This window comes from Pseudolactococcus yaeyamensis (assembly GCF_054658615.1).
The window spans coordinates 1-46,666 of sequence record NZ_BAAGGP010000011.1; the positions used below are offsets into that span (position 1 = coordinate 1).

Annotated in this window: 42 protein-coding genes and 3 pseudogenes; 8 read left to right on the forward strand and 37 right to left on the reverse strand. The window is 41.1% G+C overall.

Annotation, left to right across the window (positions count from 1 at the left end; translation table 11 throughout):
• Window positions 1-229 precede the first annotated feature (229 nt).
• Window positions 230-1,846: a DNA polymerase III subunit gamma/tau gene (gene dnaX, locus ACYQ21_RS03545; protein ID WP_460055231.1), complete on the reverse strand. Its 1,617-nt coding sequence runs from the start codon at window positions 1,844-1,846 to the stop codon at window positions 230-232.
• Entirely contained in the window at window positions 1,843-2,352 is a 510-nt protein-coding gene (locus ACYQ21_RS03550) for a GAF domain-containing protein (RefSeq protein ID WP_460055233.1), read from the reverse strand. Before ACYQ21_RS03550 ends, dnaX begins: the two co-directional genes overlap by 4 nt.
• 49 nt (window positions 2,353-2,401) lie before the next feature.
• On the opposite strand from ACYQ21_RS03550, the gene ACYQ21_RS03555 reads away from it, so the two are divergent.
• The gene (locus ACYQ21_RS03555; protein ID WP_460055235.1) at window positions 2,402-2,671 is read left to right on the forward strand and encodes a chorismate mutase; all 270 of its coding nucleotides are present in this window, start codon (window positions 2,402-2,404) and stop codon (window positions 2,669-2,671) included.
• Complete coding sequence (locus tag ACYQ21_RS03560; protein WP_460055238.1) at window positions 2,668-3,885, forward strand: chloride channel protein; 1,218 nt, start codon at window positions 2,668-2,670, stop codon at window positions 3,883-3,885. The genes ACYQ21_RS03555 and ACYQ21_RS03560 overlap by 4 nt, the downstream gene beginning before the upstream one ends.
• Window positions 3,886-3,984: 99 nt before the next feature.
• On the opposite strand, the gene ACYQ21_RS03565 is transcribed toward ACYQ21_RS03560, so the two are convergent.
• From ACYQ21_RS03565 to mutL, 12 genes are all read right to left on the reverse strand, one after another.
• A complete protein-coding gene (locus tag ACYQ21_RS03565; RefSeq protein WP_460055241.1) occupies window positions 3,985-4,113 on the reverse strand; it encodes a hypothetical protein in 129 nt (42 codons plus the stop codon).
• 508 nt (window positions 4,114-4,621) lie between these two features.
• On the reverse strand, window positions 4,622-5,269 hold the full coding sequence (gene pcp / locus ACYQ21_RS03570; protein ID WP_460055242.1) for a pyroglutamyl-peptidase I: 648 nt from the start codon (window positions 5,267-5,269) through the stop codon (window positions 4,622-4,624).
• 95 nt (window positions 5,270-5,364) lie between these two features.
• Window positions 5,365-6,321, reverse strand: a complete 957-nt coding sequence (locus ACYQ21_RS03575) for a DUF979 domain-containing protein (RefSeq protein ID WP_460055245.1) — start codon at window positions 6,319-6,321, stop codon at window positions 5,365-5,367.
• On the reverse strand, window positions 6,321-7,007 hold the full coding sequence (locus tag ACYQ21_RS03580) for a DUF969 domain-containing protein (RefSeq protein WP_460055247.1): 687 nt from the start codon (window positions 7,005-7,007) through the stop codon (window positions 6,321-6,323). Before ACYQ21_RS03580 ends, ACYQ21_RS03575 begins: the two co-directional genes overlap by 1 nt.
• A gap of 228 nt (window positions 7,008-7,235) precedes the next feature.
• Window positions 7,236-7,616: a VOC family protein gene (locus ACYQ21_RS03585; RefSeq protein ID WP_460055249.1), complete on the reverse strand. Its 381-nt coding sequence runs from the start codon at window positions 7,614-7,616 to the stop codon at window positions 7,236-7,238.
• A gap of 68 nt (window positions 7,617-7,684) precedes the next feature.
• Window positions 7,685-9,793, reverse strand: coding sequence for a glutamine synthetase III family protein (locus ACYQ21_RS03590; RefSeq protein WP_460055251.1), 2,109 nt, complete (start codon window positions 9,791-9,793; stop codon window positions 7,685-7,687).
• Between the two features lie 622 nt (window positions 9,794-10,415).
• Window positions 10,416-11,756 carry a type I glutamate--ammonia ligase gene (gene glnA / locus ACYQ21_RS03595; RefSeq protein WP_460055253.1) on the reverse strand — a complete coding sequence of 447 codons (1,341 nt, stop codon included), beginning with the start codon at window positions 11,754-11,756 and terminating at the stop codon, window positions 10,416-10,418.
• 68 nt (window positions 11,757-11,824) lie between these two features.
• Entirely contained in the window at window positions 11,825-12,187 is a 363-nt protein-coding gene (locus ACYQ21_RS03600; RefSeq protein ID WP_094784166.1) for a MerR family transcriptional regulator, read from the reverse strand.
• 116 nt (window positions 12,188-12,303) lie between these two features.
• A complete protein-coding gene (locus tag ACYQ21_RS03605; RefSeq protein ID WP_460055255.1) occupies window positions 12,304-12,618 on the reverse strand; it encodes a rhodanese-like domain-containing protein in 315 nt (104 codons plus the stop codon).
• A 3-nt stretch (window positions 12,619-12,621) separates the two neighbouring features.
• Window positions 12,622-13,641: a Holliday junction branch migration DNA helicase RuvB gene (ruvB, locus tag ACYQ21_RS03610; RefSeq protein ID WP_460055257.1), complete on the reverse strand. Its 1,020-nt coding sequence runs from the start codon at window positions 13,639-13,641 to the stop codon at window positions 12,622-12,624.
• Window positions 13,642-13,730: 89 nt separating this feature from the next.
• The gene (gene ruvA, locus ACYQ21_RS03615) at window positions 13,731-14,312 is read right to left on the reverse strand and encodes a Holliday junction branch migration protein RuvA (RefSeq protein WP_460055259.1); all 582 of its coding nucleotides are present in this window, start codon (window positions 14,310-14,312) and stop codon (window positions 13,731-13,733) included.
• A 120-nt stretch (window positions 14,313-14,432) separates the two neighbouring features.
• Window positions 14,433-16,355 (reverse strand): DNA mismatch repair endonuclease MutL, encoded by a 1,923-nt coding sequence (gene mutL / locus ACYQ21_RS03620; RefSeq protein WP_460055262.1) that lies wholly within the window; start codon window positions 16,353-16,355, stop codon window positions 14,433-14,435.
• Window positions 16,356-17,448: 1,093 nt separating this feature from the next.
• Between mutL and ACYQ21_RS03625 the strand changes: the two genes are divergently transcribed.
• The 3 genes from ACYQ21_RS03625 to ACYQ21_RS03635 are packed head-to-tail and all read left to right on the forward strand — an operon-like array spanning window position 17,449 to window position 18,296.
• Window positions 17,449-17,691 (forward strand): Blp family class II bacteriocin, encoded by a 243-nt coding sequence (locus ACYQ21_RS03625; protein ID WP_460055265.1) that lies wholly within the window; start codon window positions 17,449-17,451, stop codon window positions 17,689-17,691.
• A gap of 21 nt (window positions 17,692-17,712) precedes the next feature.
• On the forward strand, window positions 17,713-17,907 hold the full coding sequence (locus ACYQ21_RS03630) for a Blp family class II bacteriocin (protein WP_460055267.1): 195 nt from the start codon (window positions 17,713-17,715) through the stop codon (window positions 17,905-17,907).
• Window positions 17,904-18,296 (forward strand): hypothetical protein, encoded by a 393-nt coding sequence (locus ACYQ21_RS03635; protein ID WP_460055269.1) that lies wholly within the window; start codon window positions 17,904-17,906, stop codon window positions 18,294-18,296. Before ACYQ21_RS03630 ends, ACYQ21_RS03635 begins: the two co-directional genes overlap by 4 nt.
• A gap of 82 nt (window positions 18,297-18,378) precedes the next feature.
• Here ACYQ21_RS03635 and mutS read toward each other — a convergent pair whose 3' ends face one another.
• From mutS to ACYQ21_RS03705, 14 genes and pseudogenes are all read right to left on the reverse strand, one after another.
• The gene (mutS, locus tag ACYQ21_RS03640) at window positions 18,379-20,895 is read right to left on the reverse strand and encodes a DNA mismatch repair protein MutS (protein WP_460055319.1); all 2,517 of its coding nucleotides are present in this window, start codon (window positions 20,893-20,895) and stop codon (window positions 18,379-18,381) included.
• A 34-nt stretch (window positions 20,896-20,929) separates the two neighbouring features.
• On the reverse strand, window positions 20,930-21,307 hold the full coding sequence (locus tag ACYQ21_RS03645; protein WP_460055271.1) for a YlbF family regulator: 378 nt from the start codon (window positions 21,305-21,307) through the stop codon (window positions 20,930-20,932).
• Window positions 21,288-21,764: an arginine repressor gene (gene argR / locus ACYQ21_RS03650; protein ID WP_460055274.1), complete on the reverse strand. Its 477-nt coding sequence runs from the start codon at window positions 21,762-21,764 to the stop codon at window positions 21,288-21,290. Before argR ends, ACYQ21_RS03645 begins: the two co-directional genes overlap by 20 nt.
• 58 nt (window positions 21,765-21,822) lie before the next feature.
• Window positions 21,823-23,514, reverse strand: coding sequence for an arginine--tRNA ligase (gene argS / locus ACYQ21_RS03655; RefSeq protein ID WP_460055276.1), 1,692 nt, complete (start codon window positions 23,512-23,514; stop codon window positions 21,823-21,825).
• Window positions 23,515-23,609: 95 nt separating this feature from the next.
• Window positions 23,610-25,427 (reverse strand): DUF2264 domain-containing protein, encoded by a 1,818-nt coding sequence (locus ACYQ21_RS03660; protein WP_460055278.1) that lies wholly within the window; start codon window positions 25,425-25,427, stop codon window positions 23,610-23,612.
• A 207-nt stretch (window positions 25,428-25,634) separates the two neighbouring features.
• A pseudogene (gene kduI, locus ACYQ21_RS03665) lies at window positions 25,635-26,482 on the reverse strand (5-dehydro-4-deoxy-D-glucuronate isomerase).
• Between the two features lie 2 nt (window positions 26,483-26,484).
• The gene (locus ACYQ21_RS03670) at window positions 26,485-27,324 is read right to left on the reverse strand and encodes a hypothetical protein (protein WP_460055281.1); all 840 of its coding nucleotides are present in this window, start codon (window positions 27,322-27,324) and stop codon (window positions 26,485-26,487) included.
• A 12-nt stretch (window positions 27,325-27,336) separates the two neighbouring features.
• Window positions 27,337-27,984, reverse strand: a complete 648-nt coding sequence (locus tag ACYQ21_RS03675) for a bifunctional 2-keto-4-hydroxyglutarate aldolase/2-keto-3-deoxy-6-phosphogluconate aldolase (RefSeq protein WP_460055322.1) — start codon at window positions 27,982-27,984, stop codon at window positions 27,337-27,339.
• A gap of 57 nt (window positions 27,985-28,041) precedes the next feature.
• Window positions 28,042-28,851 (reverse strand): gluconate 5-dehydrogenase, encoded by an 810-nt coding sequence (locus tag ACYQ21_RS03680; RefSeq protein WP_460055284.1) that lies wholly within the window; start codon window positions 28,849-28,851, stop codon window positions 28,042-28,044.
• Between the two features lie 63 nt (window positions 28,852-28,914).
• Window positions 28,915-29,145 carry a PfkB family carbohydrate kinase gene (locus tag ACYQ21_RS03685; RefSeq protein WP_460055286.1) on the reverse strand — a complete coding sequence of 77 codons (231 nt, stop codon included), beginning with the start codon at window positions 29,143-29,145 and terminating at the stop codon, window positions 28,915-28,917.
• A gap of 225 nt (window positions 29,146-29,370) precedes the next feature.
• Window positions 29,371-29,604: a PfkB family carbohydrate kinase gene (locus tag ACYQ21_RS03690; protein WP_460055288.1), complete on the reverse strand. Its 234-nt coding sequence runs from the start codon at window positions 29,602-29,604 to the stop codon at window positions 29,371-29,373.
• Between the two features lie 89 nt (window positions 29,605-29,693).
• Window positions 29,694-30,518 carry a PTS system mannose/fructose/sorbose family transporter subunit IID gene (locus tag ACYQ21_RS03695; RefSeq protein ID WP_460055290.1) on the reverse strand — a complete coding sequence of 275 codons (825 nt, stop codon included), beginning with the start codon at window positions 30,516-30,518 and terminating at the stop codon, window positions 29,694-29,696.
• Window positions 30,505-31,304: pseudogene (locus ACYQ21_RS03700) on the reverse strand (PTS mannose/fructose/sorbose/N-acetylgalactosamine transporter subunit IIC). The gene ACYQ21_RS03695 and the pseudogene ACYQ21_RS03700 overlap by 14 nt, the downstream one beginning before the upstream one ends.
• Before the next feature lie 9 nt (window positions 31,305-31,313).
• Entirely contained in the window at window positions 31,314-32,234 is a 921-nt protein-coding gene (locus tag ACYQ21_RS03705) for a PTS mannose/fructose/sorbose transporter subunit IIAB (protein ID WP_460055292.1), read from the reverse strand.
• A 296-nt stretch (window positions 32,235-32,530) separates the two neighbouring features.
• Here ACYQ21_RS03705 and ACYQ21_RS03710 point away from each other — a divergent pair, with 296 nt between their 5' ends.
• Entirely contained in the window at window positions 32,531-33,238 is a 708-nt protein-coding gene (locus ACYQ21_RS03710; RefSeq protein ID WP_460055294.1) for a GntR family transcriptional regulator, read from the forward strand.
• A gap of 19 nt (window positions 33,239-33,257) precedes the next feature.
• On the opposite strand, the gene ACYQ21_RS03715 is transcribed toward ACYQ21_RS03710, so the two are convergent.
• Together ACYQ21_RS03715 and ACYQ21_RS03720 are read right to left on the reverse strand one after the other, a co-directional pair.
• Window positions 33,258-35,039 (reverse strand): glycoside hydrolase family 35 protein, encoded by a 1,782-nt coding sequence (locus ACYQ21_RS03715; protein ID WP_460055297.1) that lies wholly within the window; start codon window positions 35,037-35,039, stop codon window positions 33,258-33,260.
• A 106-nt stretch (window positions 35,040-35,145) separates the two neighbouring features.
• On the reverse strand, window positions 35,146-36,309 hold the full coding sequence (locus ACYQ21_RS03720) for a glycoside hydrolase family 88 protein (protein WP_460055299.1): 1,164 nt from the start codon (window positions 36,307-36,309) through the stop codon (window positions 35,146-35,148).
• Between the two features lie 223 nt (window positions 36,310-36,532).
• Here ACYQ21_RS03720 and ACYQ21_RS03725 point away from each other — a divergent pair, with 223 nt between their 5' ends.
• Window positions 36,533-36,811, forward strand: a complete 279-nt coding sequence (locus ACYQ21_RS03725; RefSeq protein WP_460055302.1) for a hypothetical protein — start codon at window positions 36,533-36,535, stop codon at window positions 36,809-36,811.
• 57 nt (window positions 36,812-36,868) lie between these two features.
• On the opposite strand, the gene ACYQ21_RS03730 is transcribed toward ACYQ21_RS03725, so the two are convergent.
• From ACYQ21_RS03730 to ACYQ21_RS03755, 6 genes and pseudogenes are all read right to left on the reverse strand, one after another.
• Window positions 36,869-38,227: an FAD-dependent oxidoreductase gene (locus ACYQ21_RS03730; RefSeq protein ID WP_460055304.1), complete on the reverse strand. Its 1,359-nt coding sequence runs from the start codon at window positions 38,225-38,227 to the stop codon at window positions 36,869-36,871.
• Window positions 38,228-38,407: 180 nt separating this feature from the next.
• The gene (locus tag ACYQ21_RS03735) at window positions 38,408-40,090 is read right to left on the reverse strand and encodes a DAK2 domain-containing protein (protein ID WP_460055307.1); all 1,683 of its coding nucleotides are present in this window, start codon (window positions 40,088-40,090) and stop codon (window positions 38,408-38,410) included.
• Between the two features lies 1 nt (window position 40,091).
• Complete coding sequence (locus ACYQ21_RS03740; protein ID WP_460055309.1) at window positions 40,092-40,454, reverse strand: Asp23/Gls24 family envelope stress response protein; 363 nt, start codon at window positions 40,452-40,454, stop codon at window positions 40,092-40,094.
• Window positions 40,455-40,739: 285 nt separating this feature from the next.
• Window positions 40,740-40,928, reverse strand: coding sequence for a 50S ribosomal protein L28 (rpmB, locus tag ACYQ21_RS03745; protein ID WP_003140443.1), 189 nt, complete (start codon window positions 40,926-40,928; stop codon window positions 40,740-40,742).
• A 134-nt stretch (window positions 40,929-41,062) separates the two neighbouring features.
• Window positions 41,063-41,686: a DUF47 domain-containing protein gene (locus tag ACYQ21_RS03750; protein WP_460055313.1), complete on the reverse strand. Its 624-nt coding sequence runs from the start codon at window positions 41,684-41,686 to the stop codon at window positions 41,063-41,065.
• 43 nt (window positions 41,687-41,729) lie between these two features.
• Window positions 41,730-42,745 (reverse strand): annotated as a pseudogene (locus ACYQ21_RS03755) (inorganic phosphate transporter).
• A 190-nt stretch (window positions 42,746-42,935) separates the two neighbouring features.
• Between ACYQ21_RS03755 and ACYQ21_RS03760 the strand changes: the two are divergent.
• A complete protein-coding gene (locus ACYQ21_RS03760; protein ID WP_460055315.1) occupies window positions 42,936-43,607 on the forward strand; it encodes a DUF1129 family protein in 672 nt (223 codons plus the stop codon).
• Window positions 43,608-43,701: 94 nt separating this feature from the next.
• Here ACYQ21_RS03760 and polA read toward each other — a convergent pair whose 3' ends face one another.
• Entirely contained in the window at window positions 43,702-46,317 is a 2,616-nt protein-coding gene (gene polA / locus ACYQ21_RS03765; protein WP_460055317.1) for a DNA polymerase I, read from the reverse strand.
• Between the last annotated feature and the right edge of the window lie 349 nt (window positions 46,318-46,666).

Sequence of the window (46,666 nt, forward strand, 5' to 3'; positions counted from 1 at the left end):
TTTGACCCAGTTCATTTTGAAACCTCCCATAAATTATTCAGCATACAAAAAGAGAACAAATTTCTTTGTTCTCTGAATCGTTGGTATTATTGGGTTTGTTAAGAATATCAAATTATAAAATACTTACATGAAAATAGAACAAGCTTTCCCATTATTTGGCGACAAAAAAATCCGCTCTCGCAGATTTCATCTTCATAATTATTCAATGTTAATTTCATTTTGTTTTTTCTCAATCCTCAATCACCTCAACAACATCACCAAATAAGGCTTGTGCTTGATCAACAACACCATTTTTTTCTGGTGCTGTCTCAGCTTGTGGTGTGTTATCGCCACCTGGGCGGAGCTGGGCGTATTCTGTTCGGATTGATAACCAATCATCGTCAGTCAGTGCGATAATTTCCGGAGCAAAACCGACGATGTTGGACATAAAATTGCCGAACTGGACTTGCAAGTCATGATTTTGCATGGCTTTTTGAGCGGTAAATTCGCTCTTGAAGGTCACAACGACGAATTGTTGAGATGCCGCAACGGCTGAGGTATTCTGTAACATGGACTTGCCAAAGCCACTGTCAAAGGAGTTGATAACTTCTTCCCAAGCGTCTTGAACAGCAATCCGCGCCTCATTTGTCGCTTCAGATAACGCCTTGAAAACGAAGTCTTTACTGAAATAGTTGCCGGCAGTTTTAGGTGCGGCTTTTTTCTCTGGCAATGGTTGCTGAACGGCTTTCGAAGACTGAAACTGACCAGATTGGAGCTGGCTTGTCAGCTCTGTCACTTGCCGTTGGAGGTCAGTAATCATTTGTGAATAGTCAGCGGTTTTGAGGGTTTCTGACAGCCTCATGGTCATCACATCAGCTGCAATTTTTTCCTGCGTCGTATTTTTCAGTGTCTGCAAAGTCTCCGTTGCAATCTCAATCCAGGCAAAAATTTGAGCCTTGTCTACATTTACCGTATGTGTGTCAGCTAGCAGCATATCTCGGAAATGCGCCATCAAATCTTCGGTGAAGCGAATCATGTTCTTGCCGTCAGCGAAGATGGTATCGAGTTGTTTTAATGCGTTCTCGACCTGCTGGTCAGCAATCGCCGAAATATACGCATCTAGAGCTTGCTTAGAAATGGCACCGGTCACCAAAAGAGCGACGTCCAGTGTCAAGCCGTTTTCTGCGAAACTCAGGGCTTGGTCAAGGGTCGAGAGGGCATCGCGCATCCCGCCGTCGGCAGCATTAGCAATCAAGGCAACGGCGTCTTCATCGAATGTCACACCTTCTGCCGTCAGCACTTCTGACAAATGCTGAGTGATGTCGTGGCTGGTAATGGCGCGAAAGGCAAAGCGCTGCACGCGCGATAAAATCGTCGCTGGAATTTTTTGAATCTCGGTCGTCGCCAAAACAAAGACAACATTTTCCGTCGGCTCTTCCAGTGTCTTCAGGAGGGCGTTGAAAGCCCCCGTCGTCAGCATATGCACCTCATCAATGATATAGACCTTGTACTTGGCACGAGACGAGGCGTAGGTCGACTTATCCCGAATGTCACGGATTTCATCCACACCGTTGTTGGATGCCGCATCCAGTTCAATCACATCTTCTAGCGAGCCATTGGTTACCGCTTGACAAATCTCACAAGTATTACAAGGCTCGCCGTCAGTTTGATTAGGACAGTTAATCGCCTTAGCAAAAATTTTCGCGGCAGACGTTTTCCCCGTTCCTCTAGGCCCTGAAAAAAGATAGGCGTGGGAAATCTGCTCCGTGATAATGGCATTTTTCAGGGTTCTCGCCACCACTTCCTGCCCGACCATTTCGTCGAAGCGTTGACTGCGATATTTGCGATATAGGGCTTGATAACTCATTTGGCTGCCTCATTTTTTAGGGTGAACTGACTAAACTGCCAGTCTGTTTTCTGAATTAAAATCTCGGTAAATTGTTCTAAGAAAGCTTGATCCAGCTGATCATAGTCAGCAACGATAGCTGAATCTAAATCTAACACACCGACGAGTGCCCCATTTTTAAACATGGGCACAACGATTTCAGACCGTGCTGCCGAATCACAGGCGATATAATTTTGATGCTGCGTGACATCTGCTACAATCATCGTCTGTGCTTCTTCAGCAGCCTGACCACACACACCTTGACCTAAGGCAATATTGACACAGGAGACACCACCTTGAAAAGGTCCTAAAACAAGTTTTTCACCATCAAACAGATAAAAGCCGACAAAGATTGAACGCGGTAAAATACCCCGCAATAAAGCACTGGCATTACTGAGATTGGATAAAACATTGCCCGTTTCATCAAGTAGGGCATCGATTTGTCGGAGCGCTAAGTCGTACTTTTCTGTTTTCGTCATTTTTTTCACCTATTTTTTTGCTATAATATAACTATTATAGCAAATTTTGGAGATAAACATGAACCTTGATGACATTCGCACAGATATTGATACCCTAGATGCCCAAATCGTCCAGCTTTTGGAAGAGCGGATGTCTTTAGTTTCACAAGTGGCGACCTTTAAAAAAATGACCGGTGGTCGAGTGTTGGATAATACACGTGAGCTCATGATTTTAGATTGCGTGGCAAGTCAAGTTGAAAATCCTGATTATACAGAGGCGGTAGTCAACACCTTCAAAGATATTTTGAAAAATTCACGCGCTTATCAAGAGAAAGTGTTGGAAGATTGAAAAGTTATTATCGCAATATCGTCATTTGGTCTGGCTTGGCAGTCATCATCGGACTAGTTGTCGGCGCACTAGATGCCCTATTCGGGCGCGTTTTGATTGGCGCGACAAATTTTCGATTACAACATTTTAACAATCTAATTCCTTTTTTATCCTTAATCGGGGTGTTGATTGCTTTTTTGTATAACCGATTTGGCAGGACAGCTAGTCGTGGTATGGGCTTAATTTTCAGTGTTGGTCATCAGTCAGATGAGGTCATCCCTAAGCGTCTCATCCCCCTTGCCATAATGTCGACTTGGCTGACGCATCTATTTGGTGGCTCTGCTGGGCGCGAAGGTGTCGCCGTTCAAATCGGGGCAACCTTTGCCAATTTTCTAGGGGATGTCTTTAAGGTTAAGAATCGTCATATTATCGTGATGATTGGGATGGCTGCTGGTTTCGGCGGACTCTTCCAAACACCTTTTGCAGCAACATTATTTGCACTTGAGGCGCTGATTGCAGGTGCTATCTATTATCGGGCGATTGTACCAGCCCTCATTGCTAGTACTGTCGCAGCACAAACCTCGCATTTTCTGGGACTTGAAAAATTTTCATTTGCAGTGACCAAACTGCCCGCTCTTGATACCAGTCTCATTGCTAAATTGATTTTCATGGGGACGATTTTTGGTCTCACAGGTTTTGCATTCGCTTGGCTCTTAACATTTGCCAAATCTCGCTTGACGATTTTATTACCAAATCCTTACGTTAAAATTGCCGCTTGCGGCGTTATCCTCTCGCTTCTCTTCACTATGCTCGGACATGGGCGCTACTCAGGTCTTGGCACTAACTTGATTACAGCAGCTTTTGGTGGTAATCTGATATTTGCTTGGGATTTTGTCCTTAAATTGTTGCTAACCATCCTGACACTTGCGGTCGGTTTTCAGGGTGGTGAAGTGACGCCCTTATTTGCTATCGGTGCAACACTTGGCGTCACGCTTGCCGTCGCACTCGGCTTGCCCGTGACCTTCGTTGCTGCACTTGGCTATGCTGCGGTTTTCGCTTCAGCCACCAACACCTTTTGGGCACCCATTCTGATTGGCTGCGAAGTCTTTGGCTATGCGCTCATGCCATATCTGATGCTAGTCATCATCGTCAGCTACATGCTCAACTTCAACAAATCCATCTATACCGCTCAAAATATGCTTCAGAACATGGTTCAGAATAAAAAACAAGACTAAAAACAGACAAAAGACTGTAAACTTCACCCAGATTTATGGGCAAAGTTTACAGTCTTTTTAAAGGGTTCTCAGTTGCACCAAGCGAAAATTCTGGGTATCTCAGTTACCAAATGTCAGAATGAGACCTTTTGCGACAACTGCCATGATTGGCAGTAATGACAAGAAGGACACTATTGCCAGTTCCAAATGATACTTTTTTTCTACAGATTCTTTTTTACATTTTGACATACTTATTACCTTTGCTTTCTTAAATTGCATTTTATTTTCGCGTTATTTTTATGAGCTTTCAGCCCCTGTCAACTTGCAAACTAAACAGTTGCTGATACTCGTTATTCAAAAGCCACTCCATCGTTTCCTCATATCTAAGCAAAGTTTTATAGTCTACTCACACCAAAAAAGTAAATGACTGGATATGTCTCTACCACTATAATACCACATTTTTGTTATCAATCAAGTAATATGATGTATTTATTTGTTATTTTATCAATTTCAAAAACAAATAAATCGACTTGATATGGTCATTTTCCCTCAACAAACTGACAACACGTCTATTTTGATTGGTTTTTATATCTAAAACATTTGAATTACGTCGTTTTTTATTCATAAACTATAACCTACTCGTTTATCCTATCTAAAAAAATCCTTTCTGATAGATCGGGGTTCCTAAACACCACAACCTATCAGAAAGGATAATTTATTAAGACTGAACAAAAACAAGACAAAATCTCAGATAGACTTACTGAATTTCACCACCAATAGCTGACAAATCTGATTTACCGGCATAAGCCACGATAGCTTCAATCGCTGCAGTCAATCCCGCTGTGATGTCTGCTAAACTCATAGCAGGCTGATTGGCGATATCTACCACTTGTTCAGGGATATAGGGAACATGGATAAAACCAGCTGATATATCGGGGAATGCCTTATCAATCATATACTGCACTTGGTACATCACATGATTACACACAAAAGTTCCCGCAGTATTTGAAACACTACTTGGTATGCCTGCTGCCTTGATTTTAGTCATCATGGCTTTAATCGGTAATTGCGTCAAATAGGCTGTTGCACCATCAGCTTGAATTGGAACATCAATGGGCTGATTTCCTTCATTATCAGGAATCCTCGCATCATCAACATTAATAGCTAGACGTTCTGGCGTGATACCAAACCGACCACCTGCCTGTCCGACATTTAACACGACATCTGGCTGATGAGCAATAATCGCTTTTTTGACAGTTTCAGCAGATTTACCAAAAACCGTTGGAATCTCTAATTTAATGATTTGACTGCCTTTAATGTCATCTGGTAATTGCTTAACTGCTTCCAAAGCAGGATTAATGGTACTACCACCAAATGGTTCAAAACCTGTTACTAAGATTTTCATAACATCACCCCTCTATTTTTAAATTTAGTTTTTAATGCTATCTTTAAGTTTATACCTTCAAAATTTAAATAGCAAACAAAACGCACGGACTGCTATTAAAAGGCCCAAACATACATCAAAACAATATGCACAACTATCATGACAAAAGCAATCGGCGCTTGTGCTTTGATGACACCATTTTCATCTTTCATTTCTAACAAAGCAACAGGAAGCGCGTTAAAATTGGCAGCCATTGGTGTTAATAATGTCCCACAGAAACCTGCTGTCATTGCTAAAGCACCTGCGATAACTGGGTCAGCACCTTGCGCAATGACGAAAGGAACACCGATTCCAGCTGTGATGACAGTAAAAGCTGCAAAGCCATTGCCCATAATCATTGTAAAAATAACCATGCCCAAGACATAGGCAATCACACCAACTAAACGGTTGCCTTCCGGTACAAATCCTGAGATGGCTTTAGAAATCACATCTCCAACACCTGCAGCAGTAAAGACAACACCTAGCGCAGCAAGTAACTGCGGCAAGATACCCGTTACACCAACTTGTTGGAGCATTCTATCCGTGTCACCAAAAACCGTTTTCACACTGGCCTTGGTCAAAATGATAGCAACAAGCAACGACAGGATAGCAGCAATTCCGATACCAATTTGACCTGATGCAGGACCAAATGGTGCAACTTGAGCAACGACTACTGCAAAAAAAGCCAATGAGATACATGGGATAAAAATAAGTCCCCCGATTTTTTGAGCTGATGTTCCTGATACTTTTTCATCAACAATCGCAACTTTACCCAATTTAACTTGCTTGAATAAGGTTAGCAACCCCATAATCAAAAGAAGCGCACCATCTACTTCTTTGGGGATTCGACCACCAAAAGCAAAGACAATCCCTAATAATAACCAAAATACGGATGTGCCCAAACGTGCTGAATTGGACTTTTCAAGAAAGACACGAACTGCAGTCACAATAATCAATAACCCGACTAAAATATAGAAAAATTCTAAAACATTGGGCGCTTGCGCTGTTAAGTGTTCTACTAATTTTGGACTCATTATTTTTGCCCTCCTTTGTCTTTGTATTTATTTACCATTTTTCTATCGAACAGTAAATTATATAAAGCGACAACCACTAAGATAATAATCGCAATTGGGATAGATGCCTTTGAAACTGAACCCGCTGATACCTTATAACCAAGCGAATCCATTGTCCCTACGATTAAAAGGACACCTGATGCTGCAATAAATGTATTTTGTGCAAAGAAATTCCCAAAATTTTCCGTTGCTGCTGAACGTGCTTTTATTTTTTCTTGATCTTTTTCACTTAATTTACCGTATTTATTCTCCGCAGCTGCTTGCGCCATTGGATTAACAATTGGTCGAATAAATTGTGTTTGACCTTGAATTCGAATTGAGAACAAACCTGCAATTTCACGAATGAACAGATAAATAATCAAGAAACGCCCGGGTGTTAAACTTTTGATTTTCTCAATAATCACAACAGCAACTTGACGCAAACCGAATCGTTCTGACAAACCAATCATGGGTAACGTCAGCAAAAACAAGGTTACCATGCGGTTATTAACAAAAGCTTCTCCTAAAATACCTAAAAAGGCTGTGAATGAAATATCTGAAACAAGCGCTGTCACAAGGGCAGACAATAAAACAACAGCAATCGTATCAAATTTCAAAATAAAGCCAGCAACAATAATTAAAATACCGATTAATTTAATTAATTCCATTTTTCTCCAATTTTCCATTTTATACCGTTTATTAATCCAACACAATTAATATAACTAAGTTTTTTTGTAAAATTTATCTTTTGCTATTGACTAACAACAACTTAAAATTGTAGCAAATTATGTAGAATATGTCAATCTTTTTCGAATTTTTCTAATAATTATGCACTTACAAGTTGACACTAAAAAAGTTTTGAATACGTGATTCAAAACTCATCTCGTTGCTGTTATTTATACCGTAATTTCTAACCGATTACCATCAGGATCTAGGACGACAGATTCATAGTAACCATCACCAGTTGTACGTGGTCGTCCGACGACCTCAAAACCTTCTCGAGCTAGGCGATTTGTTAAATTATCTACCTGCTCTTTTGTGCCTACTGACATGGTTAGGTGGGCATAACCAAAGTCATCTTTTGCTTTTCTTTCTGCGATATCTGGACGCGTCATAAGCTCTAAACGCGTCTCATCATCAAAACTAAGAAAATAGGACTTAAACTCAGTTTTCTTGTTATGATAAAGGACATTGCTTTTAGCGCCAAAATAAGTGATGTAAAAGTCACGCATCGCCTCTAAGTTCCGTGTCCACAATGCCAAATGATTAATTTTCATTTCAATTCTCCAAACCAAAAGGATTTCAAAAGTTTAAACTTCTGAAATCCTTTTATTTGATACCTTGCTTAAACTTCAAACAACAAGTCGCCATAAGATGGCATTGGCCATGCTTCTTTGTCAACAATCATTTCTAATTTGTCGACTGGGGCACGAAGGGCACCCATAGCTTTAAAGACAACTTCATTGTAAAAACGAGCTTGTACTTTGCCTTCTTCTTGTTGTGCCGCTTCTGCTGCGACTTTCTCAAGTTTAGAAAGCGCTGCTTTAGTTTCTTTCAACAACTCAGATACTTCTGTCAAGATACCTGCTTGAACAGCTGCATCACAGCCAGCTGCTTTAACGGCAAGGACGGTATCTGCCAATGATTTCGTATATTTGATGACAGCAGGGATGATTTGTTTAGTCGCCATATCAATCATGGTAAGTGCTTCGATGTTGATAACTTTACCATAATTTTCGTATTTAACTTCTTCACGCGCTTTTAATTCTGTTGGTGACAAGACACCATACTTGTTAAATAACGCGATAACATCAGCATCTCCCAAAACTTCAGTTGCATCTACCATTGTTTTCAGATTTGGCAAGCCACGTTTTTCAGCCTCAACAACCCACTCATCAGAGTAACCGTCGCCATTGAAGATGATCCGTTTGTGTGCTTTGGCGTATTCTGCAATCAAAGCATCAACTGCTGCATCAAAGTCTTCTGCGTTCGCCAAACGTTCTGACGCATCGTCAAAGGCTTCTGCAACAATCGTATTCAAGACAATATTTGGTGACGCAATTGAATCACGTGAGCCAACCATACGGAACTCAAACTTATTCCCTGTGAAGGCAAATGGCGAAGTTCGATTACGGTCAGTCGCATCTTTAGAGATATCACGAAGGGCTGCCGAACCAGTCGCCAACACACCACCCTTAATAGAGGTTGCAGCTGTCCCACTCGCCACGTATTGATCTATGATATCCTCTAATTGTGAACCAAGGAAGATTGAGATGATAGCTGGCGGCGCTTCATTAGCACCTAAACGATGGTCATTACCCGGGTCAGCAGCTGATTCACGGAGCAAGCCAGCGTATTTATCCACTGCTTTAATGATACACGCAAGAACTAACAAGAACTGTTTATTTTCATGTGGTCGTGAGCCCGGTTCAAGCAAGTTCTCGCCCTTATCCGTCACAAGTGACCAGTTGTTATGTTTACCAGAACCATTGACACCGGCAAATGGTTTTTCGTGCAAGAGACACTTCATGTCATGACGACAAGCAATGCGCTTCAAGGTTTGCATGACCACTTGGTTTTGGTCAACGGCAACATTGGCATTGGCATAAATTGGCGCAATTTCGTGTTGGGCTGGAGCTACTTCGTTATGCTGTGTTTTTGATGTCACGCCAGCTTTCCAAAGTTCTTCATTGACATCTTTCATAAAGCCAGCCACACGTTGACGAATTGTCCCAAAATAATGGTCATCCAATTCTTGCCCCTTAGGCGCAGCAGCACCAAACAAAGTACGGCCAGCGTAAATCAAATCTTTACGTTTTAAGAAAGTCGCTTCGTCGACTAAGAAATACTCTTGCTCAGCACCAACGGAGGGTGCCACACGAGTAGCAGTCGTATTGCCAAAAAGGCGAAGTAATTTAATAGATGAATCAGAAATAACTTGCATAGAACGGAGCAGGGGCGCTTTTTGGTCCAATGCTTCGCCGTTATAAGAATAAAATGCCGTTGGAATCAAAAGGGTTGTACCCGCCGCATCATGGCGAACGAACACTGGAGAAGTCGTATCCCAAACTGTGTAGCCACGCGCTTCAAATGTCGCACGCAAACCGCCTGATGGGAATGATGACCCATCAGGTTCCCCTTTAATCAACTCTTTTCCAGAAAAGGCAGTCAAGACACTACCATCTGCTTTAGGTGCTGTGATAAAGGAATCTTGTTTTTCAGCTGTAACACCTGTCAACGGTTGGAACAAATGCGCAAAGTGAGTCGCACCTTTGCTAATCGCCCATTCTCTAATCTCATTTGCGATGACATCTGCTGTCGCAAGATCAAGATCTTTGCCTTCTTCAATTGATTTTTTAAATTGTTTGTAAATGCTCTTTGGCAAACGTTGCTGCATGACCGCATCCGTGAAAACATCTTCAGCAAAGATTTCCGGAATATTGACTTTCTCCATCGTTAAATTCTCCTGACATTTTATATGTTATAACTTCTAACACCATCATTATACATTATTTTTGAATTGAATGCAACAATAGTTGTAATTTTTTGAATTTTCTTTTTACTATACGCATTTTAGTAAAGAAAGCGAGTGACATTTTTGAGATATTTTCTGTCAATAAGATCAACGAGGTTGGGACAAAAGGCTTCAAAAATGAATAGACTAAATGATACTAATTTTCGACTTTTCACAGGTTCTTGATTTTTTCAAGGGTAGCAGCGCTTTTCTTGCTAATTTCGTATTGTTTTGACAAAAGAATACCAAATTCACACAAAATAAGCTATGAACATTTCAATTAGCACGGAAATCGTTCATAGCCTACTTTTTGGAGGACTTTTGTCCCAACCTCACGTTGCCCATAGCTTTTCCGTAAATCGCTAAAGCGATAACTTCAATGCCAGAGGCGACAAGGTGCTGGCGTACAGGTGTACGTCAAGACTTGGCAACGGAGAAATGACGGAAAATAGCCAAAAAATGTTCGGTTTATTTGTTTAATTGCGCATAGCGTTAATTTTTAATCGCTTATAAAAAAAACACCAATTCTCAATCGATGAGTACCGGTGTCTTTCGGTCTATTTTAATAGAGATAAAGATAATTATCAATCTCCCATTGCGAGACGAACTGGGCATAAGACGCCCACTCTACTTTTTTGGTTTCCACAAAGTTAGTGTAAATGTGTTCCCCTAAAGCAGCTTTCACCACATCATCTTCACGCAGAGCTTTGACCGCATTGTGCAAGGTTGACGGCAGATCTGTGATCCCGACTGCTTTGCGCTCATCACCTGACATCATATAGATATTATTTTCGACTGGGGCTGGTGCTTCAAGTTTCCGCTCAATTCCGTCCAGACCACATTCTAACAAAACAGCTAATGCCAAGTAAGGATTGGCTGTCGGATCAACTGCCCGTAACTCAAGCCGTGTGCCCTTACCACGTGATGCAGGGACTCGAACAAGTGGCGAACGATTGCGGCCTGCCCAAGCGATATAAACAGGGGCTTCATAGCCAGGGACAAGTCGTTTATAAGAATTCACCGTCGGATTGGTAATGGCGGTAAAATTATAAGCATGGTCTAAGATACCACCCAAGAAATGGTAAGCAGTCTCTGATAACTCCAAATCGCCTTTTGGATCGTAAAAGGCATTGTTACCTTCTTGGTCAAAAAGGGACATATTACAATGCATGCCACTGCCATTGATACCAAATTTTGGTTTGGCCATGAAAGTCGCATAGAGACCGTGTTCGCGGGCAATGGTTTTGACAACCAGTTTGAAAATTTGAATGTTATCACAGGCCTCGAGGACATTGGTGTACTTGAAGTCGATTTCGTGCTGACCAACGGCCACCTCATGGTGACTGGCCTCAACTTCGAAACCAAGGTCAGTTAGAACATTCACGATTTCACGGCGGGTATTGTCCGCAGTATCAGTCGGTGCGAGGTCAAAATAGCCACCTTGATCATTGACTTCAAGGGTCGGATTGCCTTTTTCATCCAGTTTGAACAGGAAAAATTCAGGCTCAGGACCCAGGTTGAATGACTTGAAACCAGTTGCTTCCATGTGGGTCAAGGCACGTTTGAGGTTACCTCGAGGATCCCCTGCAAATGGTGTGCCGTCAGGATTGTAGACATCACAAATCAAACCTGCGACCTTACCATTTTCATCTCCCCAAGGGAAGATAATCCAAGTATCAAGGTCAGGATAGAGATACATATCTGATTCGTTAATGCGGACAAAACCTTCAATAGAAGAACCGTCGAACATCATTTTATTGTTCAAAATTTTAGCTAGCTGTTCTTCTGTCGCGGGTACTTCGACATTTTTAAGCGTGCCTAAAATGTCTGTAAACATCAGACGCAGGAAGGTAACATTTTTTTCTTTGACTTCTCTTCGAATGTCTGCTGGTGTAATGGTCATGTTAAGTGGCTCCTTTAATATGTACGAAAGGCGTGCTGAACACGCCTATTTTTTAATTGCCGAGGGCATTATCTCAAGTTGGTATTAGGCTTATTAAATCTTGATTGTTGCATAATTTCTTGTTCCAAGATTTTGCGTACCTCAGCATCAGAAATGGACTGGCTTTTGACTTTAGCCAACTCTTCCTTGCTCTGTTCATAGACACGCTTAATGCCCGCAATATTTAAGCCGTCATTGAGGTAGTCCTTAATTTCAAGCAGGACATCCATATCGTTCAGCGAGTACATGCGACGATTGCCGTCATTTCTCGCTGGGAAAATCAAACCTTGATCTTCATAATAACGAATTTGACGCGCTGTCAAATCCGTCAACTGCATGACTGTGCCAATTGGAAAAACAGCCATTGATCGTCTTAGCTCACGTTCTTTCACTAATAGACACCTCCCCTTACCTTCCCATTATATAAAGACTTGTCAGAAAAGTCAACGACTAATGTGAGGAAAATTCACATCTCGCATTAACCGTTTTTTGATGTTATTTTCCCAGCTTAATAATCGTCATTATTTCGGATGATTCCACCCTGATAATCAATCATGCCGGGTGCAACCATTTGAATATTAAAGCCGGCATCTTCAAAAATATGACTGGCACGATAGGCTTTGTTGGTCGTCCGACAGATGACATAATAAGATTTAGCAGCATCTAACTCAAATTTGCCATCCTCGACATCATCAATCGGAATGTTGATGGCTGTCGGAATATGAAAACTCTCAAACTGCTCACGCGGCCTAACATCTAATACGTTTAAACTGGAAATATCAAGTTTTTCAAATTTTTCTAACGGTATCAGATTAAAGGTCATCACTCAGTCTCCTTTATACTCGTAGCCAAAATGTTCGTAGGCCTTGGCAGTTGCACAGCGTCCTTGACGCGTCCGAACCAAAAAGCCAGACTGAATCAAATAAGGCTCGTACATATCTTCCAGCGTTTCGCGTTCTTCCGATATATTAACCGCAAGCGTCCCTAGACCGACTGGGCCACCATTGTACATCTCGATCATCGTTTTAAGAATTTTTTGGTCGACATAATCAAGACCTGAAGCGTCCACGTCCAGCATGGTCAGGGCTTGGCGAGTGATGCTATCGTCGATCAAGCCTGTCCCCTTAATCTGCGCATAATCTCGCACGCGCTTGAGCAGGCGGTTGGCGATACGCGGTGTCCCACGGCTCCGACGCGCCATTTCAAAGGCGCCATCACCTGTAATGTCCACCTCAAAGATATCGGCGGTACGCTCGATAATTTCTGTCAAATCTTCAAGATCATAATAGGCCATGTGGGCATTGATTCCAAAACGCGCCCGCAAGGGATTTGAGAGCATGCCTGCGCGAGTCGTTGCACCGATTAAAGTGAAAGGTGGCAACTCCAAATGGATACTGCGAGAGCTATCCGATCCGCCAATCATAATGTCAATGTAGAAATCTTCCATGGCACTGTAGAGCACCTCCTCGACAGACATGGGCAGGCGGTGAATTTCGTCAATGAAGAGGACATCACCAGCTTCTAGCTCATTCAAAATCGCAACCAAATCGCCCGCTTTTTCGATAGCGGGACCAGAGGTCTGTTTAATATTGACGCCGAGTTCATTTGCGATGACGAATGCCATGGTCGTCTTACCCAATCCCGGTGGGCCAAAGAGTAAGACATGGTCCAATGATTCCTCACGCATTTTGGCAGCCTTGATGAAAATATCTAGCTGTTCTTTAATTTTATCCTGACCGATGTATTGGTTGAGATATTGCGGTCTCAGGGTTCGTTCAACTAAGTTCTCGTCTTGTTCCAGCTCGTAGTCCTGTAACTCTCCTGATGTTAATTTGTCATTTTCCATATCTTTATTGTATCAAAAAAACAGGCATTTACGATGATTTTTGAAGTTCATCTCGTATTTAACTGAACAAAAAACAATCTTGCGATTAGTCATTTCATCATCAATTTCAAAGCTGTTTTGATATAGCCTTCGGTCGTATCTTGTGTGCCTTCGAGCTTTTTTTGGACTTTCTTGAGTTCTGTCGCTTTGTAGCCCAAGGCGACTAAGGCTTCTAAAGCATCGTCCAACTCTGTACTTGCTGGAAGCTGTGGTGTTGCGACATTTGCTGTAACATTTTCAAACTTACCTTCGAGGTCTAGCACCATTTGGCTGGCAGTTTTTTTGCCAACGCCGGGAAACTTAGTCAGGTATTTGATGTCACCACTGTCAATGGCGGTGACGAGCCCGATGTTATCGTCGGCTGCGATAATGGCAAGTGCAGATTTGGGGCCAATACCTGAAACAGAAATCAGTTGCAAAAACAAACGTTTTTCTGTTTCGTCGGTAAAACCGTAAAGCGTGTGGGCGTCATCGCGGATGACTTGGTGAACGTAGACTTTGATGTCGGCATTCACGAGATTTGAAAAAACATAAGGGTTGGCGACATGGAGTAGATAGCCAATGCCTGAAACGTCAAGCACAATGTAGGTCGGTGTAATTTTGACCAAGGTGCCTTTAAGATATTCGTACATAATTTCCTTCTATCATCTATAAGTTAAAACTAGGTGTTCCAGCCACCTTTGTGTGTCTACCAACTCGCAAGATCGTCGGCCATAAGTTAATTTGGGGTGACTTGAAGATAGTTTTAATTTTTAAAACTGGGTATTCCAGCCACCTTTATGTGTCTGCTGGATACGTCTGAACATTTTCTCCAGATCTGTATTTGAAAAAGCGACAAGTGCTGGTCTGCCGTGCGGACAGTTATAGGGATTTTCACATTGCGCCAGCTGTTGCAACAAATCACGCGCACTAGCGGCATCAATAAACATATTGGCTTTAATCGAACTTTTACAAGCAATCATAATCGCCAAATCTTCCCGATATTTTTTAACCGAAACTTCACGCCCGTCCAATAACAAATCAATAAATTCATAAGTGGCAGACTCAATCTCATCATCTTGCATCCAAATCGGATGCTCGCGTAAAATCAGCTGATTGTCGCCATAAGCGTCCAAAAAGACGCCTGCTTCAGCGAGCAAGTCTTTTTTCTCAAGAACAGTCAACAAGTCATTTTGCGGCAGATTGATAAAAATCGGCGCTAAAAGTTGTTGCTGATCATAGTTGACTTGACCGATTTTATCGCGATAATATTCATACTTCACACGTTCTTGTGCGGCGTGCTGGTCGACGACATACAGCCCTTCTGGCGACTGGCACAACAAATACGTGCCGTGCATTTGTGCTAAAAATTCGAGTTCTGGGAAGGTTTGATTGACTTTCTCGTCTACTTCAGGTGCTAAGGCAACCGCTTCTGTTACCAAAACTTCTTCCTGTGCTGGCTCAGGATTAGACTGTGCTGTCACGTCGTCCCATGCCGCCAATTCTGATAAGGTCTTTGGCACTTTGTCAAAGGCCGCTTTTTCTTTCACGTAGAAATCTTGACGCGCCGTATCATAATATAAGGATTTGTTTTGCAGAGGCAACTGTGTCTGCTCAGGTTTTGAAGTTGGAAAGACTGGCTTGGTCTGCTTGGTTAAATTCTCCAGTGCATCTGGAATCAAGGTTTGTGGCTTCAAAGCCTGACTAATGGCTTGAGAAATCAAGCCCATCAACTCACGCTCTTTTGAAATTCTCACTTCTTGCTTGGTCGGATGGACATTGACATCGGCTAAAAACGGATCGATTTTAATGTCGATGACCGCAATCGGAAATCGACCCACCATGAGTTTCGAGCCGTAACCATCGACAATCGCGCGGTTAATCAGAAAGTTTTTGATATAGCGACCATTGAGCAAAACGGTGATGTAATTTCGATTGGCGCGGGTCAGCTCGGGCAGGCTGACATAGCCCGTTACCTCAAAATCAAGGTCTTGCGCTGAAATGGCAATCATCTTTTTTGCAGTCGAAATGCCGTAAACACCAGCCAGTGCTTGTTTCAAGTCGCCCGTCCCAGCTGTTTTCATCATCTCACGACCGTCGTTAATCAGCGTAAAAGCCACTTCTGGGTGCGCAAGACTCAGGCGGTTGATGATGTCCGTGATATGCCCAAGCTCCGCTTGCAAACTCTTGATGTACTTGAGGCGGGCGGGTGTATTATAGAAGAGATTTTCAACTTTTATCCGCGTTCCGACGCGTTTGGGCGCAGGACTATTTTGGATAATTTCACCACCTTTAGCGACGAGCAAGGTGCCACTCTCATCCCCATTATCAGCTACTGATGTATTAATTGTCAGCTCACTGACACTAGCGATAGAAGGCAAAGCCTCGCCCCTAAACCCAAGCGTACGAATGCGAAAGAGATCATCGACATCTTTGATTTTGCTAGTCGCATGGCGCTTGAGGGCGAGCGCCACTTCATCGTGGGCAATCCCTTCACCATTATCAATAATTTCAATTGATTTAAGCCCAGACTCCTCAATCTTGACCGTGATTTGTGTTGACTTGGCATCAATGGCATTTTCTAGTAACTCTTTCACCACACTAGCCGGCCGCTCAATCACCTCGCCCGCTGCGATTTTATTGGCTAAATTGTCATCTAACTCGATGATCTTTTGATGTTTTTCCTGTTTTGTCATGGCTTTATTATAACAAAAAAAGCGCCACAAAACTTAAAATATTGTAACGTTACACTTAACCAAGAGTACAACTAAGAAAAGTTTGTGCAAATCTTTCCGTCATTCATGGCATGGAAATGTCGTTCATACAAAACTTTGGTTATATTTGGCATATTTCAGGTCGTTCTTGACTTTTTGATTTTTAGGGTATGAAATTTCGATATACTAAGTACGTAAACAAATGAGTTTACTGGCTGGCTAGCCAGCTGTTGCTTGAAATAATTACTTTAAACTCAAGTTGAAGAAATTATTTTAGTTATTTGTTGCAGTGAATGAAAATTCACATTTTGGAATTGACTAGATTTCTTGTATTGGGAATCTAGTCGGAAATTATAGGAGAAAGTTTGAAAAAACTAATATTGTCAGTACACCCTAAAAAAGGGTACACAAAAAACAATCGCCATTGTGTCCAAAAAATTAAGAAGTTAAAATCTTAAATCTGTGATTCTGAGCAAATCGAATAATTTATTAAACATTGAGTTGTTTTAGAACTATTTAGTATTTAATAATCTGCAAAATTTAAGTTTTAACACGTTTTTTACAAGAAAACGAACTCATAAGCAGTAAGCTTTTAAGTGGCTCAGATCGTTTCTTGAGATGATTTGGTGAAGTTAAAAATCGGAGATGTTTAGTTTTAAGAACATCAATCCTAAAAATTGGGAACACGATTTTTAACAAAGCTGTTTTCCTCCTAAAAAATTAGAGGAGACGAAGACATTGACTGCGAGGCTCTCTACAAACGAGTCGTTTGCCATTCGACTAGCAACTTTAGTTGCGTAGCGAGAATGGACAGTGTAACGGAGTGGAATATACAAACATAAGTTTTCGTGCTCAATGACACATTTAGTTGTTCTTGTAAAGCTAAGCTACACCTATAAATATGCAAGGTCGAAACAAGTTTCGCACTTATTCTCCTCCCCGTGATTTGTAGTATATTTACGCTCCTCCAAGGATATTTTAACAAAAAATAGAAGAAAACTCCAAACTTGAAGCAACACTTTTTTTCATTCAGTGTTGTGCCTGAGTGCGGAGCGCGAAAGGAATGATTATAAATATGACAAACAAAACATTAAACAACGTAGCAGGACTTAATAACTTTTCAACACTTACTGAAGATGAGATGATGATGGTTGAAGGTGGCGGAACAGCTACTGATTTAGGTAAAGCTACGATAGCCGGGGCAACGGTCGGGGCTAGTATTGGCAGTATTGTGCCAGGACTTGGAACTGGATTCGGTGCCATATTAGGTGCGAAATTTGGATTAGCAGTTTACAGTATTGCCAGATACGGTTTTTAAATTAAATAAGGGGAATATCATATGAACTTTAAAAATGCAAATTTTTATGAATTAACAGATGATGAATTGTCAGAGGCAGTCGGAGGAGGCAAAAAAGCTGGTAATGCCGTAGGGGGGGCAATGTCTGGAGCCCTTTATGGCGCACCTTATGGCCCTTATGGTATGCTTTTTGGAGCAGCTTACGGGGCGTTATTGGGCGTGGTATATTCGCGATGACTGATCGAAAAATTAGACTTATTAAGTCTCTGAGTATTACTTGTTTATTATCAACTTTATTCTTCTTGATCTGTATTTTCATTTTTAAAGATGATTTTACAATCCAAAAATTTCTCTTTATAACAGCTTACTTGGTTTTTTCGACTTTGGGAGCCTTGTTTATCATTCAGAAAGCACTAAAAGGAAAAGAACTTTTTACCTATGGCTGGCGAACATTTGTAACTGTTTTTGCATTACTTGCAATTTCTGAAAGCTTTGTCTATATCATTCTCGGCATTGAATCAGTGTCCGAACTATTCGTCGCTATCATAATCTATTTTGAAGCAGTTATGATTATGGCCGTTGCGATTATTAATGGTATAAAAATTGTTTTCCCTTGGCAACGATGAAATGACATTAATGCAAAAATCAAAAAAATGTATGAAATCAATCTTTTAAACCGAATTTCATACATTTTTAATTTTGTGTTCTTCACACCAACTTCTTCAATTCATAAAGCTGATTCATGGCTTCCATCGGCGTTAAATTCATAATATCAATATTTCGGACAGCATCTGCCAACTCATCTGATCCTGCAAACAAATCAAGTTGCTGCATCTCAGTTGGTCTTTCTTGAACGACCGTCTCAGTTTGCAATTTCGGCGTGTCTGCTTCTAATTCTGACAAAATCACCTTAGCACGTTTCAAGAGTGGGCTAGGCAGGCCAGCAATCTTCGCCACATGTATGCCGTAAGATTTATCGGCTGGTCCTGACTCTATTTTATGGAGGAAGGTCACCTCACCATTCGCTTCGAGCGTCGCGACATGGACGTTTTTCAAATGCTGCAGGCTATTTTCCAGCGTGACAAGTTCATGATAATGTGTCGCAAACAAGGTTTTAGCGCCGACATGCTCATGAATATACTCGACAATCGCCTGAGCCAGCGCAATGCCGTCATAGGTTGCCGTGCCACGACCGAGTTCGTCAAATAAAATCAGCGAATTTTTGGTCGCCCGACGAATGGCGTGATTAGCCTCCATCATCTCGACCATGAAGGTCGACTGACCACTGATCAAGTCATCCGCTGCACCGATTCGCGTGAAAATGGCATCAAAAATCGGTAGTTGAACCTGTTCTGCCGGGATAAAGCTGCCAATCTGTGTCATGACAACGGTCAAAGCAAGCTCTCGCATATAGGTCGATTTACCTGACATATTCGGCCCAGTAATCAGCTGAATCATCGTCTCCTCATCAAATTCAATCGAATTTGGCACATATTCCTGAGCACCCATCACTTTTTCAACAACCGCATGGCGACCATTGATAATCTGAATTTCTTGCCCATTTTTAATGATGTCCGGCTGGATATAATGGTTGTTTTCTGCGACGACAGCTAATGATTGTAGCACATCTATTTCAGCAATGGTTTTGGCCAATTTCTGAATGCGAGAAATGAAAGTTTCGGTCTGATCACGAACCTGTAAAAAGAGGTCATACTCTAAACTAGCAGAGTTTTCACGTGCATCCAACATCTGACTTTCCAGACGTGCTAACTCCTCAGTACCATAGCGCTCAGAATTTTTCAGCGTTGCCTTCCGAAAGAAATGGTCAGGCACTTGCTCGCGGTTTGAATTGGTCACATGGAAATAGTAGCCATCTTTTTTATTGTAATCAATTTTCAGATTATTAATGCCAGAGTTTTCACGCTCTTTGGCCTCAAGTTCCGCAATCCAAGTCGTGCCATCTCGCATAATCACACGATACTCATCTAAAGTTGTATTAAAGCCATTTTTGATGATGTTACCTTCAGTAATTGTAGCTGAGGCGTTAGGGTCAATAGCAGATGTAATCAGTTCAAACAAGTCAGGCATCGGGTCCAATTGCTCAATGAGCTGAGTCAAAACATCAACCTTCATCTCTGTCAACACACCCTTAATCGCTGGAACATTCGACAACGTGTTAGCCAGTTGCAATAAGTCTTTCGGATTTGCTTTACCAAAGGAAACACGCGAGGCTAACCGCTCAATATCATAAACCCCTTTGAGCGTTTCCGTCAAGTCAGAGCGCTCAAAAAAGTGGTCCAAAAAGGTCTGAATGATAGTTTGACGCTTTTGAATAGCTGAGACACTAACCAAGGGCCTATCAATCCAGAACCGCAGCATCCGAGTCCCCATAGCCGTCTTGGTTTCATCCAGTAACCAGTATAGGCTGCCGTGTTTTTTACCCGTCCGTGCATTTTGAAGTAAGTCCAGACTTTTCTTGCTAGCAGCATCCATGAGCAAGAAATCTTTGATTTCATAATGCTGGACCGCCTGCAAATGCGTCAGATGACGTTTCTGCGTTGTCATGACATAATTCAAAAGTTTTGAAGCCACTGAAATTTCTAGGTCAGATAAACGATAATCAATCAAGTCGGCATTGTCAAAGCCTATCAATTCTTGTGAGACAAGGACGTTGAGCTGAGTTTCAAGGATTGGGCGTTGTACCTCCTCAGATGACAAATCATAGCCAACAACCACTTCTCGTGCTTTAAGAGCAGAGATTTCATCTACTACGGCATCAAAATCAGATAGCGATGTGACAAAGAACTCCCCTGTTGCCAAATCCAAGTAACTGAAGGCGTAACTTGTTTGAGTTCTATCAATTGCGACAAGGAAATTATTTTCCTTGCCAGTGTTGAGGGCATCAACAGCAGTACCTGGCGTCACAACCTGCACGACATCGCGTTTGACCACGCCGACCGCTTTTTTCGGGTCTTCCATCTGCTCAGCAATGGCGACTTTGTAGCCCAAATCAACCAAAATATCAATGTACTGCTGAACACTATGGTGCGGCACGCCTGCCATTGGTATCGGATTGACAGCGTTTTTATTGCGCGAAGTTAAAGTAAGCTCTAGAATTTGCGCTGCTTTGATAGCATCGTCATAAAAGAGTTCATAGAAATCGCCCATCCGAAATAGCAAAAAAGCATCTGGATAATCTTGCTTAATATCCAGATACTGCTGCATGCCGGGGGAGATTTTTTCAGGTGATGTTACGGCTTTAGTTGTCACGATAAAGTTCCTCGTTAATTTGTGTTTCTAGGGTTTGTAAGAGATGTTGCAAGAGGTCATTTGCGGCAACCAACTTGCGGCGGTAATCCACAATCAAGGGCGTATCATTGAGCTCTGACTCAATCACTTTTGAACGCGCCATGGTCTCTTGATAAGCCTTGACTTTGTCTATTTTTTTAAACAAGACAGCTTGTTGAGCTAGGTCTTTCATCTCAACTTCAAGCGCATACAACTCTTTAGCTGCTTTCAAGCGTTTTTCAGCCGCTTGAAAGGCAAGAATTGTGGGGTGCTGCGAAACTTGCGTTAGTAATGCCGCAAGGGATTGCTCATAATCGGCGGTTGGGTCATCAATGTGGTTGGATGGCATTTTGGATGTCTCTTTCAAAGTTTGCGGCACTTGCCTCATCTTGACAGGTGATAAGCAAGGTATCTGCACCCGCAATCGTCCCTAAAACATCTGAACGATTCGACGTATCAATAGCATCTGCGACCAAATCCGCCTCTCCTAAACCAGTGCGAACGACAATGATGAACATGGCACGACTCACACTGATGACATAAGCTGACATAGTATCCATTAAGCTCATAGCCGTGCGAATCAAACCGGTATTTTCAAGTTCACCTTCATAGTCAAAAACGGTATAAAAACTGCCTTCTTCATAACGATTTTTAATAATCCCAAGCTCACGAATATCTCGTGATAAAGTCGCTTGAGTCGTTGTAATCCCTTTTTCTAAAAGACGTTGCGAGAGTTCTTCTTGCGTTTCTATTTTATGATTTTGGATTAACTGTCGAATAATCTTTTGACGTTCTAATTTCTTCATAATCTTATTATAGCATAAGCTGAATCATTATGCTTTTACCTTTTCTATCGCGAAGAGTTTACATTTCTTCAGGCGCATCAACCCCTAAAAGTCTGAGACTTTCTTTCAAGACGATACCAGTGGCGTAAGCCAAAGCGAGGCGTGCGTCCTTCTCAGCATTCTCATCCAAAATCCGCGTGTGGGCATAGTACTTGTTGAAGGCTTGCGCAAGATTAATGGCGTATTTGGCAATGGCTGAGGGCTCGAAAGTCCGTGCTGCTCTTGCGATAACGTCAGGGAATGCTTGCAATAACTTAATGATTTCCCAGCTTTCATCATCTGTTAGGGCAAGGGTTTTGCCTACCTCTGCATCCGGTTGGAAGTCAGCCTTGCGCAAAATTGATTGGATCCGCGCATGCGCATATTGGACGTAAGGACCTGTTTCACCTTCAAATGAGACCATTTCCTCTAAGTTGAAGTCGTAGCCGTTGAGGCGCTCGTTTTTCAAATCGTAGAATTTAATGGCACCAACACCAACAGCGTGGGCAACTGCGGCTTTATTAGGAAGATCAGGATTTTTCGCATCAATTTGCGCTTGAGCACGTTTGACTGCTTCATGTAGCGTTGGTTCTAGTAAGATGACATTGCCTTTACGCGTTGACAATTTCTTACCTTCTTTTGTGACCAAGCCAAATGGCACGTGGTAGATATCGTCCGACCAGTCATAGTCCATTTTCTTAAGAACAGCTTTGAGCTGTTTGAAATGACCAGACTGTTCTTGACCGACAACATAGAGTGATTTAGCGAATTTATAAGTCCGTTTGCGGTAAAGGGCCGCAGCCAAATCACGCGTGATATAAAGCGTTGCGCCATCTGATTTTTTGATTAAAGCTGGGTTTTCAAAACCTTCAAGCTCAACAACAGTTGCACCTTCAGATTCTGTTAGTAATCCTTTTTCAGATAGGATATCAATGATTTCATCCATCTTGTCATTATAGAAGGCTTCACCGTTCATGCTGTTAAATTCAACACCTAATTCCGTATAGATGCGGTCGAACTCAACCAGAGATTCATCACGGAACCATTGCCACAATGCCAAGGCTTCCGCATCTCCATTTTCAAGTTTAAGGAACCAATCACGCGCCTCAATATCAACTGTCGGGTCATCCGCTGCCTCAGCATTGATTTGTACGTAGAGTTTGAGCAATTCTGAAATCGGATTTTTACGGATAGCTGCCTCATCGCCATATTTTTTATAAGCAACGATTAACATCCCAAACTGCTTACCCCAGTCGCCCAAATGGTTGATCTTGACTGGATTATAGCCTATTTTTTGATAAATCTTAGCCAAGGCATCCCCAATCACTGTTGAGCGTAAATGACCGATTGAGAAAGGTTTGGCAATGTTGGGTGACGACATATCAATGGCAACATTCTCGCCAGTTTGCTCTAAAGTCGCATAAGCTGTACCTTCTGATAAAATTTCTGACAAGACAGCTGTCGCTGTTGCTGATTTATCTAGGAAAAAATTGACATAAGGACCAGTTGCAACGACTTTATCAAAGCCATCTGATGAGATTTTCTCTGCAATATCAGCCGCAATCATCTGAGGTGCTTTGCGTAAAGTTTTCGCCAATGAAAAAGCAGGAAAAGCTAAGTCTCCCATTTCAGATTTTTTAGGCGTTTCAAGCAAGTTGCTGATATCATCGATACTTAAAGCATTATCCAAAACAGCTGCAAGCGCTTGGGATACTAATTGTTTATCATTCATAATTATAATCAAGTCCTTAAAATAGAGTATTTACTACATTTTACCATATTTTTGAGTGTCTTGCGTGAATTTTTTGTAATGCGTGAACACAACTTTCAATCTGTCGACTTCAAAATCACGCTAACTAATTTTTGATTTTCTTGGATAATTTCAACTCTTTTTTTAGTCAAATGGACGTGTGGCAAGTCTTGTGTTTGTCCTTGGGGGATACCTGCAACCAGACTGATTAAGAGATGTTTTCCCGGCGGTAATTTCACTGACAAAGCTGGTAAAATCGTACGTGGATAAAGCAGATTGGTATTGACTTCTGGTCGAATTATTTCTGCTTGATTAAAACCCAAAATATTTTTGATTAAACTTTGTCCGATTGTTGTATCAACTTGCGCTAATGATTGCGTTAAAACAGTCCTTTCTTCATGTAAGGCTACTGAAAAACCGCCATCATACAAAATCACCTCACGCTTTGTATCAATTTCATGAATCCTGACATGTGCGTGCCCACAGGGAACAATCGTGCTCTTGATGGCGACACCTGTCATCGGTTGCCAGTGATGGATAATCTGGTCAGTTCTGATTTCAAAATCAGTATCTAAACCTTTCGCTCGAAAGTAGCTCCCATCTTCACTAACGGCAAGGACATTATCATAAGCACCCGCAGCGTAAGTGTCACCACCTTTCGGCACGCTAAAGCCAAAATGCGTTGAATAGACAAACTTGCCATATTTGGCTGGGGCATGACTTTGGTCTTGGATAAATTGCCCCGCTGGATAGAGTAGGACATGTTCTGACTGCCCGACATGTTCAATTAAATATCGCGCACTTGGCACCGCTTTTATCCTTGCTGACAAATTTGTTGGTAGCGATTTTTCCCGCCAAAAAGGATGGTCACTCGGAATCGCTAAAACAATGAAGCTCTTGAACGCCCAATAAGCTGAACCTGACGCATTATAGCCCTCAGCCATATTTAGATTTTCATAAGCATAACCAACACTCAAAAAATCAGCTTCTGTAAAAATCGCTTCTTGCAGCCACGCCCTCATATTTCGAGCAAAAAGCCCTTTGATAACGCCCCAAGATAGTGCTTCGATATCTGCGAAAGCAAGCGCTCCCCAAAAAGCTACCTGTGCAAACCGATAAGTCAAACTTCGACCAAAAGGAATCGCAACACCAGACTTATCAAACCAATATTGGTAGCTCTGAGCAAACAAAATCGCACGGGAGGTCATTTGTGTGGCTCTCAAAGCATCTTCTTCTCCCATGACTTTCACATAAATCAGGCTATAAAAATGAAACCCCCAAGAAATATAGTAATCAAACTGCGTTTCTTTGCCATCAAAATACCAGCCATCTCCTGCATAGCACGCCTCAATACACGCAAAATCTTCATCAATCCGATTTTGTTCATGTGGCATGCCCATTTTCTTCATGGCCACATTGACCAATATTCTAAAGAAACGCCAATTATTTTTAGGGATTTTATGTTGATTTATCTGTAAAAGCCAGACCGCTATATTTTTTTGCTGGTCTTGTGACAAAACATCCCACGTTTTTGCTTTGGCTAGTAAAAAACATACTGCAATCGCCGCCATCTCAACAAATTTTTGATGATAATCGGTCAATTCGCCATAATACACATCACTTTCTGGGTCGCAAGCTGCTGCCAATCCTGTCAATAATTGCTGGTTTAAACTGTCATCATCATTTTCTGCCAAAAATGGCCCAATCCCCCAAATCAGCCGACAAAAAGTTTCCATTTCGCTGGTTTCTTCATCATAAATAGCGCCATGATTTCCTACCTTGAGATGTCCTGTGCCTGCTTTCAATTTTTCAGAAAAAGGCACCATCATCAACAAGAAACCTTGCCTCACCTCATCGTAAGATTCCCAGTTCAGCTCTCTTAGTTCTTCTAACATACTCATTCCTCACAAAAAATATCTCAAGGTCTGCCAAGAGATATTTTTATACTCATTTAAGTAAAGAAAGTGTACAACATGTTTGAGATATTTTTTGTCAATTCGAGACGACGAGGTGCAGACGTACAGGTGTACGTTAAGACTTGGCAACGAAGAAGTGGCGGAAAATAGCCCAACATGTTTACTTTATTTACTTAATTGAGTTTATTATTTCAGCTCGTCCATGCCAACAAGGTCCATATCTGTATAGGTGATATTTTCCCCACACATGGCCCAGATAAAGGTGTAGTTACTTGTCCCGATGCCAGTATGAATCGACCAGCTCGGACTGATGACAGCCTGCTCATTTCCAACAACTAAATGCTTGGTCTCATCTGGTTTCCCCATCAAATGAAAGACTTTATTGTCATCTTCAAGATCAAAATAAACATAGGCTTCCATACGGCGTTCATGCGTATGGCACGGCATCGTATTCCAGCCACTGCCTTGCGCTAAATGCGTATAACCCATTTGGAGTTGGCAAGAGTCGCAGACGTTTGGATGAATATATTGATAAATCTTGCGTTCATTCATACTACTTGAAGCACCTGTTTCAAGTGGTTCAATGTCATCAATTGAAATTTTAACATTTGGATATTTGTGGTGTGCTGGACTTGATGCCACATAAAATTTTGCAGGTGTCTCAGGATCAATACTCTCAAACTTGACATCACGCGTTTCTTTGCCAATATAAAAACCATCTTGATTTTTCATCTCAAAACGTTCGCCATCAATCCACAAGAGACCAGCACCACCAATATTGATGACACCAAGCTCCCGACGTTCCAAGAAATAAGCCACGCCTAGTTCCTTATCCAAATGAATCTCAAGCACTTCATCTAACGGTGTCACACCCCAAAAAATTAAACGGTCATGATGCGTATAAGTTAAGCGAATGGTACCCCCGGTGTAAAAATCTCCTCAATCAAAAACGCTTCACGTAATTCCTGAGTTGTATAGCGTTCAATATCTTTTGGTGCATGTGCGTAATGTGTCCGTAAGGTTTGTTTTACCATTTTCAAATTTCTCTTTCTTCAATATTTTTCCCAAAAACTTCAATTTGTGTCAACGCAGGAAAGGGTGACACATCTTCTGATTTTTCTAATTTTTTCAGTGTGACCCATTTTGTTTTGACCGTAGGAAATGTCAAGCGCTGGAAATCTGTCGATTTACGCGTTGAAAATACCAATGTTTCTCCATTAGAAAGTAGCATTGTCACACTTTCCCAGTAACTATCGTGTGGAAAATCTGCTCTAAACAAAAGGGCAATCTGATCAATCTCAACCCAGCGCCCGAAGTCAATCGTCAGACTTGCATCCGCTTGTTGATTGATGCCCCAAGAAGCAAAAGGATAGGAGCCGTGCGAATGATTGGCATATTTCCCATCAATCGCATTTTTGGCGAAAAAGACCGAATCATCACGCGTTTCAACATTTGCATAGGCATGGAGGAAAGCGCCGGAATCTTGCTTTTGGTCATGCGCATTAAAACTCAAATTTTGATACTGTTTTATCTCAAAATCATAGGCTTTTCTTATCATGAGATGATGACGGTGAGACTGAAAAGCTGTTTCAACAGATGAGCGACTCAAATTCTCTGCCAATGGCACTTTAAAAAGCCATTCTTGCTGCGGTAAATAAATCAAAGAGGGTGCCAAGGTTTCATCTAACTGAACCATGAAATAGCCTGTCTCATCTGTTTTCAAGCGAACTTGATCGCCAGTTTGATAAACATAATCCTTAATCCCCAAAGTACAGAGCGTTTCATGCTGCACGGAAAATGGTGCAGGTAACTTGTCATGATCAACTTTGCCAATCACGACCTGTTGATCTTGATTCAATATGTCAAGCCTTAACATCTTATCTCTTTTCTAGTGGTTAGCTTGAGAGTGATGAAAAGCCGACATCAATTCTCGTGCATTTTTTGTGACAGCTTCATAATCCCCATTGCTTGCCGGCGCAGTCACACCGCCACCCGCACTAACAGCTGCTGCACCTGCCTCAAACCATTCGGATACATTAGTGGCACTTACGCCTCCCGATGGTAAAATATTGAGATAGGGAAACGGTCCTTTCAGATCTCGAATCATTTGAGCGCTGGCAATATCTCTCGGAAAAAGCTTGATGAGCTCTGAGCCATAGGTCAACGCTTCTTGTGCTTCTTTTGGGGTAAATATCCCGGGCACATAGGGAATCTGATAAAGGTTACAGATTTTAGCAACTGATTTATTAAACGATGGACTCACGATAAATTGTGCGCCTGAAATGATGGCTAGACGTGCTGAAGTTGCTTCTAACACCGTTCCAGCACCTATGATGACATCTGTCTCAGCATACTGTTCGACCAAACGGGCAATAACTGTATTTGCCTGTGGCACTGAGTAAGTCAACTCAATACTTTTAATACCGCCAGCAACAACAGCTTCAACCAATTTGATGGCATTCTCTGGCGTGTCACTTCTGACAACGGAAACAACTCCTGAATCAATAACTTTCTCGAGTAAGTCTGCTCTTTGCATCTTCTCTCCCTTTTTTAACATCATCTGTTCAATTCTTTCTTCTAACAAACATGAACCTTATTCTGGTTGTTTACCGATATAAGCAAGAATACCACCATCTACATAAAGCACATGACCATTGACAAAATCGGAAGCAGGGGACGCGAGGAAAATAGCTGGGCCTTGAAGGGCTTCTGCTGTTCCCAAACGCTCTGCTGGTGTTTTGGCAATAATGAAAGAGTCGAAGGGATGACGACTACCATCCGCTTGAATTTCTCGGAGCGGTGCAGTCTGTGGCGTTGCAATATAGCCTGGACCAATCCCATTACATTGGATGTTATATTGCCCATATTCTGAGGCGATATTTTTGGTCAACATCTTTAAACTGCCTTTTGCTGCGGCATAAGCTGACACTGTTTCCCGACCAAGCTCAGACATCATGGAACAAATGTTAATAATTTTGCCACCACCTTTTTTAATCATACTAGGAATAACTGATTTCGCCATGATGAATGGGCCGGTAAGATCAATATCAATCACTTGGCGAAAATCTTCAGCGCTCATTTCAATCATCGGAATACGTTTGATGATGCCAGCATTATTAACAAGGATATCAATTGCGCCCACTTCTTTTTCAATTTGTGAAATCATCACAGCCACACCTGCTTCGTCTGTAACATCACAGACATAGCCATGTGCTTTGATGCCAAGTTCGGCATAGGCTACGAGCCCTTTTTTGACACCTTCAGAACTGCGGTCATTAAAAACAATTGTCGCCCCAGCTTCAGCGTAAGCCGCCGCAAGCGCGAGCCCAATCCCATAAACTGCACCAGTTACGAGGGCAATTTTTCCTTCTAATGAAAATTGATTCATTGTATCTTGTGTCATTTTTTTCTCCTTTAATTCTGTTGACGCATAAATGCGTCAAGTACTTGACGGTTTGGATAGCCATTATTGTCTCCAACCGATTGCACCGCAAATGCCCCAATAGCACAGGCACGTTGGACAGATACTTTCTTGATCAAGTAAACCTGAAATCAGACCGGCCGCAAAAACATCGCCTGCGCCCACAGTAGCAACGACATGTGCAACTTGATAACTTTCAACAGTGAATGCCACCCCATTTTTACTTTTGACATAAGCACCTTCACTGCCATTTTTTATGATGACCGTCTGCGTCATATCACTTTGATTCAGGTAAAAATCTGCAATCTTGATAAACCTGTCAAAAACTTACCTTCTGATGCGCAACCTTAATTTGCGACAAATCTACATTTGTCAGTTGCTCTAAGTCAAAATGAGCAGCGGCAGATCCTTTTCCGAAAATACTCCACTTTAGGGTCGCCATCTGATACTTTTTCCTTCAAGTAAAACCCGGTTGGATAGTCTGAAACTTGTGTGATAAACCTATCCGCCAATACCCGATTTCTCAAGTTCTGCTTTAATAAAATTCCCCAGAGAATCTTGACCAACTTTTGCCACATAAGCCGTATCGTACCCCAAATGCGCAAGACCAATCGCAATATTTAACTCTGCCCCAGCCAAAATATTTTGAATTGAACAAGCTAATCCAAAGGCAAATCCAGCTCGTCTGAAGCGAATATCCACCAAAGGCTCACCAATTGTGATACATTCCGACATTTCTTCCACTTTCTTTCAAAACTATTTCACGATGGACAAAAAATTCCCCTATAGAAACATTCAAAGCCCAAAAATGGGCTTCGTAAATTCTATTTTCCTGGCGGAAGCGGCGCGCCTAAGATGCCAAATGCACTTAAGATAATCGTTAGAATCAATACAATCCAAATCACGCGAGTTGAATTTAGTTTCTTTTGCCCTAGCATCCAATAAGTCAATAAAGTAAGAAGAACTGGAATTAAAGCAGGCAATATACCGTCCAAGGTTGTTTGCATGGCAAGCGAAACTCCATTATGTTTGTAAACCAACGGTGTCGCTACTTTAATAACAGTCGGAATCAAAGCGCCAATAACGATTACTCCAAGGACTGTCGCAGCATTTGTAAACGCTTGTAATTTATCTTTTAAGGTCGTTACTAACTTGACACCTTGCTTATAACCAAGTGGCAAAAGCGCCGCACGACCAAACAGTAAAGCGATGTTCGCTAAAATCCATAGCAGACAGCCAACAACTGAACCTTGAAGCGCCAAAGTTCCCGCAACAGAACCAAAAATTGTGCCCCAAATGACGTGGAAAAGCGAATCGCCAACACCTGCAAGCGAACCCATCAAAGCTGTTTTTAAAGCAACAATAGTTTTTTTAGCCTTATAGCCTTCTTTTTCCTCAATCGCAATATCAATTCCCATAATTAAGTTACCAAAAATGGCATTTGTATTGAAGAATTGATTATGGGTCTTCGCCATATCTTTAAGTTCACTATCTTTCTTGTATAATTTTTTCAATACAGGAAGGATGGCATAAAGATAACCAGAACTCATCATCCGTTCATAATTCCAGTTTAACTGACTACCAAGAATATAACGCCAGCTCATTTTTTTCAAGTCTTTTTTTGTAATTTCTTCTTTATTCATCAGCATCAAATCCCCCTTCAAAAGTTTGATTACTTGTAGCGCCAGCTTCTACTGACTGGCTAGATTTTGACGTTTCTCGTTTAAACACTAGCATTGCTGCAACTAAACCAACAATCGCAATGCCCATCATAGGTACTTTAAGATAAGCTGCTAGGAAAAAGCCAGCCAATAAATAAGGGATATATTGTTTTGTTGGTAGGTAGCGTAAGAGAATACCGACACCAACCACAGGAAGCGTACCGCCAGCAACTCGTAAGCCATCCATTAACCATTGAGGCACCGCATTTGTCAAGGTAGTAACTACAGCATCACCAACAATCAACATCAAGAGAATTGGAAGTGCACGTGACAATCCCCAAAAGAATGAACTTGATAAAACCAAACTAGGAACACGATCGTATTGTTCTTTATCAATGGCTTTATCCACACGATGAAGTAAAAAGACATTACAGAAACGTGCAACTACATCAAGTTGTAACATCAAAAGAGATACTGGAACAGCTAACCCAACACCATAGGTAGCACCCTTGCCCGAAATAATTGCAAATGCTGTTCCTAAGACTGCACCCGTAAAGTAATCTGGTACAGAAGCCCCACCAAAAGCTGCAATGCCTAAACGCATGAGTTGAAGTGTTCCCCGACCATTAAACCTGTCTTCAAATCTCCCATAATTAAACCGGAAATCATACCAGCAATCGCTGGCTGTGTCAACGAATTTGAAATCAAAGAATCATTAATCGCAATGAAGGCATATAGTGTGATTAAAATGATTTGTATAACTGTTAAATGCATTGTTCTCTCCTAAATTTTATTTAATTTTGCCATAAAATCAATTGATGGCTCGCTCGGAACTAATTGCGCACTAATATTGATACCTTTTCCAGAAATTTCTTTGAAAACCTTCTCTTCTTCAGGCATTATCTTAATACTCTTAGTTACTTCCTTCGATCCTTCCTTATAACTCATATTGCCAACATTCAAAGTTTCTAATTGGCCACCAGCATTGATAAAAGCTAATACATCTGTTGGATTTTTAAAGAGCAGAAAGAGACGTTGTAAGCCATATTTTCCAGAGTTAATCGTCTCAGCAGCTTTTGCAACAGATAAAACAGATAATCTCATGGTAGATGGGGCAGCCATACGAAGTGATGATTTTTGAAGTGGATCCGTCGCTGCAGCATCATTGATGACGATGATACGCTGCGTATTTAAACTCGTTGTCCAAATACCTGCGACTTGACCGTGAATTAAGCGCTCATCAATTCTCGTGTTCACGATATTCGCCTTGCCTTGATAGGCCTCAAATTCGCTCAAATCAAGTTGCTCTGTTTCTTTTGTAGTAACTTCTTTCAAAGCCCCTTTGGCATTGACAACAGACTGTTGCCCTAAACTAACCAAGCCATCCACCGTTAGCGTCTCATTGACTGCCGCTTCAAGTACTAATGGCAAAGACATTCCTGCAATAACATCAACCGTTGAAAGGTCCGAATAGTGTTTCAGCGCAACGTTACACGGCGTGCCGCCCAGTAAATCAGCAATGATTAAAGTCGAACCATTAAGCGCTTTCATTTTGTCGTTCAAAGCATTTTCAAACTGAATATCGTCACCATCTTCTGGCAACTCTACCACATGAAGATAATCCTGATGTCCAATAATCATCTCAAGACTAGCTCGTACACCTCTAGCCATAGAACCATGGCTAATCAATACTATATTCCTCATTTAGCTCCTTTTGCGCAAGCGCTTTATTTAACATGTTATTCCCTTGCAAATACAGTGTATAACATATTAACTACTTTGTCAACTTAATATGTTAATACTTCATTTAAAATCTATTAACAGTTTATTTCTATCTCGAAAAACAAAAAATAAGTGTCCTATTTTGATATTATTTTTTAGTACTTGACGGCTACATCTATTAAATATAAGATATTCAAATTAATTTTCAAAAAAGTTCTTAATTGCAAACTATAGATTAACATGTTATTATTAAAAGATAAAGTTAGAGGAGTAATCTATTGATTCCAAAATATGAACAAATTAAACAAGATTTACTATCTGAGCTAAAAAATCACCAATTTACCCTCGGAGATAAATTTTATTCCGAAGCCGACATCAAACAAAAATATAGTGTCAGCTCAATTACAGCGGTCAAAGCACTTAACGAACTAACAACGGCCGGCTATTTATACCGCGTCCAAGGAAAAGGCACCTATGTTTCAAAGTCAAAAGTTTCTCAGAATGTCAAATTTTCTGATATTGAACTTCACTCACATGACCATGAAACAGTTAAAGTACTCTCTATCAAACAAGACAATCAACCCGAAATACTTAAAGCTTTGGGGTTAAAGCCCAATGATAGCTATTACCAAATTAAACGTGTTCGCTTTTTTGATGATATCCCTTTTCTTATTCACTTTACACACCTCCCTAATCATCTCGTTAAAACACCGCTATCAAAAAATCTTTCTGATTATGCCAGTGTCTACAAAAAAATTCTTGACGATTTCGGTATTGACCTCTTTTTAATGCCATCAGTCGAGACCAATGAAATTATCTTTCCAGATGATGCTGAGCTCTCTCATCTCTTGAATTTAAGTTTCCGAGAACCGGCAGTTAAACAAGTCAAACACACTTTCCTGCCTAATCGAACTGTAGCCGAATATATCGTGAGCTACAAACACTGGAAATATTTCAAAACAAAAATAGAAGTGGATGCTCAATAGAGCACCTCTTCTATTTTTATTAACGATTAAAGATAGGCGTTTCTGAAAATGATAGGTGCTTAATTTCTACCCCTTCAGTTTCAAAAATAACGACCTCATTTTCCCCTACATGAAGAAAATCTTTTGGACAATACAAACTATAAGTTGGCCCTTCTTGCCAATAACGGCCTAAATTTACCCCATTAACAATGACGACACCTTTGCCATACGCCGAACAGTCGACAAACGTATCTGAAACTTCCGGTAAATCAAAAATCACTTTATAAAATGATGGCTGCTTGATATTACGACCCGCGGAATAGTCTATTTCTGCGAGTTGTTCCTTGGAGAAATCAAGCGGATATTGCTGATAGCCTTGGTGGAAATGAATATCCTGCATGACACCACCTTTGATCCCCTTACTTTGACTACTGTGATTAAACTTGAAGCCATAGTTGACACGTCCTAGGTTTTCTACTAGGAAATCTGCTGCAATACTTTCCGTATTCTGCTCATTACCCACTAATAACTCTTGACCAATTTCTGACTGATACTGGGTTGTTTGATATGCGCCATCCAGATAAATCTGAATGCGATCATCAGCCTCTACAATCTTTAATTTTTGCTCACTTTGGTTATTTCTTAACGCCACTGAATAAAGCATGTAGCCGTAACCCGTTCCGACTTCCTCCATGGCTAATGGATAGTTACTAGTGACTGATTGTGTTAATGTTTTTTTTGTATTCAAGAGAGAGACACTCTGACTTACCTCAAAACTACCTAGATGTCTGACTTGTTTCCTTCGTGGCTCGGCTTGCCAAACCTCTGGACAGACTTCTTTGATGGCTTTCTGAGCCAAGGCATATTTTTCAGTTGGCTCTCCTTCCTCTGTTAACAAGGCATCATAATCATAACTGGTAATCTGAGGCATACTTCCCGTATCACGCGCCGAACAGCCATTATAAAAGCCAAAATTAGTTCCCCCATGAAACATGTAAAGATTGAGCGACCCAAGTTCTAACATCTCTTTCACTTCTTGTGCTAAATCCTTCGGATCACGTTTCATAATCGGATCTCCCCAACGGTTAAACCAGCCATCCCAATATTCGATACACATCACTGGCCATTTTTTATCATGCTTCGCCATGAATTGAACTAAGGCTGCGACGTTTTCTTTCGAGTGACTGCCAAAATTACCTGTTACAAGCACATCATCTTCAATGAGACTACCTGCTTCTAGCGCCGCTTCCCATGCGCCATCAGACGTAAATAATGGTACCGAAACACCGTATTTTTCCATTATCTTCTTGGTTTGACGTAGATACTCTTTTTCCATGCCATAAGAACCGTACTCATTTTCAATCTGCATCATGATAACCGGTCCGCCTTGCGTGATTTGTAAAGGCAGAAGCTTAGGTAGCAATTCCCTAAAATAGTTATCAACTTTAGTCATAAATACTTTATCCGTTGACCGCAAGCGGATTTTAGGCGTTTTCAAGAGCCAAGCAGGTAAGCCACCAAATTCCCACTCTGCACAGATATAGGCAGAAGGACGCAGTATGACCATCAATCCTAGACTTTGCGCAAGTTTAACAAAAGACACGATATCCTTTATACCTGAAAAATCAAAGACGCCTTCTACTGGTTCATGAATATTCCAAGGGATATAGGTTTCGACCGTATTGGCACCCAGAGCTTTAAGATTATATAGACTATCCTCCCATTGACTCGTTGGTATTCTAAAATAATGAATGGCACCACTTATAATCTTGATAGGTTGACCATCAAGTAAAAATTCTTCTTTAATCTGAAATGATTTCATAACTTCTCCCTTACCAGTCACTTCAATATTTGTTGCAGATATGCAAGCAATATAAGCAATATCGAAGCGCTGTTCATATAATAACTGGCCACATCTATCTTTAAATTTACCAATATCTGTGCCAATCTGGCTTAACTAGTCTCATCAAGGCTTCAAAATAAAAGTAATCTCCCCACAGGTTAGGTTCATCTATCCCCTTGCCTTCTGCGTAAGCATAGACCCCATGTTGCAGCAAGCCTTCATTTTCTTGATCAGCCCAGTTCGTATATTTTTCCCCTAATTGATAAATGAGACCTTTGGCTATTTTTTTTGCATCTGGATAGCTTTCAAATTTTTCTGCTTCTAGTAAGCCACAGGCCACTATGGCTGCTGCAGAGCTATCTTTTGCAGACGGATTGTCATCCGTAAAATCAAAATCCCAGTAAGGTATCAAATCTTCTGGCAGATTATCTATAAAAAGTGCCACAACTTTACTATAAAAATCTGGCAATTTTTCAGAAGCAAGGTAACTTTCAACTAATGGTATGCCTAATATCGCCCAACTCTGTCCTCTCGCCCATGTTGACTGATGACTATTCCCTTGGTGCATTGCGCCTTGAAGTGGCGCACCTGTCTTGACATCAAAATAATAGGTGTGATAGGTACTGAAATTATCCCTAAATATCGTTTTAAGGAGTGTCTCGTAATGACTTTTAGCTATTTCTGCATAACGTTCTTCTCCTGAAAGCTCTGTTGCCATCAATAAAATCGGGAGATTCAAGATAGAATCAATAATCAAACGATATTCCTTAGGATCACCGTATTTCCCCCAAGCTTGGATAAATCGTCCCTTTTCTTGATATCTTGCAACCAAAACGTCTGCCGCCTGTAAAAACGTTAATCGGTCACTTTCTTTTTCCGTAATTTTATAGGCAGCACCCGCTGACAAGCTATACAGAAAGCCAATATCATGATGATCCAGTACAAAGTGCTGATCTAGTCTATCTTGAAAGCTTCTAACATTCTTGTCAATTAATTCTAAAAACGCTTTTCCTCCTGTCAATTCATATGCTAAACATAACATGCCTGTCCAAAAGCCATTCGTCCAGTCATCATTTGCTTTAATTCGATATTTCCCCTGCGTTGCACAGGCAGATGGAAAACCCAACTGATAGGTTTGCATATTCGATTTTAGTCTTGCTACGATGTGATTGATTTGCTCGTTTAACCATTGATTATCAACTTTTTCGCCAAGTAAAATCAGTTTTTGTTTATTATTTTTCATATCCATCCTCAATTTAATATATTAACATATTATATTGTAGTAGATTTAAGAGGAAATAGCAAGTCATTTCAAATGATAATTTATCATACTTTAGTCAAATCAAAAAAACACCCTATCTGTTAGCCTGTTGATTTCATCTACTCTGCCCATCATATTTTCAATATTTAAAATTTTATATTGACATGTTTTACTATTAAATATAATATTAAGAGTAGAAAGAGAGTGTTTTATGTCGAAATATGAAATTTCAGACGCAAAAGTGGCAACTGTTTTAGGTATTATTTTTGTCCCTTCTTTGGTCGTGTGGGCTTATCACCAAAATAAGTACACATTAGATGGTCAAGCCATGACGGGTGGTCGTTATTACTGGCGTAATTTCGGTTGGTCATTTCTAACAGGTCTTCTATTCGTCGGTTTAATCTACGGTCTTGTTAAGTTAAACGATATCGTTGAGACACGTAATGAATTAACACGTAAACTTGCAAAATTAAATCATCTGTCAGACTAAATTTTAACACTAAAACACCCCTAACATGAAGTCAGAGGTGTTTTTTGATTTTTCAGCTTAAAACTGGGTCTCACCCAAAGCAACTTGTGCCGCTAAATTCAGAAGTGACCATTGACGATCAAAACCTGGTTGGAAGAAGAAGTCTGCTTCAGCTAGGTCTTCTAGAGTTAAGCCAGTTGTAATGGCAAGTGCTAGTGTATTCATATGAGCTGTCACATCATAAGTTGACATCACTTGTCCACCGAGAATCTTGTGTGTGGTTGCATCATAATTTAATTTGACAAAGACATCTGTATTGCCATCATTTTTAACAAAACTTGGGCGCAAGGTGTCTTTGAAGAAACTGCCTGTCACGGTTACGCCTGAGCGAGCTGCTGAAAAATCATTCAGACCTGTCATGGCAAATTTATAACCAAAGACTGAGAGGGCACTTGTGCCCAACACGCCACGAAATTTCTCTGTTGGTGTGTCTGATTCAATATTACGAACAACATAACGCGCCTCACGACGGGCTGTTGATGCTAAGGCAACAGGCGCATGTTGTTGACTTGCAATATTAAGCGGTAAAATAGCATCTCCGACAGCGTAGATGTCTTTTGCTGATGTCCGCAAGTAGTCATCCACTTTGATTTGACCACGTGGTTCTAGGTCAACTAATCCTTTGAGCCATTCTGTGTTGGGTGTGACACCTGCTGCAACAATGACAAGGTCCGCATCAATGGTACCAGTCTTTGTCTCAACGCCAGTGACGACATCCCCACCTGCAAATCCGGTAATGCTTTCGCCTAGTGCTAAGGCAACACCATTAGCCTCAAAAACGGGAACTAGGATATCGGTCAACTCTTTATCAAGATAGTTGCCGAGAACATCGTCAATCATGTCGATGATGGTCACTTTTTTACCTGCTTTGGCAAAAACTTCTGTGGCTTCGACACCAATATAACCTGAACCAATGACTGCGACATTTTTGACTTTAGGGTCTTGCATTTTTTCTTTGATTTTAAGTGCCCAAGCACGGCTGCGCATGAAGAAAATGTTTGCTTTGTCCGCACCTGGTAATGGCAAAGCTGCGGGTGTCACGCCAGATGAAAGAATCAGTTTATCATAAGTTTCGTTAAAAACGTCACCAGTTACTAAGTTTTTAATCGTCACTTCTTTTTTATCAGCATCAAAACTCAAAACTTCATGTTGTGATTTGACTTTTCCGCCACGCTTTTCGATGTCTTCTGGTTTAAAGTTACGAACATCATCAACACCTGAGACTTTGTCTTCTAAAAATAACTGCATCCCACATGACAAGAAAGAGACGAAATCCCCTTTTTCATAAATCGTCACATCAGTATCTGGATGCTTGTCCAAAAGTTCCAATGCTGATTGGTGTCCACCGTGACTTGCGCCAATGATAATGACTTTCATAGATTCTCCTTTTGTGATTTATTGTCAACACTAAAAACTGTCAAATCACGAATTCAGTTAATAGAAAAGGCTTACACCTCTAGCATACAAAAATGAAAGCCATATTACTACTATTTTGATTATAATTTTCAGGTGACTCAAGATATCAAAAAAATCGCCTGACGACGATTTTTAACTCATTTATTCAACTGAGAAAAGATAAGGATAAACAGGTTGTCCACCTTCAAAAATCTCGACTTCAACATCTAGATATTTGTCTTCAAGTTCTTCTGACAAAGTCTCAACCATTTGACGGTTACCGTCAGCACCGATATAGATACTGATAATTTCTGCCTCTTCATTGCTAGCTAACATTTTGTCAAAAGTCTCTGTCAAGACACCGTGCATATCTTTGTCTGATACGACGATTTTATTGTCAATCATGCCGAGCCAGTCATTTTCGTGAATTTCAAGACCATCAATTGATGTATCTCTAACAGCATTCGTCACTTGACCGCTGATCACTTCTGAGAGATTGTCAGTCATATCAGCAGCATTTTCTTCTAAAGTTTTAGTGGCTTCAAAGGCTAGCAATGCTGTCAAACCTTGTGAAACTGTTTTAGACTCAACAACTTTAGCTGGTACGTCCACGACATCTGCAGCCGATTGCGCCGCCATGAAGATATTTTTATTATTCGGTAAGATAATCACATTGTGTGCATTAACCGATTCAATGGCTTTAACAATATCTTCAGTTGACGGATTCATCGTTTGACCACCCGAAATCACGTAGTCAGTGCCCATATCTTTGAAGATTTTAGCTAGACCATCACCAGCAGCAATCGCAATCACTGCAAATTCTTTAGGCTCAGCTGATGCTTGAGGTACAGCATTAGTTGCTTCCTTGATGACCTGCGCATCATGTTGCTCACGCATATTGTCAACTTTAACTTTAACAAGCGCACCATATTTCAGACCTTCTTGCATCACAATACCAGGATCTTCTGTATGGACATGGACTTTGACAATCTCATCATCATTAACGACAAGCAATGAATCCCCGATTTCATTTAAGTAATTACGGAACTCATCATAATCAAAAGATTTAGACACAGTTGGCCCTTGACCGATACCTACCATGATTTCAGTACAGTAGCCGAACTTAATATCTTCCGTCGCGACATGGCCTGCGACTGATTTGTGGTGCTCAGCATTGACCATTTCATCCATAACAGCCGGTGTCGCTTGGAATTCTTCAGACGTCAAATACTCGCCCGTAGCCGCTGCGACAAAGCCCTCTAAGATATAGACCAAACCTTGACCACCAGAATCGACAACACCGACTTCCTTCAGCACTGGCAATAGATCTGGCGTTTTAGCCAAGGCAACTTTCGCCCCTTCGAGCGCTGCTTTCAAAACGTCAACCGCATCATCAGAGTTTGATGCTTTTTTACCAGCAAATGCTGCAGCACCGCGAGAAACGGTTAAAATCGTCCCTTCAACAGGCTTCATAACCGCTTTATAAGCAACCTCGACACCATTCTGGAAGGCTTTGGATAAATTTTCAGCGGTAAAAACATCCGCATCCTTGATAGCTTGACCAAACCCACGGAAAATCTGGGATAAGATAACACCAGAGTTTCCACGTGCACCCATGAGCAAGCCTTTAGACAAGATAGCCGCAACTTCACCGACAGTCTCTGCATGTTTATCAGAGACTGCTTTGGCACCATTGGTAATCGTCATACCCATATTTGTTCCTGTATCGCCATCTGGTACAGGGAATACATTAAGCGAGTTGACATACTCTGCTTGGTTATTTAAACGCATGCTCGCCGCTTGAATCATCTCCTGAAACAAGCTTGCATTGATTGTATTTGTCATCTTATTCAGCCACCACTTTCACATTTTGTATGAAAACATTAACTGAATTCGCTGTAATGCCCAGTTGGTTTTCTAAATTAAATTTAACTCGTTCTTGCACATTTTTAGCGACTTCAGAAATTTTAACGCCAAATGAAACAATCACATAAATATCAACATCAACACCGTTGTCATTAGCTGAAATGACAACACCCTTGGCGTAGTTTTCTTGACGCAAAAGTGTCTTGAAATTATCTTTCACAGTATTTTTGCTGGTCATACCGACCACACCAAAAATTTCTGTTGTCGATGCGCCAACAATTGTTGCAATCACATCATTTTCGATGTCAACTGTCCCATTTTTTGTATTAATTGTCACAGCCATAATTTTTTCCTCGCTTTACACTCTAGCTAGTTATGAGTGGCCCACAATCTTTCGACTAGGCCTGCTTTATACTCTATTTGTCTTTCAACAACACTTGATCGTTATTGCCAACCAAGCAACACCTTTTCTCTCATTTTATCACAATCCGGCTAATAAAAAAACCGTGAAGTCTTTTCACGGTAAAATAGTTCTAACCAAACAAAGAGCTTTTGAATCATTTGGCCCAACGTATCGTAGACTCAAATTCCGCAAAAGCTTTTCTTTTCATTTGATCAAACACACGTCTTAAACGCGTTCAACTGAAAGGTTTTTAAGTGCACGAGCTGAAGCCCATACTGATTTCACTTTACCATTTTCAACGATTTTAATTTTTTGCAAGTTAGGTTTAACTTGTTTTTTCGTTTTGTTCATTGCGTGTGAACGGTTGTTAGCTGATGAAGTCTTACGACCTGTAAAGTAACATACTTTAGCCATGATATATTTCTCCTCGATTTTTTTGTTAGTCAAATTCATAACATACTAGAATATTATACCATGTTTTAACTTAAAAGCAAGTGAAATTAATGATTTATTTTTTAGACCCACGCTCAGTCTGACGACACTAGGTTTTAACTATTTTTGATAACAAGTGATTTGATGACTTTAACACAACTTTCAGCATCGTTGACGATTTTTTCAAGTTTGTTATAAACATCTCGCCATTTGACAATTTCAATGGCATCTTTTTCATGCGTATAGAGTTCTTTTGTCATTTCAGAATAGAGACGGTCAGCGCCTTTCTCCAGTGTTTTAACTGTTTTGACATGCTCTTTAAGTTTTTTTGAATTTTTGAATTTAGAAAATTCACCGGTCGCCACTTCAACTGCCTCAGTAGCTGCAACGATTGTCTCAATAAATTCTTTGACACCCGGACGCAGTTCACGAATCACCAAATTTTCGAGCAGATAAGTAAACTCATTAATGCCATCAAGCACATCATCCAACACATCTGTTAATTGGGCAATATCTTCACGGTCAATCGGTGTCATAAAGGTAACCGCAAGCTGTTCATAGATGTCATTGACATAATCATCACCTTTATGTTCAATTTCATGAACTGCCTCAGATTTAACGATAAATGATTCATAATCGTAAGCGGCAATGCTTTCTTGCAAAGCAGTCGATGCTTCGTGAGAGAGATGGGCAATATCCTTCATTGCTACAAAGTAGTCAAATTGTTTTTTTCTTATCATTTTATTTTGTCTTTCTGTTATTTTTTATCTCTGTCAATCGTGCCTAAAAAATCATCACAAATAATTTACTCATCAAATAGGCGATGAGGCCACACCCGGGGAAGGTTAAGACCCAAGCTAGTACCATTTCTTTGACAACACCCCAGTCAACCGAACTCATTCGTCGACTAGCTGCAACGCCCATGATTGCGGTCGTTTTAGCATGGGTTGTCGAAACAGGAACGCCAAGGCTCGTCATGAGTTGGATGCAGATAGCTGTTGAAATATCCGCAGCAAATCCTTGATATTTCTCAAGTTTGACCATATCCATGCCAACTGATTTGATAATTTTTTCGCCACCCACAGATGTGCCAACCCCATGACAATGGCACAGGTAAAGATGACCCACATCGGAATCGTAGCATCAGAATTGGCAAGCCCATTTAGCGTTAGACCAAGCATAAAAACCCCCATGAATTTCTGACCATCTTGCGCACCATGGAGATAAGCATTTGCAGCCGCACCAAAAATTTGTCCAATGGTAAAAAATTTATTAGCCGTTCGCCTAGCGACATTTTGAAAAATCAGAACGATTAGCTTGGTAATGATTAAACCACCTAAAAAACCGATGAGAACTGATGCAAATAAGCCATAAATGACTTTGACCCATTCATCAAAATGGACTGCTGCCATGCCACCAAGAGAGATTGCTGAGCCTGTCAATCCAGCAATCAGCGCATGGCTCTCAGATGTCGGAATACCAAAGTACCAAGCCGCTACTGCCCAAACAACAATGGCAAAAAGACTGGCTGCAAGTGCTATCTGAGGAGCTTTATCTGGTAAATGCGGGGCACTATCAAAATCCACCATGTTAAGAATGGTTGTAGCAACTTTTGCACCCATTAGGGTTGAGATGAAGGCACCTGCAAGATTCATAATCGCAGCCATGATAACAGCCGAGCGAATCTTAATAGCTCGTGTTGAAACCGCTGTCGCAATCGCATTGGGGGCATCGGTCCAGCCGTTGACAAACACAACACCAAGCACCAGTAACATCGTCAAAATCAAAGGGACTGTCATTTTCACTCCATTAAACGCTTAAGCGTTCTCTTTTTGTTCTATCTGCCCAATGTGACATGACTGCTAGAGAATCAACTCTCTGGCAACCCTCACATAGGCAACATCTCTATTTTAACAAAATTATGATGAGAACGGTATCACTTTTTGTCATAATGATGAAAAATCAGTTATTTTCTGTTAAAATAGACATATGGAAAATTATATTGAACAGTTAACAGCTAAAAATAGCGAATACATTCATGTGGTAACACGTGAACTTGTCAAAATTGGCAAATCTGATGACGAAATCAAGATCATTCTATCAGATATTCTGCCACAAATTGTCGAGGCTCAGGAGCAACGGGTGCTGGCTAAGGATATTCTTGGGACACCTTCCGAGTTTATCATGCAGTATGCGCCAAAGACAGCAACGACTCAAGCAAGCAAAGCCAAGCAAAATGACAACGAAACTCCTGTCCTCATGTGGTTGGATAGCTCTTTGCTCATGCTAGGTGTTCTGGCTTTAATGAATGGTATGATGGCTGTCTTTAGTAAAAATGCTAAAACTTATGGCATCATTACACTCTTGAGCATGAGTTTTGCTGCTGGTTTTGTCATATACCTCCTTTATCGCCTTTTCTACAAACCACAAAGTAAAGGTTTCAAAATACCTAAACTCAAGTCTTATGGTGCGCTAACTCTTGCAATTTTAATTTGGTTCTCTTTCTCTTATTTTACCTTATTATTACCCGTTAATATTAACGTCACACCTGAGGGCTATCTCGTTGCAGTGATTGGCGCACTTTCACTTGGTACTCGTTATTTACTTAAACGTAAATATCACATCAAATCAGCCCTTGCTACCCAACCCAGTCAAAATTAAACGAAAGCCTAAAAATAATAAGCCTTCCCTGATTGGGAGGGCTTTCTTAGTGAAAGCATCAAAAAATCAGACACTCAAGGTCTGACTTTGGATTTTACTTGGCTTCATACCATGTCTTGCCACTATTTTCATCAACTAATAGCGGTACTTTAAGCGCAATCGCTTCTTCCATGGTTGTTTTGACTAATTTTCTAATCTCATCTAGCTCATCATGTGGCACATCCAGTACGATTTCATCGTGGACTTGTAGCAACATTTTGGCTTGATAACCACCTACTGTTAAGGCCTTATCAAGATTAATCATGGCGACTTTCAAGATGTCAGCTGCTGAGCCTTGGATTGGGCTATTAATCGCTGTCCGTTCTGCAAATGACCGTACTGAAAAATTCCTAGCATTGATTTCTGGTAGGTTGCGCCGTCTGTGATAGAGGGTCTCGACAAAACTTTTATCCTTGGCACTTCTGACGATGTCTGCCATGTATTTTTTGATGTCAGGATAGCGCTCAAAATACGTGTCAATGTATGTTTTGGCAGCTTTTCTAGTAATGCCAAGATTATTAGACAGACCGAAATCAGAAATGCCATAGACAACACCGAAATTGACGGCTTTGGCGTTGCGACGATCATTTGGCGTGACATCTTCTGGTTTTTCAATGCCAAACACGCGCATCGCCGTTGCCGTATGGATGTCTGCACCCCCATTAAAAGCCGCAATCAAATGCTCATCACCTGAAATATGGGCAAGAACCCGCAATTCAATCTGTGAATAGTCACTTGATAATAGGACTGAGTCTGATTTGTCAGGTAAGAAAGCTTTACGAATCTTACGGCCTTCAGCCAGACGAACGGGAATATTTTGCAGATTAGGCTGCACACTTGACAGACGACCCGTCTGCGTTAAATCTTGAATGTAACGCGTATGAATCTTGCCATCAGCCATAATCTCACCAAGTAAACCCATGACATAGGTTGACTGAATTTTAGAAATCTGACGGTATTTCAAGATTTTATCAACGATTGGTGCTTGGGGGGCTAACTGCTCCAAGACATCAACCGCCGTTGAATACCCTGTTTTGGTTTTCTTAATGACAGGTAACTGCATTTTTTCAAACAGAATGACACCGAGCTGCTTAGGCGAATTGATATTAAAGGTCTCACCAGCAAGCGCATAGATTTCTGCCGTCAAATCTGAGATGACTTTTTCATTTTCCAGACCGATTTCACTTAGGACACCGCCTGACACTTTAATGCCTGCCATTTCCATTTTGGCAAGAACATTAGCGAGTGGTAACTCCATCTCTGATAGGAGTTTTTCTTGGTCGTTTTCCCCTAGCTTGTCAAGCAAGACTGCTTTCGTTTTGACTAGGACATCTACTTTTCGTGCGAGATGGTCATAAAGGACTTCGTCAAACGGCACCGCACGCTTGGCGCCTTTGCCATAGACCACATCATCATCTGGCAAATTCAGACCAAATAAATCTGCGATGGTTGAAATTTTATTATTTTCAATCGTTGAATAGAGGTATTTGGCGAGCATGGTATCAAAGGCAACGAGCGGATAGTCAATACCGTGGCGACCTAGTAAGACCTTATTTTTCTTGAAATCATAGGTGTTTTTAGGGAATTGGAAATCTTTGAGCAAATCAATATTTTTCGAGACATAAATCGTCTTGTCATCGCCCCAAGAAAAGCCGATAATCGGTTCGCGCTGATAATCCTCGCCTAGAATTTCCAGATAGAAAAATTGATTATCATGAAACATCTCAGACGTCACAGCGTCTTCAACGACTGTAAAGTCTAGCGCTTCGATGACTTTTTCAGTCACGCCTTCAAGGTCTTCCAGAAACTTCTGAAAGCCCATCTCTTGGTAGAATTTTTTGAGCCTATCATAGTCAGCGCCTTGGAAAATCGTATCGTCAAGTTTGATTTCAATCGGCGAATCCAAATCAATCGTCGCAAGCTCTTTTGACAAGAAAGCTTGCTCACGATCATTGATCAAGTTTTCTTTCATTTTAGACGTTTTCATGCTATCGACATGATCATAGATACCTTGGAGCGAGCCGTATTCTAGCAGTAATTTAATGCCGGTTTTTTCACCGATTTTGGTCACGCCAGGGATATTATCTGACTTATCACCCATGAGGGCCTTCAAGTCGATAAATTGTGCCGTTGTTAAGCCTAGTTTTTCTTTCAGGTAAGCCGGCGTGTAGGTTTCAAGTTCAGCCACACCCTTAATCGTGATCTCCACCGTAGTTTTGTCAGTGGTCAGCTGAGTCAAATCTCGATCGCCTGAAACAACCGTTACCGTATCAAATCCACCATTTTCAGCTTGGGTCGCCAGAGTTCCGATGATATCATCTGCCTCGTAGTTGGCAAGCTCATAGTGCTTGATACCTTGCGCTTCCAACATTTCTTTAATAAATGGGAGCTGCTCTCTGAATTCATCGGGCGTCTTGGCGCGCCCACCTTTATAGTCAGCATACATTTCCGTCCGAAATGTCGTTTTGCCTGCATCAAAAGCGACGAGTACGTGGGTCGGTTGAACCGAATCCAAGACATTGCGCAACATGGTATGGAAGGCGAAAATCGCATTGGTGTGCAAACCAGATGGCGCAACAAAGCGGTCAATCTGCGTGTAAAGCGCAAAAAAAGCCCGAAAAGCAATGGATGAGCCGTCTATTAAAAGGAGTTTTTTTTCTTTAGTTGTCATGGTTCTATTTTAACATAAAAACGGACATCACATGAATGTCCGCTTTATAAGTTGCACAAATTAACCTATCGACGATTATCCTTGATTTTAACGACCACACGAAACTGGCGTTCGGGATGACTTCCCGAGTTTGACAGTTAAAAATCAGAAAAACACTATTCCGCCTTGTGATATAAGGAGTTAGAGCGTTTTGTTCTCAATTATTTTTGTTGTATACACACCCCTCTTGCGAATTGTCTCAGCTCCTCTAACGCAACATACTGTTTCTCCCAATCAATTTTAAGTTGCTTATTAAGCGCAAGGAAATCTTCATTGCCAAATACTTCCCAATAGCCTTGCGATAGCTCCT

What these genes read in the sequence shown, in the direction of transcription:
- argR (WP_460055274.1), bottom strand. Translation starts at nt 21,764, where the DNA reads ATGAAGAAATTAGAACGTCAAAAGATTATTCGACAGTTAATCCAAAAT.
- ACYQ21_RS03660 (WP_460055278.1), bottom strand. Translation starts at nt 25,427, where the DNA reads ATGTTAGAAGAACTAAGAGAGCTGAACTGGGAATCTTACGATGAGGTG.
- ACYQ21_RS03605 (WP_460055255.1), bottom strand. Translation starts at nt 12,618, where the DNA reads ATGACCTTTAATCTGATACCGTTAGAAAAATTTGAAAAACTTGATATT.
- ACYQ21_RS03750 (WP_460055313.1), bottom strand. Translation starts at nt 41,686, where the DNA reads ATGATAAGAAAAAAACAATTTGACTACTTTGTAGCAATGAAGGATATT.
- mutL (WP_460055262.1), bottom strand. Translation starts at nt 16,355, where the DNA reads ATGACAAAACAGGAAAAACATCAAAAGATCATCGAGTTAGATGACAAT.
- ACYQ21_RS03590 (WP_460055251.1), bottom strand. Translation starts at nt 9,793, where the DNA reads ATGGAGAAAGTCAATATTCCGGAAATCTTTGCTGAAGATGTTTTCACG.
- ACYQ21_RS03725 (WP_460055302.1), top strand. Translation starts at nt 36,533, where the DNA reads ATGTCGAAATATGAAATTTCAGACGCAAAAGTGGCAACTGTTTTAGGT.
- ACYQ21_RS03695 (WP_460055290.1), bottom strand. Translation starts at nt 30,518, where the DNA reads ATGCTGATGAATAAAGAAGAAATTACAAAAAAAGACTTGAAAAAAATG.
- ACYQ21_RS03580 (WP_460055247.1), bottom strand. Translation starts at nt 7,007, where the DNA reads ATGGAATTAATTAAATTAATCGGTATTTTAATTATTGTTGCTGGCTTT.
- ACYQ21_RS03675 (WP_460055322.1), bottom strand. Translation starts at nt 27,984, where the DNA reads ATGCAAAGAGCAGACTTACTCGAGAAAGTTATTGATTCAGGAGTTGTT.
- ACYQ21_RS03740 (WP_460055309.1), bottom strand. Translation starts at nt 40,454, where the DNA reads ATGGCTGTGACAATTAATACAAAAAATGGGACAGTTGACATCGAAAAT.
- ACYQ21_RS03575 (WP_460055245.1), bottom strand. Translation starts at nt 6,321, where the DNA reads ATGAGTCCAAAATTAGTAGAACACTTAACAGCGCAAGCGCCCAATGTT.
- ACYQ21_RS03730 (WP_460055304.1), bottom strand. Translation starts at nt 38,227, where the DNA reads ATGAAAGTCATTATCATTGGCGCAAGTCACGGTGGACACCAATCAGCA.
- ACYQ21_RS03760 (WP_460055315.1), top strand. Translation starts at nt 42,936, where the DNA reads ATGGAAAATTATATTGAACAGTTAACAGCTAAAAATAGCGAATACATT.
- pcp (WP_460055242.1), bottom strand. Translation starts at nt 5,269, where the DNA reads ATGAAAATCTTAGTAACAGGTTTTGAACCATTTGGTGGTAGTACCATT.
- rpmB (WP_003140443.1), bottom strand. Translation starts at nt 40,928, where the DNA reads ATGGCTAAAGTATGTTACTTTACAGGTCGTAAGACTTCATCAGCTAAC.
- dnaX (WP_460055231.1), bottom strand. Translation starts at nt 1,846, where the DNA reads ATGAGTTATCAAGCCCTATATCGCAAATATCGCAGTCAACGCTTCGAC.
- argS (WP_460055276.1), bottom strand. Translation starts at nt 23,514, where the DNA reads ATGAATGATAAACAATTAGTATCCCAAGCGCTTGCAGCTGTTTTGGAT.
- ACYQ21_RS03705 (WP_460055292.1), bottom strand. Translation starts at nt 32,234, where the DNA reads ATGAGGAATATAGTATTGATTAGCCATGGTTCTATGGCTAGAGGTGTA.
- ACYQ21_RS03720 (WP_460055299.1), bottom strand. Translation starts at nt 36,309, where the DNA reads ATGGATATGAAAAATAATAAACAAAAACTGATTTTACTTGGCGAAAAA.
- ACYQ21_RS03715 (WP_460055297.1), bottom strand. Translation starts at nt 35,039, where the DNA reads ATGAAATCATTTCAGATTAAAGAAGAATTTTTACTTGATGGTCAACCT.
- ACYQ21_RS03585 (WP_460055249.1), bottom strand. Translation starts at nt 7,616, where the DNA reads ATGAAAATTAATCATTTGGCATTGTGGACACGGAACTTAGAGGCGATG.
- ACYQ21_RS03555 (WP_460055235.1), top strand. Translation starts at nt 2,402, where the DNA reads ATGAACCTTGATGACATTCGCACAGATATTGATACCCTAGATGCCCAA.
- ACYQ21_RS03625 (WP_460055265.1), top strand. Translation starts at nt 17,449, where the DNA reads ATGACAAACAAAACATTAAACAACGTAGCAGGACTTAATAACTTTTCA.
- ruvB (WP_460055257.1), bottom strand. Translation starts at nt 13,641, where the DNA reads ATGGAAAATGACAAATTAACATCAGGAGAGTTACAGGACTACGAGCTG.
- ACYQ21_RS03685 (WP_460055286.1), bottom strand. Translation starts at nt 29,145, where the DNA reads ATGACGCAGACGGTCATCATAAAAAATGGCAGTGAAGGTGCTTATGTC.
- ACYQ21_RS03670 (WP_460055281.1), bottom strand. Translation starts at nt 27,324, where the DNA reads ATGTTAAGGCTTGACATATTGAATCAAGATCAACAGGTCGTGATTGGC.
- mutS (WP_460055319.1), bottom strand. Translation starts at nt 20,895, where the DNA reads ATGCAGCAGTATCTGGATATTAAGCAAGATTATCCAGATGCTTTTTTG.
- ACYQ21_RS03680 (WP_460055284.1), bottom strand. Translation starts at nt 28,851, where the DNA reads ATGACACAAGATACAATGAATCAATTTTCATTAGAAGGAAAAATTGCC.
- ruvA (WP_460055259.1), bottom strand. Translation starts at nt 14,312, where the DNA reads ATGTACGAATATCTTAAAGGCACCTTGGTCAAAATTACACCGACCTAC.
- ACYQ21_RS03630 (WP_460055267.1), top strand. Translation starts at nt 17,713, where the DNA reads ATGAACTTTAAAAATGCAAATTTTTATGAATTAACAGATGATGAATTG.
- ACYQ21_RS03645 (WP_460055271.1), bottom strand. Translation starts at nt 21,307, where the DNA reads ATGCCATCCAACCACATTGATGACCCAACCGCCGATTATGAGCAATCC.
- ACYQ21_RS03690 (WP_460055288.1), bottom strand. Translation starts at nt 29,604, where the DNA reads ATGTCGGAATGTATCACAATTGGTGAGCCTTTGGTGGATATTCGCTTC.
- ACYQ21_RS03565 (WP_460055241.1), bottom strand. Translation starts at nt 4,113, where the DNA reads ATGTCAAAATGTAAAAAAGAATCTGTAGAAAAAAAGTATCATTTGGAA.
- ACYQ21_RS03735 (WP_460055307.1), bottom strand. Translation starts at nt 40,090, where the DNA reads ATGACAAATACAATCAATGCAAGCTTGTTTCAGGAGATGATTCAAGCG.
- polA (WP_460055317.1), bottom strand. Translation starts at nt 46,317, where the DNA reads ATGACAACTAAAGAAAAAAAACTCCTTTTAATAGACGGCTCATCCATT.
- glnA (WP_460055253.1), bottom strand. Translation starts at nt 11,756, where the DNA reads ATGACCATTACACCAGCAGACATTCGAAGAGAAGTCAAAGAAAAAAAT.
- ACYQ21_RS03635 (WP_460055269.1), top strand. Translation starts at nt 17,904, where the DNA reads ATGACTGATCGAAAAATTAGACTTATTAAGTCTCTGAGTATTACTTGT.